Source organism: Paracoccus wurundjeri (assembly GCF_030678915.1).
GTDB lineage: Bacteria > Pseudomonadota > Alphaproteobacteria > Rhodobacterales > Rhodobacteraceae > Paracoccus > Paracoccus onubensis_A.
On the sequence record NZ_JAUUTZ010000004.1, the window covers coordinates 115344 to 173014 of the forward strand.

At 59.0% G+C, this 57671-nt stretch carries 53 protein-coding genes (2 of these 53 cut by a window edge); 33 read left to right on the forward strand and 20 right to left on the reverse strand.

Annotated features, from left to right (window positions below; all coding sequences use genetic code 11):
* On the forward strand, window positions 1–406 hold the 3' portion of the coding sequence (locus Q0601_RS05850; RefSeq protein WP_305288102.1) for a HutD/Ves family protein. The gene continues 128 nt to the left of window position 1, outside the view; only the last 406 of its 534 coding nucleotides appear in the window; its start codon lies beyond the left edge, outside the window; the stop codon is at window positions 404–406.
* Between the two features lie 3 nt (window positions 407–409).
* Here the strand turns inward: Q0601_RS05850 and Q0601_RS05855 are convergent, their stop codons facing one another.
* On the reverse strand, window positions 410–1156 hold the full coding sequence (locus Q0601_RS05855) for a UTRA domain-containing protein (protein WP_305288104.1): 747 nt from the start codon (window positions 1154–1156) through the stop codon (window positions 410–412).
* 464 nt (window positions 1157–1620) lie between these two features.
* Here Q0601_RS05855 and Q0601_RS05860 point away from each other — a divergent pair, with 464 nt between their 5' ends.
* Entirely contained in the window at window positions 1621–2811 is a 1191-nt protein-coding gene (locus Q0601_RS05860) for a glycosyltransferase family 25 protein (RefSeq protein WP_305288105.1), read from the forward strand.
* A 10-nt stretch (window positions 2812–2821) separates the two neighbouring features.
* Here Q0601_RS05860 and Q0601_RS05865 read toward each other — a convergent pair whose 3' ends face one another.
* The 7 genes from Q0601_RS05865 to Q0601_RS05895 all read right to left on the reverse strand — a co-directional run bounded on the left by Q0601_RS05865 (window position 2822) and on the right by Q0601_RS05895 (window position 11921).
* Window positions 2822–4447, reverse strand: coding sequence for an FAD-dependent oxidoreductase (locus Q0601_RS05865; RefSeq protein ID WP_305288107.1), 1626 nt, complete (start codon window positions 4445–4447; stop codon window positions 2822–2824).
* An 81-nt stretch (window positions 4448–4528) separates the two neighbouring features.
* Window positions 4529–5305, reverse strand: coding sequence for an O-methyltransferase (locus Q0601_RS05870; RefSeq protein WP_305288109.1), 777 nt, complete (start codon window positions 5303–5305; stop codon window positions 4529–4531).
* A 39-nt stretch (window positions 5306–5344) separates the two neighbouring features.
* On the reverse strand, window positions 5345–7324 hold the full coding sequence (locus Q0601_RS05875) for a polysaccharide pyruvyl transferase family protein (protein WP_305288111.1): 1980 nt from the start codon (window positions 7322–7324) through the stop codon (window positions 5345–5347).
* Between the two features lie 128 nt (window positions 7325–7452).
* Window positions 7453–8253, reverse strand: coding sequence for an ABC transporter permease (locus tag Q0601_RS05880; RefSeq protein WP_305288112.1), 801 nt, complete (start codon window positions 8251–8253; stop codon window positions 7453–7455).
* Between the two features lie 3 nt (window positions 8254–8256).
* Window positions 8257–8934 carry an ABC transporter ATP-binding protein gene (locus tag Q0601_RS05885; protein ID WP_305288114.1) on the reverse strand — a complete coding sequence of 226 codons (678 nt, stop codon included), beginning with the start codon at window positions 8932–8934 and terminating at the stop codon, window positions 8257–8259.
* Window positions 8934–10100 (reverse strand): hypothetical protein, encoded by a 1167-nt coding sequence (locus Q0601_RS05890; protein ID WP_305288116.1) that lies wholly within the window; start codon window positions 10098–10100, stop codon window positions 8934–8936. The genes Q0601_RS05885 and Q0601_RS05890 overlap by 1 nt, the downstream gene beginning before the upstream one ends.
* 3 nt (window positions 10101–10103) lie before the next feature.
* Window positions 10104–11921, reverse strand: a complete 1818-nt coding sequence (locus Q0601_RS05895) for a polysaccharide pyruvyl transferase family protein (RefSeq protein ID WP_305288118.1) — start codon at window positions 11919–11921, stop codon at window positions 10104–10106.
* 512 nt (window positions 11922–12433) lie between these two features.
* Between Q0601_RS05895 and Q0601_RS05900 the strand changes: the two genes are divergently transcribed.
* From Q0601_RS05900 to Q0601_RS05915, 4 genes are read left to right on the forward strand one after another with little or no spacing between them, the layout of a single operon-like run.
* Window positions 12434–13675, forward strand: coding sequence for an FAD-dependent oxidoreductase (locus Q0601_RS05900; protein ID WP_305288121.1), 1242 nt, complete (start codon window positions 12434–12436; stop codon window positions 13673–13675).
* A 9-nt stretch (window positions 13676–13684) separates the two neighbouring features.
* Window positions 13685–13954 (forward strand): sarcosine oxidase subunit delta, encoded by a 270-nt coding sequence (locus Q0601_RS05905; protein WP_305288123.1) that lies wholly within the window; start codon window positions 13685–13687, stop codon window positions 13952–13954.
* A gap of 7 nt (window positions 13955–13961) precedes the next feature.
* Window positions 13962–16835, forward strand: coding sequence for an FAD-dependent oxidoreductase (locus Q0601_RS05910; protein ID WP_305288125.1), 2874 nt, complete (start codon window positions 13962–13964; stop codon window positions 16833–16835).
* On the forward strand, window positions 16836–17447 hold the full coding sequence (locus Q0601_RS05915; protein WP_305288127.1) for a hypothetical protein: 612 nt from the start codon (window positions 16836–16838) through the stop codon (window positions 17445–17447).
* Between the two features lie 253 nt (window positions 17448–17700).
* Here the strand turns inward: Q0601_RS05915 and Q0601_RS05920 are convergent, their stop codons facing one another.
* From Q0601_RS05920 to Q0601_RS05935, 4 genes are read right to left on the reverse strand one after another with little or no spacing between them, the layout of a single operon-like run.
* Window positions 17701–18450: an amino acid ABC transporter ATP-binding protein gene (locus Q0601_RS05920; RefSeq protein ID WP_305288129.1), complete on the reverse strand. Its 750-nt coding sequence runs from the start codon at window positions 18448–18450 to the stop codon at window positions 17701–17703.
* 11 nt (window positions 18451–18461) lie between these two features.
* Window positions 18462–19355, reverse strand: coding sequence for an amino acid ABC transporter permease (locus Q0601_RS05925; RefSeq protein ID WP_305288131.1), 894 nt, complete (start codon window positions 19353–19355; stop codon window positions 18462–18464).
* Window positions 19345–20106, reverse strand: coding sequence for an amino acid ABC transporter permease (locus tag Q0601_RS05930; RefSeq protein WP_305288132.1), 762 nt, complete (start codon window positions 20104–20106; stop codon window positions 19345–19347). The genes Q0601_RS05925 and Q0601_RS05930 overlap by 11 nt, the downstream gene beginning before the upstream one ends.
* A gap of 5 nt (window positions 20107–20111) precedes the next feature.
* Window positions 20112–20945, reverse strand: coding sequence for a transporter substrate-binding domain-containing protein (locus tag Q0601_RS05935; protein ID WP_305288134.1), 834 nt, complete (start codon window positions 20943–20945; stop codon window positions 20112–20114).
* Between the two features lie 147 nt (window positions 20946–21092).
* Between Q0601_RS05935 and Q0601_RS05940 the strand changes: the two genes are divergently transcribed.
* Window positions 21093–21872, forward strand: coding sequence for a substrate-binding periplasmic protein (locus Q0601_RS05940; RefSeq protein ID WP_305288136.1), 780 nt, complete (start codon window positions 21093–21095; stop codon window positions 21870–21872).
* A gap of 13 nt (window positions 21873–21885) precedes the next feature.
* A complete protein-coding gene (locus tag Q0601_RS05945) occupies window positions 21886–24288 on the forward strand; it encodes an ATP-binding protein (RefSeq protein WP_305288353.1) in 2403 nt (800 codons plus the stop codon).
* Here the strand turns inward: Q0601_RS05945 and Q0601_RS05950 are convergent.
* Window positions 24276–25073 carry a response regulator gene (locus Q0601_RS05950; protein ID WP_305288138.1) on the reverse strand — a complete coding sequence of 266 codons (798 nt, stop codon included), beginning with the start codon at window positions 25071–25073 and terminating at the stop codon, window positions 24276–24278. The two genes, Q0601_RS05945 and Q0601_RS05950, sit on opposite strands and share 13 nt — an antisense overlap.
* Window positions 25074–25295: 222 nt before the next feature.
* Between Q0601_RS05950 and Q0601_RS05955 the strand changes: the two genes are divergently transcribed.
* From Q0601_RS05955 to Q0601_RS06030, 16 genes are all read left to right on the forward strand, one after another.
* The gene (locus Q0601_RS05955) at window positions 25296–26168 is read left to right on the forward strand and encodes a LysR family transcriptional regulator (protein ID WP_305288140.1); all 873 of its coding nucleotides are present in this window, start codon (window positions 25296–25298) and stop codon (window positions 26166–26168) included.
* A gap of 235 nt (window positions 26169–26403) precedes the next feature.
* Window positions 26404–28461, forward strand: a complete 2058-nt coding sequence (locus Q0601_RS05960; RefSeq protein ID WP_305288142.1) for a hydantoinase/oxoprolinase family protein — start codon at window positions 26404–26406, stop codon at window positions 28459–28461.
* On the forward strand, window positions 28454–30142 hold the full coding sequence (locus Q0601_RS05965; protein ID WP_305288144.1) for a hydantoinase B/oxoprolinase family protein: 1689 nt from the start codon (window positions 28454–28456) through the stop codon (window positions 30140–30142). Before Q0601_RS05960 ends, Q0601_RS05965 begins: the two co-directional genes overlap by 8 nt.
* Before the next feature lie 46 nt (window positions 30143–30188).
* The gene (locus Q0601_RS05970) at window positions 30189–31178 is read left to right on the forward strand and encodes a TRAP transporter substrate-binding protein (protein WP_305288146.1); all 990 of its coding nucleotides are present in this window, start codon (window positions 30189–30191) and stop codon (window positions 31176–31178) included.
* A gap of 57 nt (window positions 31179–31235) precedes the next feature.
* Complete coding sequence (locus Q0601_RS05975) at window positions 31236–31751, forward strand: TRAP transporter small permease subunit (RefSeq protein ID WP_305288148.1); 516 nt, start codon at window positions 31236–31238, stop codon at window positions 31749–31751.
* 3 nt (window positions 31752–31754) lie between these two features.
* Window positions 31755–33083, forward strand: a complete 1329-nt coding sequence (locus tag Q0601_RS05980) for a TRAP transporter large permease (protein ID WP_305288150.1) — start codon at window positions 31755–31757, stop codon at window positions 33081–33083.
* A complete protein-coding gene (locus Q0601_RS05985) occupies window positions 33080–33820 on the forward strand; it encodes an SDR family oxidoreductase (RefSeq protein ID WP_305288153.1) in 741 nt (246 codons plus the stop codon). The genes Q0601_RS05980 and Q0601_RS05985 overlap by 4 nt, the downstream gene beginning before the upstream one ends.
* On the forward strand, window positions 33817–34845 hold the full coding sequence (locus Q0601_RS05990; protein ID WP_305288156.1) for a Gfo/Idh/MocA family protein: 1029 nt from the start codon (window positions 33817–33819) through the stop codon (window positions 34843–34845). The genes Q0601_RS05985 and Q0601_RS05990 overlap by 4 nt, the downstream gene beginning before the upstream one ends.
* A 49-nt stretch (window positions 34846–34894) precedes the next feature.
* Entirely contained in the window at window positions 34895–35632 is a 738-nt protein-coding gene (locus Q0601_RS05995) for a GntR family transcriptional regulator (protein ID WP_305288158.1), read from the forward strand.
* 202 nt (window positions 35633–35834) lie between these two features.
* Window positions 35835–36641, forward strand: coding sequence for a FadR/GntR family transcriptional regulator (locus tag Q0601_RS06000; protein ID WP_305288160.1), 807 nt, complete (start codon window positions 35835–35837; stop codon window positions 36639–36641).
* On the forward strand, window positions 36622–37068 hold the full coding sequence (gene rpiB / locus Q0601_RS06005) for a ribose 5-phosphate isomerase B (RefSeq protein ID WP_305288163.1): 447 nt from the start codon (window positions 36622–36624) through the stop codon (window positions 37066–37068). Before Q0601_RS06000 ends, rpiB begins: the two co-directional genes overlap by 20 nt.
* On the forward strand, window positions 37013–38059 hold the full coding sequence (locus tag Q0601_RS06010; protein ID WP_305288165.1) for an NAD(P)-dependent oxidoreductase: 1047 nt from the start codon (window positions 37013–37015) through the stop codon (window positions 38057–38059). The genes rpiB and Q0601_RS06010 overlap by 56 nt, the downstream gene beginning before the upstream one ends.
* On the forward strand, window positions 38056–38733 hold the full coding sequence (locus Q0601_RS06015; RefSeq protein WP_305288167.1) for an amino acid ABC transporter permease: 678 nt from the start codon (window positions 38056–38058) through the stop codon (window positions 38731–38733). Before Q0601_RS06010 ends, Q0601_RS06015 begins: the two co-directional genes overlap by 4 nt.
* 9 nt (window positions 38734–38742) lie before the next feature.
* On the forward strand, window positions 38743–39417 hold the full coding sequence (locus Q0601_RS06020) for an amino acid ABC transporter permease (protein ID WP_119749886.1): 675 nt from the start codon (window positions 38743–38745) through the stop codon (window positions 39415–39417).
* 21 nt (window positions 39418–39438) lie between these two features.
* Window positions 39439–40164 carry an amino acid ABC transporter ATP-binding protein gene (locus Q0601_RS06025; RefSeq protein WP_119749885.1) on the forward strand — a complete coding sequence of 242 codons (726 nt, stop codon included), beginning with the start codon at window positions 39439–39441 and terminating at the stop codon, window positions 40162–40164.
* 45 nt (window positions 40165–40209) lie between these two features.
* Window positions 40210–41007, forward strand: a complete 798-nt coding sequence (locus tag Q0601_RS06030) for a transporter substrate-binding domain-containing protein (RefSeq protein ID WP_305288175.1) — start codon at window positions 40210–40212, stop codon at window positions 41005–41007.
* A 135-nt stretch (window positions 41008–41142) separates the two neighbouring features.
* Here the strand turns inward: Q0601_RS06030 and Q0601_RS06035 are convergent, their stop codons facing one another.
* On the reverse strand, window positions 41143–41847 hold the full coding sequence (locus tag Q0601_RS06035) for a GntR family transcriptional regulator (RefSeq protein ID WP_305288177.1): 705 nt from the start codon (window positions 41845–41847) through the stop codon (window positions 41143–41145).
* Between the two features lie 189 nt (window positions 41848–42036).
* Here Q0601_RS06035 and Q0601_RS06040 point away from each other — a divergent pair, with 189 nt between their 5' ends.
* From Q0601_RS06040 to Q0601_RS06070, 7 genes are all read left to right on the forward strand, one after another.
* Window positions 42037–43314, forward strand: coding sequence for a M20 family metallopeptidase (locus Q0601_RS06040; RefSeq protein ID WP_305288179.1), 1278 nt, complete (start codon window positions 42037–42039; stop codon window positions 43312–43314).
* A gap of 21 nt (window positions 43315–43335) precedes the next feature.
* On the forward strand, window positions 43336–44895 hold the full coding sequence (locus tag Q0601_RS06045) for an ABC transporter substrate-binding protein (protein WP_305288180.1): 1560 nt from the start codon (window positions 43336–43338) through the stop codon (window positions 44893–44895).
* 78 nt (window positions 44896–44973) lie between these two features.
* Window positions 44974–45921, forward strand: coding sequence for an ABC transporter permease (locus Q0601_RS06050; protein ID WP_305288183.1), 948 nt, complete (start codon window positions 44974–44976; stop codon window positions 45919–45921).
* The gene (locus tag Q0601_RS06055) at window positions 45914–46738 is read left to right on the forward strand and encodes an ABC transporter permease (protein ID WP_305288185.1); all 825 of its coding nucleotides are present in this window, start codon (window positions 45914–45916) and stop codon (window positions 46736–46738) included. The genes Q0601_RS06050 and Q0601_RS06055 overlap by 8 nt, the downstream gene beginning before the upstream one ends.
* A 10-nt stretch (window positions 46739–46748) precedes the next feature.
* The gene (locus Q0601_RS06060; protein WP_305288187.1) at window positions 46749–48386 is read left to right on the forward strand and encodes a dipeptide ABC transporter ATP-binding protein; all 1638 of its coding nucleotides are present in this window, start codon (window positions 46749–46751) and stop codon (window positions 48384–48386) included.
* Window positions 48387–48447: 61 nt separating this feature from the next.
* Entirely contained in the window at window positions 48448–49686 is a 1239-nt protein-coding gene (locus Q0601_RS06065; RefSeq protein ID WP_305288190.1) for a M20 family metallopeptidase, read from the forward strand.
* Entirely contained in the window at window positions 49679–50803 is a 1125-nt protein-coding gene (locus tag Q0601_RS06070) for a M24 family metallopeptidase (RefSeq protein ID WP_305288192.1), read from the forward strand. The genes Q0601_RS06065 and Q0601_RS06070 overlap by 8 nt, the downstream gene beginning before the upstream one ends.
* 90 nt (window positions 50804–50893) lie before the next feature.
* On the opposite strand, the gene Q0601_RS06075 is transcribed toward Q0601_RS06070, so the two are convergent.
* The 5 genes from Q0601_RS06075 to zigA form a co-directional block, all read right to left on the reverse strand.
* Window positions 50894–51304 (reverse strand): cytochrome C-552, encoded by a 411-nt coding sequence (locus Q0601_RS06075; RefSeq protein ID WP_305288194.1) that lies wholly within the window; start codon window positions 51302–51304, stop codon window positions 50894–50896.
* A 16-nt stretch (window positions 51305–51320) separates the two neighbouring features.
* Window positions 51321–52604 carry a sulfite oxidase gene (locus Q0601_RS06080; protein ID WP_305288197.1) on the reverse strand — a complete coding sequence of 428 codons (1284 nt, stop codon included), beginning with the start codon at window positions 52602–52604 and terminating at the stop codon, window positions 51321–51323.
* A 243-nt stretch (window positions 52605–52847) separates the two neighbouring features.
* Complete coding sequence (locus Q0601_RS06085; protein ID WP_305288199.1) at window positions 52848–53531, reverse strand: CobW family GTP-binding protein; 684 nt, start codon at window positions 53529–53531, stop codon at window positions 52848–52850.
* Window positions 53528–53974, reverse strand: a complete 447-nt coding sequence (locus Q0601_RS06090) for a DUF6525 family protein (RefSeq protein ID WP_370656093.1) — start codon at window positions 53972–53974, stop codon at window positions 53528–53530. Before Q0601_RS06090 ends, Q0601_RS06085 begins: the two co-directional genes overlap by 4 nt.
* Window positions 53917–55137, reverse strand: coding sequence for a zinc metallochaperone GTPase ZigA (gene zigA / locus Q0601_RS06095; protein ID WP_305288203.1), 1221 nt, complete (start codon window positions 55135–55137; stop codon window positions 53917–53919). Before zigA ends, Q0601_RS06090 begins: the two co-directional genes overlap by 58 nt.
* A 335-nt stretch (window positions 55138–55472) precedes the next feature.
* Here zigA and Q0601_RS06100 point away from each other — a divergent pair, with 335 nt between their 5' ends.
* Window positions 55473–56012 carry a hypothetical protein gene (locus Q0601_RS06100; protein ID WP_305288206.1) on the forward strand — a complete coding sequence of 180 codons (540 nt, stop codon included), beginning with the start codon at window positions 55473–55475 and terminating at the stop codon, window positions 56010–56012.
* 161 nt (window positions 56013–56173) lie between these two features.
* On the opposite strand, the gene Q0601_RS06105 is transcribed toward Q0601_RS06100, so the two are convergent.
* Window positions 56174–57079, reverse strand: coding sequence for a LysR family transcriptional regulator (locus Q0601_RS06105; RefSeq protein WP_305288208.1), 906 nt, complete (start codon window positions 57077–57079; stop codon window positions 56174–56176).
* A 143-nt stretch (window positions 57080–57222) separates the two neighbouring features.
* On the opposite strand from Q0601_RS06105, the gene Q0601_RS06110 reads away from it, so the two are divergent.
* Window positions 57223–57671, forward strand: the 5' end (the start) of a protein-coding gene (locus Q0601_RS06110; RefSeq protein ID WP_305288210.1) for an ABC transporter substrate-binding protein. 595 nt of this gene lie beyond the right edge of the window; 449 of the gene's 1044 nt are visible here — the first part of the coding sequence; its start codon is at window positions 57223–57225; its stop codon lies beyond the right edge, outside the window.

Below are 57671 nucleotides of genomic sequence, written 5' to 3' on the forward strand. Positions count from 1 at the left end.
CGCCATTGTTGCCTCTGACGGCCCGTTCTCCACCTTTCCCGGCGTGGATCGGATGCTGACGGTGATCGAGGGCGGGCCGATGTGGCTGACAGTGGCGGGGCAGGAATATCACATTGACTCCGCCAGCCCTCCATTGAGTTTTCCGGGTGATACCGCATGCGAAGCGCGGCTGGAGGGCAAGGCGGTACTGAATTTCAACGTGATGCTGCGCAGGCCCTTTCGTGCCAAGGTGATCAGAGGTCCGCTTGAGCCGGTGCAGGACGCGGCGCGGGCACGGCTTGCACTGCTGCTTGAGAATCGCGCCGGGTTGTCGCGCCTGGATCTGGTTGATCTGGATCGTGCCGATCCCGATCTGGTCGTCGCCCTGTCGGAAGGCATGGCGATCTCGGTTGTCATATTTGACTGAAGGTCAGCCGGGCTCCACACCGCTGCCGGGGCCGAATTGCGCGACAAGCTGGTGACGGTCGCCCGGATAGGTCTGGGTTGCCAGCGTCACCCATTGCCCGGAAGTTTCTGTGCGGCGCGTCACCTCAAGGCAGGCGCTGCCATTGGCAAGGCCCAGCTCCCGTGCCACCGGCCCCGAGGCAGGCACTGCGCGGATGCGATGTTCCGCCGAACTCCATGGGATTTCACGGACGAGCCATGCTCCGGGGGCGAGCTGATGAAAATCCACCCCGGTCGCAGCAGGTGCGATATCGGCATTGATGATCCGCCTTTCATGACAGAAGGGCAGATCGCCCGCGTAATGCACCCCGCGCAGCGCCAGCACATTCAGGCTGTGATCCTTGATCCGCGCGGCCTGCACCTCTTGCGGCAACGGTGGGCGCAGGCTGCGCTCTTGCAGATCGAACCGCCAGGCCAGCCCCATCGCGGCCACCTCGGCTTCGATATCCGCGATTTCCATCACTGCGGCCTGTGTCATGGGGCGCGCGACGAAGGTGCCCAGCTTGCGCCGCCGGACAAGGAATCCTTCGCGCGTCAACTGGGCCAGAACCTTGTTCATCGTCATGCGCGACACGCCATGACTTTCCGCAAGCTGGGTTTCGAAGGGTAACTGGAACCCGGGCTGCCATTCGCCGCCAGTGATGCGATTGCGCAATTCGGTCAGGATGCGGTCGTGATGAGTGACGCGTGATCTGTTTTCGTCCCTGCTCATGGCATCCTCTTGTCTCAACCGGCTGAAGGTTACGGGATCGGTTTCCGGTGGTCTACCGGGGCGATGCATTGGTGATGCCAAAATGACACCGGTCTTGCCTGACGGGTTGTCACGCCCGGCAGGGATGAAGATGAACATGACCTTGCCCGTCTTCGTGATTCTGGCGTCAGGCAGAAACCCGGCTGGCCCGCTGATATCTGGTGTCCGGCTAAAGCGTAAGTTTAGTTTCTCGGGATCGCGGTTTGGAGAACGTCTCTTCACATATCGCGACCCTTTTAGAATGGCCTGAACAATCATGTATGTTTAATCTACAATTAAGTCGTCGTCTTTTCGTAGATGATTGTTCTGACCATCGATCCGGTTCGGCCAAATATGAAAAGACGTTCTAATTGCGCGAAATTTCGATGGCCATGTCGTGCCTGAGTTTGGCCACCTGTCTGAAACAATATCAACGGAGACATGACATGCTTGATGCGGTAATGAAGGTCTCCAGAGTTCTGAAGCAAGAGGGTATGACCGGTGCGGTCAATCGCGTGAAATACAGGCGCGATAACTCGCTTATGGCCGAGCGGATGGGCATGCCTCTGCAAAGCTTCTCAGTCTCGGGCAAAGGCAGGTTGAAAGCGCGTTTTCTGGCCGAGCTGGCGCGGCATGGTCTGCTGCGCGCAGCGACTGCAACGACGACCGACAAGGAGCTTGTCTTCAACCCCGACCGCGAGGATTTTAACCTGCGAGACGGGGTTACCGTGGTGTTGGAGGATGATTACCTTGATGCGATACCAAATCTTGGTGACGGCGCTCTTGCCAGATTATTTCCCGGCTGCCAACTGATAGTTACCTCGGGTGCCGGGCTGAAAAAAGCGATCGCGGCAGGTGCTGAACTGCGCAATGTCACGCTTGTACCCATTGACGAGAGCGTAAATGAGATGGGATTGGCGATTGGTCGCTGGCTTGTCTATGCGGGCGCATTGCCGCCGGACATTTATTTTGCGGATCTGCTGGCATTCGGTGCCCCGATCCGCAACCGTAACTGTGTCTGTATCAGCCTGCCCGAATACCACAACAGGCGCGAGACATTTCAAGGTGATGTCGATCCAAAATTTAGATTCTTCAATGGGCTGAGGATGCTTCCGGCGTGGAAGGGCTGCGCCTGGAGCTATAAGATCGTTGCTGCCAAGGCATTGCAATCCGGTGCCCGTCGTCTGACGATATGCGAGGATGACGCTTCTTTCGGCCGGGATTTCCCGCGTTACTATGCCGCGATCAACCGCTATCTGGATCGGACGCGCTGGGATGTGTTCAACGGCGTGATGACACGTGTATTGGGCAGAGCCGATATCATGCTGCAAAAACCGATGGGTGATGCCCGTATCATTCACACATCGCATATGATGGGGATGGTCTTCAACGTCTATAACAGGACGGCACTGGAATGGATGGCGGACTGGAATCCTGATGAAGGCGGCGCCGAGACCAACACGATCGATGAATGGCTGAATGCGATGCCGGGACTAAGAGTGGTTTCCGCGGTGCCATTTGTCGCGGGTCATCGAGAGGATGTCCATTCGACGATCTTTGGTTTCAAGAATATACGCTACAGCGGCATGATCAGTGCAACAGAGCAGAAGATTCTATCGCAGCTGAAACCGGTCTGAGCAGTGTTAGTCAGGCTGAATCGCCTCTGCCTGAGATCTTCCTGTAGTAAGTGACGGCCTTGTCGCGCAGCTTGTTCCTGAGAAATCTGGGGCCGGGCCACTGAAAGAACCGTTCGTCCCGCAATTTGGTGACCGCCTTTCCCGGGATGTCATCGACGGGGCAGCGATTCCGGTTTGCCAGATAGGCCATGATCGCAGCGGCACTGCCCAATTCCATCCATGTCGGTTCCATCCGGATCGAGCCGAACGCAACATGGGTCGCCGCGACACCGCAGACGGAAAAGAAGTTCCGGCAATCCGCAGGTTCCGGCAGGATGATCCATTTGGGAAGTGAATACCGATAGGCGTCTTGCGTGAAGAACATTCCTTCGCGCACGATGTTGGTACCGCTGTGGTTCGTTCGCCAATGCACCGGTTTGCAGTCCAGATGATATTTCGCCTCGCAAATAGCATCTGCGCGACACGCCCCTCCGCTTTCGATGTCCTGCTGCCGGAAGATGCGCCGGTTCACCAACCGGCGACCTTCGCGCACATAGACATCAGGGGGGATATGATCGGTACTGCCATATTCATCCGCGGGCAGGCCAAATTCGCCGAAGAAATCGCGCACACCCTGCGGCACGGAACTGTCGTTCTGGATGAAATACAAAAGCGCCCGTGTATAGCGGGAAAACGCCTGCGCCATCTCCTGACGCTTGTCATATGTGGCGGTAACCCAACCTTGCGTCAGCATGGGATTGTTGAGTGGCGCCGCCGGGCCTGAATTCATGTCGAATTTGCCGTTCGGCAGCTCGGCCAGATTGAAATAGGCCGATTTGAAAGTCGTGCCCATCATCGGGATGTTTTTCGATGCAACCCGGCCAATGCGGATACCTTTGCTGATACGGCGGAAAAGTTCGAATTCGCCGAAGTCGAAATCCATGGGCGGGGTGATTGGAATCCGGTTATCCGGCCTGTTCGTCAGCGTGGGGCGGATGCAATAGCTTTGCACCTCGTTGTCGGCGAAACCCACCGGATCCCGCGACGAAGGAGCGACATAGGGTAAAAGTCTTCCCGTGTCCGTATGGGGAGAAACATTGTAGCCCGAGGCCCAGGGCAGCATCGAGCGAAAGGGCTGCCGCCCTGCGAAGGATTCGCCGAATTCGTCTGCGGCTTCACGGCCAAGCCGGTAGCGCAGGCGGGCCAGATTTATCAGATCTCCTTCATAGGAGGAATCGACCCACCAGCGCGACGCAAGGATGCGGTTGTCGTTCAGAGTGCAATTGATGATCCGTGTCCTGTCGCGGCTGACGAAGCGGATATCGCGATTCTGGAACAGCTCGACCTTGCTTTCCGCCAGCATGCCGCGAAAGACCCTGAGCGCGACTTTGCTTTCGATCCGTGCAGGGAGATAGGGCAGATCGTATTCGTCGCGAACTGTTCTGAAGAATTCGCGGACGACGCCATTGACCAGTGTGGTGTTCAAGATATCCACCGCGTTCAGGCCCGAAGTCATCATGCCGCCGATACGATCAGACGGCTCGATCAGGGCCGTTCGCAGGTTGAGCCGTGCCGCTGTAATCGCTGCCATGATCCCGGCGGGCGTGGCGCGATAAACCAGGAAATCAAAGCGAGATTGAGAGTTGGAAAATGTCACTGGCCGTCGGTCTCGCTTGCTGTTTTCGTCTGAGCGCGGGTGCCGCGGCTTCAAATCTGATGGATATGTGGATGCGGGTCTTTATCCCCGGATAAGAACGCCAAAGCGCTGGTTCACGATGCAGACGAAATTATGTTGTTCCATGCGCATCATGGCCTTGAAACCGTCGCGTGCCGATTCCGAATAGGACAGGTCGTCCACGACGATGATGGATTGGGGACCCATCCATCCGCTGAGAGATTTGAAGCTGCGCAGCATGCTGTCTTTTTCATGCATCGCGTCGATAAAAGCGAAATCGACCTGCGCGGCTCCCGCAAGGTGGCTTGGGAAGCACGCAAAATCGTCTTGCACCACGCGGGATCCCGGATCAACGAGATTCACCGAAGCCTGCGCAAGCTGCGAATAGTTCGAGATCTCGAAGGACAACAAGATGCCACCCTGTTCTTCGCGGGCCGCGGCTGCGAGATACATGGATGAAATACCAAAGCCCGCCCCGTCTTCGAGGATCAGCTTCGCATTGACGCTGCGCGCCAGGTTATACAGCACGGCACCATAGGCGGGTGAGATCGACACGATATCCGAGGTGACCGCTATGGGCGGGTGCCCGGAATGGGCATTGTCATCATATGCCTCGTGCAACCGCCACGGCGCAAAATTGCGCAAGGCGATCCGGCGATGGCTAATTTCGCCCAGCATGTCCGGATCGATCTCGGTCTCCAGCACCTCGCGAAAACGCACGCGATCCCATGTTGACGATTTCTCGCGCAAATAGGTCACCGGCAGGCGTCTGGCATCCAAAACCGATTTCGGTGAATTGCATTCTTCGGTTTGTTCACTCTCGCCTGTGGGTTGGTCCATATGTCATGGCCTTTGCTTGGATAAGTTGTAAGTTTTCCATTATATAGCCCTGTCCGGCCAGTTTTGTATCCATTCTTGCGCGGCGGCCGACACACCCGGCGTCACCGCAAAAGGAGCCGCGTCGAGCAATGCGGTCAAATCTATGGGTTTGCGCGCCAACAGGAAGCCGTCCGGATGTATGACATCGTCGTCAATGATCAGGAATTGCGAAAGATCCACTTCCTTAGGAGCATGCTGGTATCCGATTGACTGATAATAGTCATCGAACTTGATGCCATCGCCATGAATCTGGGTGCTGGACGACGTGACCGTGGCGAGACATGCCGGGATACCATAGGCCTGTGCGATGATGACTCCGTGAAGCGATGAAGAGATGATACGTTCGCAATCATGCATCTCATCCAGAAATGCCTCGATTTCGGAATAGCCCAGCCGGCGGATATCGATGCGCTTCACGTCCGGCGAGACGGGGGTGGTCATGGCTTCATGGGTGAAGTGAAGGATCAGCCCGGTCTTGTGGGTCGGTCGGAGTTTGCGTGGATAAAGGATCGGCAGGAGCCAGGCGGGGTCGCCATAGATCTCGAGGCATTGGCCACCGTTTTCGATGATCAAATCCCGCGTCAATGGCCCGCGAACAGCGTGGTAATGCGCACCGGCGGCCAGAGTGTCGCGCGAGTTCGGGGTACCGCTGCCCCAGACGCGACTGCCATCGCGGGCATATTTGATGACCGAGCCGATTGCGCATAATCCGATGCCACGTCCGGCCCATTGGGGTGGAATACCTGTGACTTTCTCGACGATATAGGGGTTCACGATATCGCCGAGATTGCCCGGATAAGGTTGCTCCCACCAGAAAAGCCTGACCCGCTCGGCCTGCGTGAGCCCCCTTTCTTCGGCGCGCCTGTCAAGCGAGGCGCGGAACAGGCGGCTGCGCGAAAAACTTATGACCGCCTCGTTTCCTGTGCTTTCGATCTGCGAGAACAGGTCATCCGCCAGCGGCCAGTCCTGCTTTTCCAGTGCCTGCAACAGGCGGAACCGCAATGCATAGGGAAACAGATGCTCGTTGTTGCGATATAGTTCTAAATTCGTCGCCAGTACCGACGGATCCGAAAACTTGGACGAAATTTCCAACAGGCGATGATAGCTTCCGAAATCCTCGGGATCGCGCGCCAGGATTGCGTGCAGATATTCGCAGACCAATGCGCGTTTGCCTAAACGGGCGGCGTCCGATATCAACTCCTGAATGACCACCTTCTGGCTTTCAGGGCGAAGAATGTCGGGTGTGTGCTGAAGAACCTTTCCTTTGAATTCCTTGACGTTTCCGCTATCGCCGTGCAGGAAGTATGCACCGGGATTTTCCGGGTCCTGCGGGCGCGAGACGTCGTTGGGAGACATGATCATAAGACGCGGGCGCGCCGTGGTGCGGCGAAATGCTTCTTCAAGGATATAGTCGTCAGTGTAATCGCCCTTTGTCTGCTGTTCGATCCGCTTGCATTCATAAAGAAGTTCCAGCGTCTCCCGGGTGTAGTTCAGGATAAGATAACCCGGATGAAAACGCCGCGTGTAAAGAGAAAAATTTTCCTGTGGCAGAAAGCGGAAACCACGCATGAAAACTGCAATGTCATAGGATTTGCTTGCGAGATTATCGACATTGCGAAGCAGTTTCGTATCGACATCAACCCACATCACAGTGCTGCGATGCTTCAACAACATTTTGCGGTAAAAGCGGACCTTCGCGCGGCAGATTTCGCTCCATGACGTGCCCTCTGCAAAGGTGATGGGCTGTATGTCGTGCTGCATTCCCAATGCATCGCAACGGCCGCGCAGTTCATTCGCTTTTTGTTCGTAATAGCCGCCTTCGGTGTAAAAGCTCACGATGGTGATACGTTGCCGGGGTGGCTCGGCTTTCTGCCTGACCAGCCGCAGTATCGTTTCGGGCAAAATCCGCTTGGCGATGCGCTTCGGGAAGGAGGCCGGTGCCGGTCGAAAGGACGTCGTGAGGGTGCTTGCTTCGGTCATGATTTCAGCTGTTCCTGATCGGTTCCACCAGTGGGGCGCTGGATGGTGAATGGGAGGAGGTTGACATCTTACCATTGACTGTTTCGGCTGCTGCCGCCTGACCATATGGGCGGGTCTGCCCTGCCTGATCATCGTTGCGCCAGATCACGATGCCACTTGGTCAGCAATGCCAGGCCAAGGCCAAATAGAACGGCGGCAATCACGGCGACATATACCGGCTGGACATATTCGGCGCGGTAGGTTGAGTAGAATCCGGATCGGTTGGTACCGACGATATGAATAAGGGGGTTGAACCACAGTATATTGCGGAATCCCTCGGGCATGCTGTCGAACGGAATGAAAATACAGGAGATCAGGAACAATGGGCGCGTAATGATCGCCCAGACATTCGCCCAGAGGGGAAAGCGCCGCATAAGAAAGCAGTTCGCGCAGCCGACGCCAAGCGCCAGCCCGGCCGACATCAGAAAAGCCGAGACGATCCGGGGCAGGTCCAATATCAGCTCGACATTGTCATAATAGACGATGCCTGTCAGGACGATGATGCAAACCAGCGCATGTATCATGCAGGCCAGCACGAAACGCGCAACGATCGCATCGACGAAGGTCACGCCCGGATAGAACAGCAACTGCTTCGAGAATGCCAGGGACTGTGCGATCCTTCGGCTGATATCAAGAAACATCAGGAACGGCAGCAGCCCCGAAGCATAGAACAGCGCAAAGCTGGATCCCATTGGCGGCACGCGAACCGCCAGCGAAAATATCACCGTCAGAAGCGCGATGCCGCCAACCGGTTCAAGCACGGTCCAGATGAAGCCCCCTGGCGATTTGCCGTATGAGGTGGACATTTCCCGAAAGATCAGAGCGCCGATAGTACGGATCGCGGGGAAACGGGTAAGCGGATGACGATAAGGCAGCAGACGTTCCAGCATCACCTAGTCCTCATTATTATTGCTACCGGCGCCGATATTCGACAAATGGACCTCGATGGCCTGTTCCACGTCTTCGAAATACGTAAGACGCCCCTCGTGAAGCACTGCGGCGGCATTGCAGACGGAACGTATCATGCTCATCGAATGCGAGACCATGATCGCGCCGCTGTTCAGCAGACGGTTGCGGAAATAGGCTTGGCTCTTGTCGCGGAAATTGCCATCTCCGACCGAGGTCACCTCGTCCACCAGATAGGTATCGAAATAGATGCCCATCGAGACGCCGAAAGCCAGGCGCGAACGCATCCCTGACGAATAATGCCCGAAAGGCAGATACAGATGATGTCCAAGATCGGAAAAGCGGGCGACAAAGGTCAGAAGCTTGTCGGCATTGACATTATAGACGCGGGCGATGAAGCGCGTGTTCTGCGCTCCGGTCAGTTCGGGATGGAAACTGCCCGCAAAACCGACCGGCCAAGAGACGCTTCCCGTAGTCGCCACCTTGCCGTGATCCGGGCGCACGACCCCTGCGATCATGCGCAGCAGCGTGGATTTCCCCGCGCCATTCTGTCCCAGAAGACCGATGCTGGCGCCGGTCGGGAAGGTCACGCTGACATCGCGGGCAACCACCGTGGTGCGGCCGTTGACGGTGAAGCTTTTCGATAAGTTTTCCAGCCTGATCATCAGTGACGGTCACGGTTGCTATAGCCGATCAGCACAAGACTGAGCCAGCCGATGAAGATGAAGGTGACGGCCAGGACGGTGATCATCAGCCGCCGCGGGCGGGTCGCCGTCTCGGCGAGTGTGGGCTCGACAAAAGTTGCCAGATAGCGGCTGTCCTGTTCCGATTTCGACCGTGCCGCTTCCACGCCGCCAAGCGCGATGGAATAGCTTTTCTCCGCGAGCTCCAGATCGAGTTGCAGCTTGGTATATTTATCAACCACGGTGCTGAACTTGACGTCGCCCGTCGTGTCGCCGCCATAGCGCTGCTGTTCCTGTTCGATCCTGCGTTGCAGGACGTCGACACGCATTTTCGCCTGATTGATGCGCACATCAGCCGTACCCTGCTCGCGCAGGGTTTCAAGCTGAACCATCGCTTCGGTCATTTCCTGCGACAGGCTGGTAATGATGGTCGCGTTGGTAGTGATGAGCGCTTGCGGATCGATAAGTTTGTACTGATCGCGGAACTGTGCCAGAGCTATCCGCGCATCGGCCAGTTGCTCCTCCGTCTGCTCCAGATCACGCCGGGCATAACGCAAGGTATTGTCTCGCGCTTCGTCCGAGATGGTGTTGACGAGCCGTCCCGCCGCCCTGTGAATGCTTTGCGCAATCAGATTGGCGTCTTTTGACGTAAAGGCACGCACTTCAATCTCGATCATTCCCGTGGCGGAATCCACGCTGATCGTGACCATTCGCTGCCAATATGCGACCAGTTCCTCGAGGCTGGAGTTCTCGCCAAGCGTGAAGAACCGGTCGCCCTCGGGCTTGGTATAAAGGGCTCGCAACCCGATTTCCCGATCCAGTTTGTTGACGAAATTCGGGCTGCGCAGATATTTGTAAAGAATCTGCGCATCGGTAGTCGTATTGCCCACGGACGGAAGTCCGAATCCGGCAAGAATACCTAGGTTCTGCGCCTCTTCGTCACGCACCACAAATGAAACTTCCGAGACATATTGATCCTTGGCGATCAGGAACATGTAAGTGGTGACAAGCAGGGCGGGCAAAGCAAATAGCAGCAAGAAGCTGCCAAGCACCAGAGTATGCCGCTTGGCCCAGCCTGCTTGTCCGACAGGCGCCGGGATACGTGGATTTGCGGATTTTACGCGCAATGGAGGGTCAAGATCTTTCAATGTTTACCGTCCATTCTTGCGGTGGGAATTGGGTGTCCTGTCATAGACGGCCACAGCATCGGTCAGCGCCGCTTCGACTTCGTCCATAGCGGCAGCGGGGATCCGATCTTCGTGAACAAGATCTTCAAGCATGCGGTGACGCAGGTCGTGGCCGATGCTTTGCGGCATGCGCTCCGGCAGGCCGACACCGGCGGCATAATCGCGATATTTGAGGCTGTCTCCGCTAACCGCGTCCTCGAATCCTTCAAAGGTAATGAGCGCGACGGGAATGCCGTAAGCCTGGCAGGTGATATAGATGTGCATCGCGCTGGTCAGCACCGCATCATATTGCAGAAGCACTCCGATCAATGCCTCGATATCGCTGCGGCGCGATACCAGAACGGAATGTTCCTCGACATTTTCGGGCAACCGCAAAGAGATGTTGCGATGTGCAAAATGACGTATCAGCGCCAATTGCCCGTTCGTCCTGTGGCGCTTCAGCGGTATAAGCCGGGGCAGCATCGCCGCCGGATCGCCAAAGCGGTCTATTTTCGGGCCTCCTGCCTCTGCGACAAGCTTGGCGGAATATGGCCCTCGCAGCGAGATATAGGTGGCATTCGGCGCGATTTTGGTATCCGCACGGCTGAAACCGGTTCCCGCAAGAATGGAACTGCGCTGCGCGAACCGCCCGATGGAACCCACGGCCATGAGATGAGGCGCTGCATTGATCTGGTCAGGGCGCTGGAAGCGTATTGGCCTATCGAGCAGCCCTTGCAGGATCAGGGGCGAAAGCCAGTCTCCGTAATTCCCGGGATAGGGCTTGTCCCACCATAACAGCGGCAAGGCATCGCCTTTCAGGGATGTGTCGTAATCCAGCAACGCGAATGCCGCCCCGATCACGACGCGATCGGCATTTCCAAGCAGGCGCCGCGAGGTGATATCTGCGATCCGGGCGTGAACCGCCTCATGGCGACCTTCACGGGCGTCATGTATGATGTTGTAAATGCTGCGCGGCGACAATTGACGCGAGGCGGGCAGGCTTGGTGACAGATATTCCGTCAGCCCGATTTCGTCCGAAAGCCTGCGCAGCGGCACGGCAACGCGCTGGGGCAGGGCAGTCTGCACCTGCCGTGCGGCTTTCAAGGCCATTGCCTTCATTTCGGGCCTTAGCCTGCTGCCGTTATGCGTGGCGCCAGAGCGATTATGCTGGGCCGCCAGCCCCTTGAAGGCTGCTACATTGCCACTGGAGCCGAAATAGAAGAAGGGGCGGCGTGCGCTGTCAGAAATATTCGCGCGTCCCAGCAGGGCTGATGACGGAATCATCTGGAAGGTGAGTCGTTCGGCATTCTTGCGCCAGGCTTCCTCGAAAAAGAAATCATCTGTCGCACGCAGGTTTATGTTGTTGCAGGCCGCATAGGCGTCGCGAATATAATCGCGCGCCGCCGGAGTCGTGTTGATGCCCCAGAAGCACGGCTCCCAGAAGCGGGAGGTACTGGAATATCCTATTCGCATCGGATGGCCGAAGCCGCGTTGGAAGCCGATGATATCGGCTGAAAAATCTGCAACGAAATCCGGCAGATAATCGATGTCGCAATCGATATCGATCCAGAAAATCTTGCGATGGGGGTTCCGCTCGCAAACCGAATGCAGGAAAGGGATCTTCTTACGGCATATTTCCAGCCATTCTTCGCCTGGTGCCTTGGGCACTTCCGCGATTTCATGGGCGATGCCCAGGCGATCAAGGGAACTGCGCAGTGTTGCCGCCGCCTGTGCATAATAGTCGTCCGGCGTATGGAATGAGCAGAAAAGGATTTCCGGTGAAATCGGTGCGCCGAAATGCATAATCTGGGTCCCGCTTTCGGCTCGTACAGGTATCTGCAAAACTACCACCACTCTTGCAATTTTCGCCTCTATTTTAGGTCGAAACTGCGTTTGTCAGCAATAGATTGGCAAAAAAGAGACTAAATCTTGCAAATTTTACCAAATTACAGCGAAAATTATTCACCGTTATGCCTGCCGAAAAAAAATTTTATGTTCTTTGAGTGGCTCCAACAGTTTTTTCGTATTCCTCGGCAACGCCTTCTGGACGGCCTCGGTCGCAAATTTGGAAAATATAGGCCGATTTACGCTTATCCGTCTTCTGACTGTCACCCGCGATCGCAACGGTGCGTATTCGTAAATGCCGAAGATGGTTTCCCCTCGCATCAGAAAGGCCGATATGAAGCACGGTAATTAATCGCTGAGCCGGTTTTCTTTTCCTCCCATAACGAAAATGGGGTCGTAGGGCAAAGTTCCTTTTCTTGCGCGAACAGCCCCCTGCAAGCCAGATGGAGGACGGGAAACGGGGTAGATCAATGCCGATGGAATTGCTGAAATACGGGTTGAGACGGGGGCACCGGCCCTATCGCGACATTCCCGCGACCCCCGATCTGCGTAAGCGATATGATGTGGTGATCATTGGCGGCGGCGGGCATGGGCTGGCGGCAGCCTATTACCTGTCGCATTATCACGGCATTTCCGACATTGCAGTGCTGGAAAAGGGCTATCTCGCCGGTGGCAATACGGCGCGGAACACGACGACGATCCGGTCGAACTATCTGACTCTGCCCTCGATCGAATTCTATCGCGAGGGGCTTTCGCTGTTTGAAACCATGTCGCAGGAGCTTGGCTTCAACGTGATGTTCTCGCAGCGGGGTCAGTTGACGCTGGCCCATTCCGATGCGGCGATGCGCAGCTTTCGGCTGCGGGCGGAAATGGGCAAGCATGCTGGTATCCGTGCCGAGGTCGTCGATGCCAGGACGGTACAGACACTGTGCCCGCATGTGAACATGGATTTCGGCGGTCAGCACGAGGTCCTGGGCGGGCTATGGCATGCCGATGGCGGTACCGCGCGCCACGATGCCGTGGCCTGGGGCTATGCCAAGCGGGCTGCCGAAAAGGGCGTCGAGATCCATCAGCGCACCGAGGTTACGGGCTTCGGCATTACCGGCAGCCGCATGACCAAGCTGCATACCAATCGCGGCACCATCGCGGCGGGGCAGATCCTGCAAGCCGCGGGCGGGATGAACGGGCGTATTGGGGAAATGGCCGGAATCCGGTTGCCGATCCGTAATTTTCCCTTGCAGGCCATGGTAACGCAGCCGCTGAAGCCTTTCATGGATATCCTGCTGTCATCCTCGAATCTGCATACCTATCTGGTGCAGTCCTCGCGCGGGGAGATCGTGATTGGTGGCGGAACCGATCCCTATCAGTTGATCTCCACGCGCTCCAGCCTGCCGCAGAAAGAGGCGCTGGCGACCGGCGCGCTGCAACTGATGCCCTTCCTGCATAATGTCAAGATTTTGCGGCAATGGGCCGGGATCACCGATATCACGCCCGATTTCAGCCCTATCATGGGGGCGTCGCCCCTGCAGAATTACTGGCTTGACGCCGGTTGGGGAACATGGGGGTTCAAGGCGACTGCGGTGGCCGGAAAACGCATGGCCGAGACCATCGCGACGGGGCGGGTGCCGGATCTTCTGATGCCTTTCGCTCTGGAACGTTTCGAACGGTTCGAGCTGTTGAACGAAATGGGCGCCACGGCGGCCGGGCACTAGGAGCAAACGATGAAAATCATGACCTGCCCGATGAACGGGCCTCGCAACATCTCGGAATTCCAGTGGCTCGGTCCCGCCCATGATGCGGCTGAGGCGACGGATGAAAACCTGATCACTCGTCTTTTCCATACGCCGAATCCAATGGGTGTACTGCGTGAATGGTGGCGTCATACGCCGTCCAGCACCGTGTTCATCGCCGAACGCGATCTGATCACCGATGAAATCCTGCGTACCTATCTGAAGGGATCGGACGCAGACAAACCGCAGACGAATTCATGAGCGCAGCATGATGAACAGACTTGGCAATGGCTGGGGTAGCCGCATCGACCGCAGCGCTCATATCGGCTTTACCTTCGAGGGGCGTCGCATAGCGGCCCATGCCGGCGATACCATCGCCAGTGCGCTCGCTGCGAATGGCGAATGGATCCTGTCGCGATCCTTCAAATATCACCGTCCACGCGGCATCCTGACAATGGCGGGACAGGATGCCAATACGCTGGTCCAGATCGGGGATGAGGCCAATGCGCGCGCCGATCTGCGCCCGGTCGCCGAGGGCATCTCGGTCACCCCGCAGAATGTCAGTGGCAGCTTACGCCGGGACCGGGGTCGTATTGTCGATCATCTGGGCCGTTTCCTGCCAGTAGGTTTTTATTATCGCAGTTTTTTCGCCCCCGGCCGGAACAGCTGGTTGAAATGGTGGGAGCCGATCATCCGCAAATCCGCGGGGCTTGGCGTGGTCTGCATTGATCCGGCGCCGCGCCGCTATTTCAAGGAAACCCGGTATTGCGATGTGCTGGTGGTGGGCGCGGGGCCCGCGGGTCTGGCCGCGGCGATCCGCGCGGCCGAAGCGGGGGCGGATGTGCTTCTGGTGGAAAAAGAACCTGATCTGGGGGGCGCGCTGACCTATGCCCGCTTTGACGTCGAAACCACCGACGCGACTGAAAAACTGGCCGCTCTTGGAGACAGGGCAGCGGCGTTGCCGAATCTCACCATCCTGCCGGGCGCGACCTGTAACGGGTATTTCAGCGATCACTGGATGCCGGTTCTGCATGGCGACCGCATGATCCGTGTTCGCGCCTCGGAACTGGTATTGGCAACGGGGGCGCATGAGCAGCCGCTGACATTTCGCAATAACGACCTGCCAGGGGTGATGCTTTCCTCGGCCGCCCAGCGGTTGATGCGGCATTACGCTGTACGCCCCGGTCAGCGGGCGGTGGTTTATGCGGGCGATCGCGACGGCTATCTGGTGGCGCTGGATCTTGACGATGCGGGGCTTCAGATTGCCGCCGTCGTTGATCCCGAGACAGGGGACCGTGACAGGCTGTCCGTCGAACTGACCCGGCGTGGCGTGCGGGTCATGCGTGGCTGCCATATTCTTCAGGCGCGGGGCAACCTGCATCTGAAGGCGGTCGAGATTCAGGACGGCAAAGGTGCCGGAACCAGGCTGGATTGCGATCTGCTGGTCATGGCCGGGGGTTATACACCGGGCTATCAGCTTGCGTTGCATGCCGGGGCGCGGCTGTCCTCGGATGACGGCGGCACGCATTTCTCGATCACCGATGTGCCGGCCCATATCCATCTTGCCGGAGCGGTGGCGGGCCTGTCCGATCTGGCTGCGGTGATCGCCAGCGGCGCGGTCGCCGGGGCAAGGGCTGCGGCGGGGCTGGGGTTGGCTGCCGCGCCGGATTTGCCCCCGGTGCAAGCCGGGTGGCGAAGGGCGGCTTCGTTGCGGGCTCATCCGAAAGGTCGCGATTTCGTCGATTTCGACGAGGATCTGCAGGTCAAGGATATCGAAAATGCCGTCGCCGACGGTTATCGCGAGCTGGAACTGGTCAAACGCTATTCTACCGTTGGCATGGGTCCATCGCAGGGGCGCCATGCCGCGCTGGCGACGGCACGAATCGTCGCCCGGAAGACCGCACGCAGTCTGGCCGAGATCGGTATCACCACTTCGCGCCCACCCTTCGGTCCCGAAAAGCTGGGCCTGCTGGCCGATACCACGCCCGAGCGGTATCGCCACACTGCGCTGCATGCCACGCATCTGGCTGCGGGCGCAAGGATGATGCCGGTCGGCGCATGGTGGCGTCCTTTCGTTTATCCGGGGCAGGATTCCGTGGCCGATGCGATCCGTCGCGAAATCTGCGTGGTCCGCGAGGTAGCGGGGATGCTGGACGTATCGACCCTTGGCAAGCTGGAACTGCGCGGCCCCGATGCCGGGGCGTTCCTTGATCGCATCTATACGATGGCGCATGCCTCGCAGCCCCTTGGCCGGGTTCGTTACTGCCTTGCCTTGAACGAGATGGGCTCGGTTATGGATGACGGCGTGGCATATCGCTTGGCGGAGGACCATTTCTATGTCACGGCCACGACCGGCGCGGTCGAACGGCTTTATGCCGAAATGATGCTGCAAAAGACCATCCACGGCATGAATGTCGATATCCAGAACGTTACCGCAGCCTTTGCGGCGATCAACCTGACCGGTCCCCGCGCACGCATGGTGCTGCAACGCCTGTCCGGCACGCTGGATTTCAGCCGCGAGGGCTTTGCCTTTCTGGATGGTCGCAGGGGCGAACTGGCGGGCTGCCCGGTCCGGGTCATGCGGATCGGCTTTACCGGTGAACTCAGCTATGAAATCCATCTGCCGCAATCCCATGCGGCGGGCCTTTGGGCGGCACTGCTCAAGGCGGGCGCGGATCTGAGCCTGCGACCTTATGGGCTTGAAGCGTCGCGTATCCTGCGGCTGGAAAAGGGTCATATCATTATCGGTCAGGATACCGATGCGCTGACCACGCCGGATGAGTTGGGTATGGGTTGGGCATTATCGCGCAAAAAGCCTTTCTACATGGGCAAGGCCGCAGTCGAACGGCGAAGGAGCCTTGGCGAGAAGCGCCGCCTTTGCGGTTTCGTTCTGCCGGGCGAGAATATGGCGGAGATCGGGGAATCTTCATTGGTGCTGAGGGAGGGACATCCCGTCGGTCATGTTACCTCATTCGGGTATTCGCCCAGCTTGGCGAAATGGATCGGGCTTGCCTATGTCGCGCCCGAGCAGGCCGGGCCGGGAACGCAAATCAGGTTGCGCGGCTTTACAGGGACCGAGATCGACGCGGCAGTCTCGGCTCTGCCCTTCTATGACGCAGAAAACGCAAGGCAGGAGATGTAAATGGCCGTGCATAACGTATCGGCCCGGAACTGGCCGCTTGAAAATCGGCTGCCCTTGGTGGCCACATGGGGGGCGGATGGGCGGGACCTGTTGCTCGATCTGTCCGCATTGCCGCGTTTCGGATTGCGTGGCCCGGGTGCGATCGCATGGCTTACTGCCTGCGATTGCCCTGTGCCGGAAAGCTTGGATCACGTGATCGAGACCGATGGCATGACCATCGCCCGGCTGGGCGCGGAAGAGTTTGTCATTCTGGCCGATCCCGTTGCCGGATCGTCCCGGCTGACGCAATTGCGGAGGAAATGGCGGGATGCGCCCGGTCCTAAGGGATTTGACGCATATCGAGAGGAAAGCTGGTGCTGGCTGAACCTGTCCGGGCCGGGTGTGTCCGAGGCATTGCCGCTTCTGACCGCGATTGACAGTCGGACCCATGCTTTCGGGCCGGGGACGGTCATGCAGACGCGGGCCATGCATATGGATGCGGTGCTGATCCGCAATGAGCGGGGTGGGCAGCCGGGGCTGGATATGCTGTTCGATATTGCCTCATCCGAATATGCGGCAGATTTCATTGCGGATGTTCTGCCGGGTTTCGAGATGAGCCGATTGGCGGGCTGATCGTCCGCCCTGCACCAGAAACCGAAGCAAAACCTGCCCGATCTGATGGGCTGGATGGGTTTGAGAGTGTCTCCCGCTGCATCGGAAACGCCGGTTATTCGCGTCCCGCGATGGCCGGGGGCGCTGCCCCCCGGACCCCCGAGGTATTTGGACAAAGAAGAAGGGAGGAAGACCCGAATCCGGGCGGGCGCGACATGCCCCATTGTGGATTTTGGGATGCTGAGGGCGAGATGGTGTCCAGTTGATGACCTGTTTACAGCACCTGATCCAGAAAGGCGCGGGTGCGCGGGTCCCTGGCCTGCGTGAAGAACTCGGCCGGAGGTCCGTGTTCGACAATGACGCCGCGATCGGTGAAATAGATATGGTCCGCGACCTCGCGCGCGAAGCCCATTTCATGGGTGACCAGAATGCATGTCATGCCCTCGGCGGCCAGATCCTTTATGGTGACAAGCACTTCCTTGACCGTTTCGGGATCCAGCGCCGCCGTCACCTCGTCGAACAGCATCACATCGGGCTGCATGGCCAGAGAGCGCGCGATGGCCACACGCTGCTGCTGCCCGCCGGACAATTCGCCGGGATATTGGTTTTCCTTGCCTTCTAGGCGTACCTTTTTCAGCAGGGCGCGGGCGCGGGTCTCGACCTCGGCAGGTTTTTCCTTCAGCACCTTGATGGGGGCCATCATCACATTCTGCAACGCGGTCTTGTGTGGAAACAGGTTGTATTGCTGAAACACCATACCGACCTTGCGCCGCAGGGCCAGCTTGTCCAGCTTGGGACCATGAACTTCCTGGCCCTCGACCTGGATCGAGCCGGCCTGAATATCGTTCAGCGCGTTGATGCAGCGGATCAGGGTGGATTTACCCGACCCCGAAGGGCCGATGATGCAGATCACCTCGCCCTTCATGACATCCATGCTGATGCCGCGAATGACCTCGACCTCGCCAAAAGATTTGTGAACTTCGCGCAGCCGGACGATAGGTTGATCGGCGGTCCAGTTGGTCATGGGGCACCCTTTCAGTTTTTGACCGCGAACCGACGCTCGAGCCGCATGGTAAGGCGGGCGATCGGATAGCAGTATGCGAGGAACAATAGCAGGGCGAAGCCGTAGAAGGGGATCAGCAATTCCGGCTGATTACCCTCGGCCTCCATTGCCTGCCGGGTCAGGCTGATGATTTCTCCGACGCCCAGCAGTGAACAAAGCGGCGTGGACATGGTCAGGATCGCGTACCAGTTCATCCAAGGCGGCAGCATTCGCTTGAAACATTGCGGCAGGATGATCTGCCAGATGGTCTGCCGACGCGTAAAGCCAAGCGATTCGGCGGCCTCCCATTGGGCGGTGGGAACGGACTGGACGGCGCCGCGCACCACCTCGGCGATATTGGCGGAAACCGGAAGCGCAAGGCCGATCACGGTCTTGAACCAGCCGGGAAATGGAACCACCGTGCCAAAAATCCGAAATTGGAAGGGAAAGGACAAAAGCACGACGAACAACAGCACAAGCCAGGGCACATTGCGGAAGAACGTGACGTAGACCCGTACGACGCCGCGCAGAATGCGCGATCGCGAAATCAGCGCCAGTCCGGCGAAGGCGCCGATAGCGGTTCCGATCGCCATCGCCAAAACCGAGATCAGGACGTTGAACAGAAAACCCTGTGTGAACAGGAACGGCATCCACTGGAACAGTTTCTCCAGCGGTGTCCGGATCGCGGTGGTCCCGGCCTGCGCCATGACCATGGCGGGAAACAGCGCGGCCACTGCCAGAAACCAGAATGCCGGGATAGAGGCCAGCCAGCGCGTGGCGAAAAAATCGTCATAGGCCGGGCCGCGGGGCGTAAAGGGCAGCAAAACCGGCAGCGCACCCTTATCCGCTGGATTCCGGGACATTGGAACGGGCATTTTATGTGCCATAGCCGGGGATCCTCAGCTTGCGTTCCCATTGCCCCATACCGGCTGACAGCAAACCAACCAGCCCCAGATAACAGATCATCATCAACAACATGGTGGGCTTCTGGGCCGAGGGAAAATCATTCCAGATGGAAACGGATTGATACAGCAATTCAGGCACCGCGATGGCGAATGCCTGGTTGGTCGTTTTCACCAGATTGACCAGATTTGCCGACAGCGCCGGCAGCGAGATCCGCAGCGTCAGCGGCAGAACCACGTTCGTATAGGTCTGAAGACGTGTCATTCCCAACGATTCGGCTGCCTCGCGGGTAGAGGTCGGCACCGCCTCGACGCCAGCACGGAAGATTTCGATATTGAACGCGCCCGCAAAGAAAGACAGCGCGATGATCGCCCAGCCGACATTCGAGATGATCGGCACTTCAAGCCAGCCGTCGGGGCTGTAGCTGGGGGTGAACTGGCCCAGGGCGAAATAGAAGAACAGAAGCTGGATCAGCGGCGGTGTGTTGCGGAAGAATTGCACATAGGCCTGTACGATCCCGCGCAGAAACCGGCTTCTCGACTCCTGCGCCCATGCGCCGACGATGCCGATGATGACCGAAAACACCAGACAGAACAGGCTGAGCTTGACCGTCATCCACAAGCCGGTCAGAACCCGGTTCATCTGGACCGGATCATAGATCCAGATGAAGTTCCAGTGTGGCGACTTCGCGGCCAGTTCCCGGAAAAAGTCCTGTATTTCCGCCAACATCGGCATGGACCTTACTGCGCCAGCGGATCGGCCATCCGCTCATGCATCTCGGCCACGAAGGGGCTGGGGGCGACTTTCCATTTTTCCTCGAGCTCGATCAGCGTACCGTCACGGTGCCAGGCATATTGCAGCCCCGACACGATCTGGCCCAGAGCACAGTTTTCTTCCGGCTTGGCGACCGCGATACCCCAGGGCGCGAAATCCTCTGTTGGCAGGGAAATCTCGAAATCATCCCAGCCTCCGGCGGCGTAATCTGCGCTGATGGTTGTATCGTCATAGACGAAAGCCACGCATTTCTTGTCGCGCAGAGCCTGCTTGGCCTCGGCGGCGTTGTTGAAGGCGGCGATGGTGGCGCCGTATTCCTGTTCGATCTTCTGCAGATAGAACGACCCTTGAACACCACAGACGGGCTTGCCTTTCAACTCGGTCCATTCGGTCATGCCGACGGCCTTGGGCGTCAGAGCGGCGGTGCCCGAGGCGTAATAGTTCGGCCCCTTGATGCCCACCATTTCGCGCCGGTCGGCGGTATCGGTCATGGTGGCGACCATCACATCGATCTGACCCTGCTGCAGGAATTGCATCCGGTTCGAGGCGATCACCGGCACCAGTTCCAGCCCGACGCCAAGCGTATCGGCGATCTTCTGCGCCAGATCGATCTCCAGACCGACAATATTGCCGTCAGTGTCGCGATAGCCCCAGGGCTTGTAATCGGCCTTGACGCCCGCGATCAGAGTGCCGCGATCCTGAATCCGCTTCAGTCCGGCATTCGCACAGCTTTCTGCCGCCGCCGCTATGGGGGCAAGTGCAATAGCGGATGCGAGAAGTGCGGTAACGACATTTTTCATGTATTTGTCTCTCCCTATGATTATGACAGGGTTATCAAAGCAAACCGGTCAGGTGTGAGAGGCGAAAACATTGCCCTCCTGCGGCAACTTTATTTCACCCGACAGAGACAGGGTCTTCACGCCATCATGCTGGGCGGAATGAGCAACATGGCCGACATGACCGATGGCGGGATGTCCCGACGGTACCTGCTATCCGCGCTGGTGGGGGGCGCGGCTTGTCTGGCGGCACCTGCCATTCTGCGCGCGCAGCCCGAGATCTGGACCATGGTCGGCATGGACGAATTCGCGCCCTATAATCATATCGAGAAGGGCCGGTTCGTCGGCGCCGATATCGACATTCTGACCGAAGCTGCCGCGCGGATGGGAATCGGAATGCATTTCGTGCCGCTGCCGTGGCGGCGGGCATTGCTTGCCCCGGATATGGGCGAGGCTGACGGGCTGTTCCAGTTGGCGCCCACCCCCCAGCGTTTCCGCAGCTGGCTGATGACCGGACCTTTGCGGACGACGCGCATAGTCTTTGTGGTGATGGCGGATGCGCCTCTGGCCGATTTCACCAATCTCGACGATTTGGTGGGCCTTTCCGTCGGCGTGGTGGATGGTTTCAGCTATACGCCCGCTTTCGACAGTGCCACGCATTTCCATCACGAGGGCTCGGTCGATGATGAAACCAGCCTGCGCAAGCTGCTTTTGCGCCGGGCTGACGTGATCGTCGGGGGCGAGGCCAATCTGCATCACGCCATGCGCAAACTGGAGATCAAGGACAGGGTGCGGACCCTGCCCACCGCGCTGGATATCCAGGGCCGCTTCGTCGGGTTCAGCCGGACCGCTGCCGGACATGAAAAACATGACCGGTTGGCCCTCGTGCTGACCCAGATGCATGTCGAGGGCCGAATCCCGGCTATCCTGCGCGAGAGGCTGGGCGAATGAGGCGCCCGTCGTGATGCGTCGTGCGGGAACAAGTAGCATCGCACGGCGGCTGGTGCTGGCCGGGGCCTTGGTCAGTATCGTTTCCGGTGTCGGGCTGGGCGGCGCAAGCGCGCTTGCCGATCTGCGGCGCGGCATCAAGATTGCGACCGGCAATGCCGAGCGGATTCTCTATTCCGCCACGCCGCAGCTGGAACGTGCCTATTGGGATGTGGATCTGACGACGGTTCAGGCCATTCTGGACCGGCTGGTGGACGATCCGCTGATCCGTGCACTGCGAATAGAGGATCTTCTGCTGTCGTCCGAACAATTGCGGATCGCGCAGATACCCTGGTTTCAGGTGGAACGGCCCGCAACCGAAATTCCCGCCTTGGTGACAAGCGGATTGGTGCCCCCCGAACGGCTGACCCAAACACGCGAGATCGTGCTGCGGGCCCCTGACGGGGTGCGGGAAATCGCAAGGCTGGATGTGACCTTTTCATTCGCCGGATTCTATAACGATTTCGCCCAGCAGGCGCTGCGCATTGTGCTGACCGCCGTATTGCAGGCGCTCCTTCTGGCCGCGCTGCTGTTTCTGCTGACACAGCGCTATATCATTTCGCCGCTGGGCGTGCTTAGCCGCGCGGCGCGGGGGCTGCGAGAAGGACAGGGCTTTCATCTGACCGGCCCGGCGGCGGGGCGGCTTGATTCGCGCGATGACGAGATTTCGCGATTGGCGCAGGATTTCGCGCGCACGGTCGCGCAGATGGAACGTTACCGCGACCATCTACGCGAAGAGGTGGAGCAGCGTACCGCCGAATTGGTCATTGCGCGCAATGACGCCCTTGCGGCATCGCGGGCAAAATCGGCTTTTCTGGCCAATATGAGTCATGAGTTGCGGACTCCGCTGAACGCAATTACCGGCCTGTCGGAATTGCTGCTGGCCGAGCGGCTGCCTGCGGCCTCGCGCCGTCAGGTGGCGGATATGCAAAGCGCCGCCCGTCAGTTGCTGCGCAGCATTGACAGCGTTCTGGATCTGTCCAAGCTGGAAGGCGGCCATATGGTCTTCGAGCGGCGCGCCTTTGCCGTTGATGCGGTTTTCGATGAGGTGATCGCCCAGACGCGGGTCCTGATCGGCGCGCCTTCGCCACAGCTTGAGGGCGATATCGCGCCCGCTGTCCCGCTGATGATCACGGGCGATCGTCAGAAACTGACGCAGATTTTGCTGAATCTGACCAGCAATGCAGTGAAATTCACAACCCGGGGCCGGATCGCATTGCGGGTTTTTCGGGGGGGCGACCGGTTGCGGTTTTCCGTTTTCGACAGCGGCACCGGGATTGCCGAAAGGGATCAGGCGGCGATTTTCGATCCCTTCACTCAGGCGGATGCAACCATCTCGCGCGAAGTGTCGGGCACGGGTCTTGGCCTTGCCATTGCCCAAGAGATGGCCCAGGGTATGGGCGGCAGGCTTGCCTTGCGCAGCCGGCCGGATAAAGGCAGCCTGTTCATTCTGGACCTGCCGCTTGATCCGGTGGAACATGCCAGTGCGGCACCTGTCCTGCCGCGACCGCTGCTGGATATCCCCGATTCCCGGATACGGGCCCGGCTGGGGCGGATGCTGGATCGTGCGCGGATGACCGGCGAAACCGATGGCCGCCAGTTGCGATTGGCTGATGGGACCCTGTCGCTTGACGGGATGGAATTGCCCTTGCCGCTGACCCATCGCGAATTGCGCCTGACGGCGGAACAGGCAGATGCGGACCTTCCGTCATCCCCGGCATTGCGGGAAAAGCGTGTCCTTGTGGTCGAGGATCGTAAGATCAACCGCGAGGTGATGGAGGAATTGCTGCGCCGAAATGGTGTCAAAGCTACCTCGGTGCCGGGTGCATGTGCCGCGCTGGCGGCTCTGGATCATCAGCATCCGGACGCGATCATTACCGATCTGCACATGCCCGAAATGGACGGGATCGCCCTGATGGGCAGATTGCGCGGGCAGGGAGTGACGATCCCCGTCATCGCTTCCAGCGCGGATGTTTCGACCGAAACGCGGCTGGCCTGCCAGAATGCGGGTTTCACCGCCTTTCTGCCCAAGCCGCTGACCGGCGCGGCCCTGCTGGAAACTCTGACGACCGTGTTCGGGGAAGCCATGCCGGTATTGGACGATACCGCGCTGGCGCGGAATACCGGGGGCGATCAGCGGATGGCTGCGCGCTGGAAGGCGCGAATCCCCGCCGAGATAGAGGAATGGCGCGAATTGCTGGCCGGTAAATTGCCTTTAGCCGAAGCGCTGCATGCGATCAGGGGCGCAGCCCTGCAGCTAGGCGCGACAGAGCTTTGCCATGTCGTGCAGGAAAAGCCTGTGGACAAGCCGCGAATCGAGGCGGCGCTGGATCGTCTGCGCCACGCTGTTATGGGTTCGGACGGCGATCAATCCCCGTAATCGGCCAGCCTGTCCCGGATATCAGCCAACAAGGTCTCGGCCCGTTCCAGCCGATCCGCCCGGCGCTGCAACAGGTTCTCCAGCGCCAGATTGGATCTGCGCAGGTCCAGTTGCACCCTGATCCGGGCAAGCAGCACGGCCGGGGCGAAAGGCCGGGCGATATAGTCGCAGGCGCCAACCGAAAAACCTTCGGTCTCGTCCTCGGGCGCATCGAGGCTGGTCAGGAACATGACCGGCACCTTGGCATAATGCGGCATCGCCTTGAGCCTGCGGCAAAGCGCATAACCGTCCATCCCCGACATACGCACGTCCAGCATGATCAGATCGGCCGCGCCTCCGGCAAGCAGCCAGTCAAGCGCATCCTCGGCACGGGTATGAGCGGTGATCTGATACCGATCCTGAAGCACGTCCTGCAACCTGCGGATATTGGCAGCCATGTCATCGACGATCAGGATGTGTTCCTGATCGGACTCGATCGGCAGTTCAGGCGGAACGCTTTCATCCTCGTCGCCCCTGATCGCGACCGAGGCCAGCGCGATATTTTCCAGATTGCCGGACACTGTCTCGAAATAGCGCGCGCCCCAGTCCCGCAGCACGGTGCTGTTGGCGCTGCGCTCGAACAGCGACAGGCCAAGATGCGCCTCGAGCGCGCGGATTTGCCGGCTGACGGCCTCACGCGTGACGTTCAGTTCGCGCGCGGCATCGGAAAAACTGCCCAGACGGGCCGCGGCCTCGAAGGCGACAAGGCTTGTCAGTGGCGGCAGGTTTCGCTTGAGATTCTCCATGACGGATAAGATTGCGTGGGGCGGGGCGGTTATGCAAGGGGCGCCGGATACTTTAGCCATACGATGCGGAAGCTGGCGGGAAGACAGGTTTCCTGTTGTTTGATTTTGCAAAAGCCCGTTATTCTTAATCCGCTGAATGCGCGAGATTGCCCCGAATATCGGCCTTCCCACCGTGGGAAAAGAGATCCTGTATCCTGTCTCGAAAAGCTGTAAGCAAAGCCAATGCGCGAACTTCCTCATCTTGTTTATCTTCAGGCTTTCGAGGCCGCGGCACGGCATCTCAGCTTTACCCGCGCTGCGACCGAACTGAACTGCACGCAGGCGGCCATCAGTCAGCGGGTGCGGGCGCTTGAGCAGTATTTCGGCCGTCCGCTGTTTCGCCGACAGCCAAGCGGGTTGGAACTCAGCTCGGTCGGAAAGGCCTATCTGCCGGGCATCACGCAGGCGCTGGACATGGCCGAGGCCGCAACCTGTGGCCTGACCGGTCGCCGCGAACGGCAAGGTATAACGATATCAGGGCCGATCTCTTTTCTGAACCTGTGGCTGGCGCCGCGACTTCCCGAATTTCTTGCCGGTAATCCCGGTATTGCCGTGCAATTGAACAGCTCCATCTGGACGGATCCCAATATCGATCTGGCTGATGTAAGTTTTGCCTTTGAAAAGCGCGACCTGATACCGTCCGAGGCAATCGTGTTGTCCCATGAACAACTGGTTCTGGTGGGGGCCGGGCAGCATGCCGAGCGTCTGGCGGCAAAAGCATCGCTTGAAGACATTCCACAGATCGAAATTCAAGGAAAATATTCGCTTTGGGACATCTGGTCGGATGGCATGGGGTTATCCAAGAGATCGGGGCCGCCGGTGCTGCGCGTCGATACCGCGATCTCGGCGCTTGATCTTGCGGCGGTGGGGGCCGGTCTGACGGTTCTTTATGCGACCTATGCTGAAGGATACCTGTCATCCGGCAGAATCACCGCGCCTTTGGGGCCGGGGATCGCAGTGCCGCATGTGCTGTCCATGAGCCGGCACGCCAAGCGCAAAGAGACCGAAGCGGTGCGGATCTTCACGAACTGGGTATCGGACCTGTTCTCAGCCTGAATGATCGTTTTGCGGGACGTGCCTTCGCCGGGGATTCCTCGCTTGCGGAGGCTTCGGGAGGTCTCGTTTCATCCCTGTTTTCAGAATCCAAACTGAACACTCAATGCGATTTTTTTGATGATTTTCGTCTGGAATCGTTTGACGTACGGCATCCAATTTGCATACTGATATTTGATAATCGAGTTGCGGGGTGTTGGATGTCCCGCAATTATAATTAAAAATCAGGAGGATATAGATGGGAGATTGGGTGATCGGTGTTGATGTGGGTGGAACCTTCACCGATTTTTCGGCACGGCAATTATCAACGGGACTTTCGGTCCTGCATAAGCGCCCGTCGACGCCGCATGACCCATCCGAGGCGATTCTGAACGGTTTGCGGGAATTGCAGGAAAAGGCCGAAATCGCCGGCGATGATATCGCCCGATTTGCTCATGGCACGACCGTCGCGACCAACGCTTTGCTGCAACGGAAAGGGCCGAAAACCGGTTTGGTGACCACCCGCGGTTTCCGCGATCTGCTGGAAATCGGCCGTCAGGTCCGCCCGGCCATCTACGATTTGCAGACCGACGCTCCGCCGCCACTGGTCGATCGGGAACACCGTCTGGAAATCTCCGAGCGGATCGGCCCGAAGGGAGAGGCGATCATCGAACTGACCGATGCCGAGATTGACGCCATCGTCGCGAAACTTGGCCCGATGACCGATGTCGAATCGCTTGCGGTCTGCCTGATTTTTTCTTTCCTCAATCCTGCCCATGAAGAACGTATCGCGGCTGCTTTGCGCAATGCCTATCCGGATCTCTGCGTCTCGATCTCAAGCGAGGTGCATCCTGAATTCCGCGAATATGAACGGTTCTCGACCACGGTCATCAATGCCTTCCTGCAACCCGAGGTCGGACGTTATATGGACCGGCTGAGTTCGGCGATCCAGAAGGTCGCGCCAAAGGCCGCGCTTGGCATCTTTCAGTCGGCGGGAGGGTTGATGTCCATTGAGCAGGCATCCCGCTTTCCGGTTCGAACGGCGCTTTCGGGGCCTGCCGCGGGCGCGGTCGGGGCGGCGGCGGCGGCCGGGATGTCCGGGATCAGGAATATCATCACTCTCGATATCGGCGGAACAAGCACGGATGTTGCATTGATACAGGACGGTAAGGTCGAAACCTCGAACCTGCGCGACATTGCGGGTTTCCGCATCCGCCTGCCGACGGTCGATATTCATACTGTCGGTGCAGGTGGAGGATCCATCGCACATCTTGGTGCCGACGGGCTGCTGAAGGTCGGCCCGATGAGCGCGGGCGCCGTGCCCGGCCCGGCCTGCTATGCGCGGGGCGGTGACAAGCCGACGGTTTCGGACGCGAATGTGGTGCTGGGTCGCCTGCCGGCGCGGCTTGCCAACGGCTTTCCGATCGACAGCGATCTTGCCCGGACTGCCATCGAACAGATCAGCAAGCCGCTTGACCTGTCGCTGGAAATGGCCGCACATGGTATCGTCAGCATCGCCGCTTCGAATATGGCGCGGGCCATTCGTGCGGTCACCATCGAGAAGGGGCAGGATCCGCGCGGCTTCACCCTGATGTGCTTCGGTGGTGCAGGCGGTCTGCATGCGGCGGATGTGGCCGATATTCTGGCCATGCGCCGCATCCTTGTTCCGCGCGCGCCGGGCATTCTGTGCGCCGAAGGGCTGATCGTCGCGGATTTGCAGGAAAACTATGTCACCACCTGCCGCTGTCCGCTTGACGATGATCTGACGATCATTGCCGAGGCGGTCAGCCGGCTGAGCGATCAGGCCGAGGAATGGCTGACGGCGCAGGGCGACGATTCCGCTTTCATTACCAGCCGCAACCAGACCGTCATTCTGGATTTGCGCTATATCGGTCAAAACTATGAATTGCCGGTCGAGATCGGCACTGGCCGCCACGCCGCAAAGCTTCCTTTGGTCGAGTCCCTGAAACGGGCCTTCTTCCGGCAGCATGAAGCTGCCTATGGTCATCACGATCCTGATGCCGGCGTCGAGATCGTCAATGTCCGCATCCGCGCGACGATGGAATTTGCCAGGCAGGCAGTCGATGCGGCACGGCCCCTGGGTAAGGCGCGACCTGCCGCAACCGAGCGGATCTGGTTCGAACGGACCGGCTTTGTTCCGACCCCGGTCTATGATCGCGACGGGCTGGCGGAAGGCACTCGCATCAGCGGCCCGGCCCTGATCACGCAATTCGATACCACCACACTGGTGCCGCCCGACTGGACGCTTTCGGTCGATGCCGCGATGAATATGATTATGGAGCGTAACGATGACTGATGCCGTATCGCTTGATCCGATCACGACCGAGATAAGCTGGAACAGCCTGCGCTCGATCGCCGATGAATGTTTCCTGACATTGATGCGCAGCGCATTCTCGACCAATATCAAGGAAAGACACGATCATTCGACCGCGATTGCGGATCGGAACGGTAGGCTGATCGTTCAGGCCGAGAACGCCTTGCCGATCCACCTTGCCTCGATGTCTGGCCTGATCGGGCTGATCCACAAGCAATATTCCGACAGCCTCGCGCCGGGCGATATCTTTATCGCCAATGACCCACATGTGGCGGGGGGGTCGCATCTGCCGGATATCAACATGGCGATGCCGGTTTTCGACGGCGACCGGTTGCTGGGTTTCGTGGCCAATATCGTGCACCACGCCGATGTGGGCGGGGCCTCGGTCGGCTCGATGTCGGGCGGGTTGAACGAGATCTACAAGGAGGGGCTGCGAATCCCGATCCTGCGCCTGTTCCGCAAGGGTGAGCTGTGCGATGACATCATGCGGCTTTTGCTGTTGAACATGCGCTTGCCGAATGAACGGCTGGGCGATCTGAATGCGCAGATTGCGGCGGTCAAGATCGGGGTGAAACGTCTGAAAGAGGTGATCGCGCGTCACGGGGCGGATCATCTGGCGGTCTTGTGCGACGAGATCGTCAACCGCACCAATCTGCGGATGCGCAATGCCATCGCCAGCGTTCCCGACGGCGAATACAACTTTGCCGATGTGATGGATGATGACGGATTGGGCACCGAGGATGTGCGGATCGCCCTGACCGTCAGAAAGACAGGCGATAAGATCGTCTTCGATTTTACCGGCACCTCGCCGCAGGTTCCGGGCAATTTCAACATGACGCTGAATACCACGAAATCGGCGGTCTGCTATGCGCTCAAATCGCTGCTGGATCCCGAAGTTCCCAACAATCAGGGGATTTTCGATGCGATCGAGATTAAGGCGGAGCCGGGAAGTTTCGTCAACTGCATCCATCCGGCGGCTGTGGCGATGCGGGCAAATTCATGTCAGCGGGTGGTGGATGTCGTGCTGGGCGCCTTTGCCGATGCGCTGCCCGACCGGGTTGTCGGGGCGGCGAACGGAGCCAATACCAGTGCCGTCTTCGCGGGAACGGATCCGCAGACGGGAAATTCCTATGTCTATCTGGAGACCCTTGGCGGCGGTATGGGGGCAAGGGCCGGCAAGGATGGCAAGGACGGTGTTCAGGTCCATATCACCAATACCGCCAACCTTCCGGTCGAGGCGATCGAGCTGGAATATCCGCTGCGCGTCGAGGAATATTCGCTGATCACCGATTCAGGCGGAGCAGGAAAATATCGCGGCGGCATGGGCATCCGGCGGGCGATCCGTCCGATTGGTCATCTGTGCGAATTCAACGGCGTCGGCGACCGTTTCCGTCATCAGCCCTGGGGGCTCTTTGGCGGCAAGCCGGGGGCGACGGGTGAATTCCATCTGCGCAACGACGACGGCACATCCAGAAATCTGCCATCCAAGGTCACGGGCGTCTTTGTGACTGATGAAACCATGGTGGTGATCGAAACCCCCGGAGCCGGAGGTTACGGCGACCCCGGCGAGCGGACGGCCGAGGCGATCCACGAGGATCTGGTCTCGGGCAAATTCACCGAGACTTTCGTCGCCGAAAACTATGTCTCGGAAAAGGTCGCGTAACGATAAGAATCGCCGTTGTCCACAGATCAACAGAGAGGAAAATAACATGCAGAACAGAATCCTGAGTGCGGCATTTTCCCTGATGGCAATGTCAGGGGCCGCCATGGCGCAAAGCTATTCCTGGGATCTTGCCAATGAATACGGTGAAAGCACCATCATGGGGCAAGCGGATCAGGTGTTTATCGAGGCGGTGCAGGAAGCCTCTGGGGGCGAAATGACGATCACCGGCCATTACGGCGGCTCGATCGGATATAAATCGGTCGATCAGTTCGATGCGGTGGGCGATGGCGCGCTGGATATGGCTGATACCATCACCACTTCGCTGTCGGGTATAGAGCCGCTGTTCCTGTTATCGTCGCTACCGTTTATCGCCAATACGAATGCCGATGCGAAACTTCTTTGGGAGGTCGCGCGTCCGCATTACGAAGAGCTATTCGAAAAGCATAATCAGGTATTGCTTTGGGCGACGCCATGGCCGCCTTCAGGTATCTGGGCGCAAGAGCCAATCACCTCCGCCGAGGAAATGAAGGATCTCAAGATCCGCGGCTGGGACGCCAGCGGCGTACGGACGCTTTCGAATGCCGGATCCACCGCTGTCCAGATCAGCTGGGCGGATACCGTTCCACAGCTTGCAGCAGGCAGCATCAATTCGGTCCTGACTTCCGCCGATGGCGGGGCAAGTTCCAAGTTCTGGGAGTTCCTCGATGACTTCACCGCGGTGAATTATTCGATGGCCTTGAACATGACCCATATGAACAAGGACATCTACGATAGCCTGACCCCGGAACAACAGGATATCATCCGCGCCGCCGCCGAAAAGGCCAGCGACGCAGCCTGGGAAGATCTTGAAAAGCGTGTGGAGCAGAACTTCGAGGAGATGCGCGCCAATGGCGTCACCATCACCACTGACGTTCCCGCTGATTTTCTTGAGTTTCTGCGCCAGTCCGGCCAAGAGGTTTACGATGAATGGTTAAGTAACGTCGGGCCTGTCGGACAGCAAATCCTGGACGAATACGCCGAAAAGCGTGGATCGTAATCTGACTGGGCGTGCCTGTGGTTGCGCGTCCGCAACTCAATTCCCGAGGTTGGAAACATGCTTTCGCGTATAGTCATTCGCGTGTCCGGGATCTGCTCGGGCGCTGGAATTGCGGTTGCGGCCGCCCTTCTGGTCTATATGGTCATTCACATCATCCTTGAAATTATCCTGCGGAACTTTTTCGCAAGTTCGACCAACTCGATGGGCGAATATGTCGGTTATGCGACCGGCGCGATGGCCTTTATGGCGATGGGCCACACCTTCATGAGCCGCAAGCATGTGCGTGTCAGCCTGCTGCGGCGCTTTCTGAAGGGGAAGATCGCCATTGCCGTCGAACTGTTCTGCATCGTGGCGACCTTCGCCATGTTCGCCTTCATGACGCGCTATATCTGGCTGATCCTGATGCGCGATTATACGCGCGGCTCAGTCAGTCCCAGCCTGATGGCGACGCCGACCTGGTATATTGATGCCGCGCTTTTCGCGGGTCTGGTGATTTTCCTGATTCAGCTTGTGGCTTCGGCGATCGACACCGTGATCAATGGCGTCCCGGAAGAACAGATCGAGGGAGAATAAGCCATGGAATCCCTGATTGTTGCTTTTGGAATTCTTGCGCTGGTCATCTTCTTTCTGGGGATCGGCGTCTGGGTCTTTGCCGGCCTGCTGCTGGTCAGCACTGTCGGTCTGGTCTTGTTCATCGACATGCCCTTCCACCGTATCGGAACCATTCTCGCGCCGCTGGTGATCCGCAGTTCGACCGCATGGGAACTTTCCGCCATCCCGATGTTCATCTGGATGGGAGAGATCATCCTGCGAACAGATGTATCGACCCGGCTTTTCAAGGGGCTGTCGCCCCTGACCTACTATCTTCCCGGCCGGATGCTGCATACGAATATTTTCGGCTCTGCCGTCTTCGCCGCGATCTGCGGGTCAAGCGCGGCGACCACGGCGACCGTCGGCAAGATCACGATCCCCGAACTGAAGAAACGCGGCTATTCGAATGCGCTGTCCTATGGCTCGCTTGCCGGTGCCGGCAGTCTTGGGCTGTTGATTCCGCCTTCGATCATGATGATCGTCTATGGGGTTCTGGCCGAGGTTTCCATTTCGCGTCTTTTTGCCGCTGGTATGATCCCCGGCTTGATGATCGCCGGCATCTATTCGGTCTATGTGATCATTTACAGCCTGTTCCGGCCCAGCGTGGCGCCGGCGGATTCGCATGCGCCCGGGTTCAGGGACATGATCACAGGTGTCTGCAATCTGGCGCCCATCGGTATCCTGATCGGGGTCGTCCTTGGTGCAATCTATTCCGGCCTTGCCACGCCATCGGAAACGGCCGCAATCGGAGTTGCCGTAACGCTGATCTATGCCGCCTGCACCTGGCAATTGTCATGGGAAACCTTTATTTCCAGCCTTACGGCAGCAGTTCATACAAGCTGCATGATTTCGGCAATCATGATCGCGGCGGCATTCATGTCCACCGCCATGGGCTTCATGCATGTACCCCACGATATCGCCAGTGTCATCGACGGTCTGGAACTGTCGCCTTATCAACTGATCTTCATTCTCGTGCTGTTCTATCTGTTGCTGGGCATGTTCCTCGAGGGTATCTCGATGATGGTGATGAGCCTGCCGATCACGCTGCCGCTGATCCTGGCCGCGGGCTTCGATCCGATCTGGTTCGGTATCTTCCTGATCCTCATGGCAGAGCTGGCACAGATCACCCCGCCTGTGGGATTCAACCTGTTCATCATTCAGGATCTGACCAAGGTATCCATCACGCGGATCATCGCTGCCTGTGTGCCCTTTTTCTTCCTGATGTGTTTCGGCGTCGCGTTGATCACGGTATTCCCCGAGATCGTCCTGTGGCTGCCCGATTATCTGTTCCAAAGCGGCGGAGGGTTGCCATGAACCGGCTGACCGGAAAGGTCTGCGTGGTGACCGGCGGCGCATCCGGCATCGGCCGGGAAACTGCGCTTGCCTATCTGCGCGAAGGCGCAACGGTTCATGTACTCGATCGAGATGGGCAGGGACTGGCGCTTCTGGCCCGGCAATACCGGGAATTGCATGCGGTCGAGATCGACATCACGGATAATGAGACGGTGAGCCGGTTTCATTCTGGGCTGGAGCGTCTGGATGTGCAGTTCAACTGCGCCGGTATGGTGGCGGTGGGTGATCTGAAGGCATGCACCCCCGAAGACTGGCAACGGTCGCTTGATCTGAATGTGACCTCTGTCTACCTGATGATGCGTGCGGCGGTGGAACTGATGCTGCGGCAGAGAAACGGCAGCATCATCAATGTCGCATCGGTCATTTCCTCGATCGGGGCCGCGCCGGATCGGTTTGCCTATGGGGCAACGAAAGCGGCGGTGATAGGTATGACCAAATCGGTTGCGCTTGATTATGCCCCGGCCAATATCCGTTGCAATGCGATCTGCCCCTCGGCGGTGGAGACACCATCGATGACCGCGCGGATCGAGGCCATGCCTGACAGTGTGGCCGCGCGGCGGAGTTTCGATGCGCGGCAACCGCTTGGCCGCATGGGCACCCCCGCCGAGATTGCCGAACTTGCGGTTTATCTTGCCTCGGACCTGTCCGGCTTCATGACCGGCAGCGAACTGGTTATCGACGGAGGCGCGAAATTATGACCTCTGGTGCATCCGTCCGGGCGGCGATTATCGGCTTGGGCCGCTGGGGGAGAAACCTTGTGGCGGCCAATGCCGCCAATCCTGCATCTGCGCTACGCTTTACCCATGCTGCCACAGGAACGCCCAACAAGGCGCGGCCTTTCTGCCGCGAATACGGGCTGCAGTTGCTGCCGGACCTTGATGAGGTGCTGGGCAGTGATCGGGTCGATGCCGTTGTCCTTGCCACCCCGCATAGTCAGCATGGTGCGCAGATCTGTCGGGCGGCGCGCGCGGGCAAGCATGTCTTGGTGGAGAAGCCCCTGACGCTTAACCTTGCCGAAGCTGAAGCGGCTGTTGCCGCCGCACAGGCGGCGGATGTCAAGCTTTGCGTCGGGTTCAATCGCCGTTTCATGCCTGCCTTTCAGCAGCTTGAGGCAAGCGTTGATGTCGGTGCGCTGGGTCGGATTTTGCATTTCGAGGGCGCGTTTTCGGGAAGTTTCGGTTATGGATATACCGATCAGATGTGGCGCGGTGACATGCATGAAAATCCGGCGGGCGGCATGGCCGCGATGGGGATTCACGTCCTTGACGCGATGATTGCCCTGCTTGGTCCTGTGCGCAGGGTATCGACCGTCAGCCGCCGCATCGTGGCGCCTGCGCAATTGAGGGATGTGACCAGTGTCATGCTGGATTTTCATTGCGGGGCGACTGGCAGCCTGTCGACGCTGATGACCACGGGCAGCTTCTGGCGGCTCCATGTCTTCGGCTCGGAGGGCTGGGTGCAAATGCCGGATCAGTCCAGCCTGATCACCTGTGATCTGGCGGGGACGCAGGAACGCAGGAATTTCGATCCCTGCGACGGCCTTGCGCGGGAGCTTGACGCATTCGGTGGCAATATTCTGGCGAAGCAATCTTATCCGGTGACGCACCATCAGGCGTTAAGCGGTGTCGCTGCGATGCAGGCCATCGCGATTTCCGCCGAACATAATGCAGAGTGGACGGAGGTCGAATCCCCCGCTACATCCTTGGTGTGCCCTATGGCCTGAATGAATGCATCTGGCCGTGAATATTGATTCAAAGCGTTTCGGGATAAAAATGAATAAATCGGTGGACGAACGGGATGGTCAGAAGGTTGCCAGAAAGATCCGCGAGGCCATTCTGAGACTGGAATTGCGGCCGGGGTTGACGCTGGACGAAGCGGACCTTGCCGAACAGATGAATGTTTCACGCACACCGGTGCGCGAGGCCATCATTCAGCTTATATCCGATGGATTGGTGCACCGCCACGGTCGCAAGGCCATTGTCGCCACAATGGATTTCGACGAGGTTCCCAAGCTTTACGACGCATTGCTGGTTTCAAGCCGCCTGATTCACCGGCTGGCCGCCGAGCATCGGACAGATGAGGATCTGGCCGTGATCCACAAAACCATGCTGGCATTCGAACGCAGCAAGGATGTGTCCAACGGCGTCGAAAGATCCGAGGCGAATCTGCAATTCCATTTGGCGATTTCGCGTGCGGCGCATAATCGTTATTTTTCGACATTTTACGACAATGCGCTGCTTGGGACGATTCGTCTGGCAAGGGCCTGTTTCGCTCAGGTCAGCACCGTTGAATATCTGAACCCCACGACGAAAGAAGAGCTTGCGACGCATCTGGCGGAAACCGAACGCCAGCATCGTGTCCTATATGCCGCAATCGAAGAATATGACGTCGAACTTGCCGATAAATTGGCGGTAGATCACTATGTCCTGACCCGCAATCGGGTCGAGAAGGTTCTGTTCCGGGTCGATCCGGCCGTGGAAAATATGGATCTGTCAAAAGAATTGCCCTGAACTCTTCGCGGATATCTGGCGGGTTCTCACCCGGTTGCAAATATGTGACCGGATGATGCCGGCCGGCTGACAGGGCCGTCGGCTGCGCCACGCTCGAACTGCGCAGCGCGAAATTTTTATCGTTGAACACCATCGATCATGCGCATCGCGGATTGACAGGGCATGCCATTATGATACCAGTGGTCATACCACGGTTAGATGAATGGACGGATTTGTGTCGATTGTTCGTGAAAAGGCGGAAGGCAAGGGGGGCTATGAAGGCGTCGTGGCCTATCTGCGCGAACAATTGCTTTCGGGCGAACTGAAAACCGGCGATTGCCTTTTGCCCGAAAGGGAGCTTTCGGCCCGTCTGGGCGTCAGTCGGCAGGTTCTGCGGGAAGCCCTGCGCGCATTGGCGATGATTGGCGCGGTCGAGATCCGCCATGGAGTCGGTACCATCGTCAGCCGGCCCGATGTCTCGACCCTGGGCGAATTCTTCACCTTCGCGCTGGCACAGCAGTCGGAGGTGATCGATGACATCATGGAAGCGCGGATCGCCATCGAACATCACGCCATCCGTCTTGCCTGTCGTCGTGCCGGGCAGGCCGATTTTGACCGCCTGGCCGAGCGTCTGTACGATATCGTGGAGACCATCCGCGATCCCGAGGCGGGCGGGCATGCCGATTTCCGCTTTCATGAAGCATTGGTGCAGGCGGGCGGCTCACCGACGCTGATCAGCCTTTATTCCTCGATCGCCTCTCTGATGATGCGCTCACATCTGGATCGCCGCGAGCAGATCATCCAGGTCGAGGGGATCAGGGAGTTCCTGATCGATCATCATCGCAAGATTTTCGAGGCTATTGTTGCGCGTGATGCGGGCGTCGCCGACGAATTGCTGACGCGTCATTTCGAGATCGGCGCTGATTTCAGGCGGCGGGCCGGCTTTCGCAGTGCGGCCGCCAATCTGCGCAATAGCGCGGCAGAGACCAATATCATCCAAGGAGAACAGAATGCAGATCGTGATCGGTAGCGACCACGCCGGGTATCACCTGAAAGAGAGTGTCGTGGATTTCCTGCGTGAGCTTGGTCACGACCTTGTCGATATCGGCAGTTTCAATCCCGATCCGGTGGATTTTCCCGATATCGCGCGCAGTCTTTGCCAGAAAATCCGTAACGGAGAGGGCGAGCGTGGCCTGCTGATCTGTGGTACCGGCGTCGGGGCCGTCATTGCGGCCAACAAGATCAAGGGGATCCGGGCGGCTGTCTGTCATGACGTGCATTCGGCCCATCAGGCAGTCGAACATGACGATGTGAACGTGATGTGCATCGGGGCGCAGATCGTCGGAGCCTGGCTGGCGCGGGATCTGGTCCGCTCGTTTCTGGATGCTCGTTTCGTGCAGGATGACGATTTCATTCGCCGCGTCGAGAAGCTTGCGCAACTGGAAGAAGAAAATTGACCGCCGCGGATGCCAAGCTGTCGCTTTGCATCGCGCTGGGAAGGTGAAATCTGAGAGGAGACAGACGATGTCTGTGCAGACGAAGGGAAGTGTAGGCTTCCTTGGGCTGGGGGTCATGGGGCGTGAAATGGCCCGCAATCTGGCTGTGGCCGGTTTTGAGGTAAAGGCCTATGATGTTGTTCCGGCCGCGATCGATGCGATGGCGGAAACCGGTGTCACCCCTGCTGCGAGTATCGCGGATGCAGCCGCCGACGCCGATATCGTTATCTCGATGCTGCCCGATACGCCCCAGGTCGAAGAGGTCGTGCGTGGAGACGGGGGATTGCTGTCCGGCCCGCCGCGGGGCAGGCTTTATGTGGACATGAGCACCATCGCCCCCGAGGCGACCCGCAAACTGGCGGCCGATCTGCTGAAGGCAGGGGTTCAGATGCTGGATGCACCGGTGTCGGGCGGCCCCGTGGGCGCAAGGGATGCCACGCTGACGATCATGGCCGGTGGTGAGGCCACGGCTTTCGAGCGGGCGCGCCCGTTCTTGCAGGGTATGGGAACGACGATCAACCATGTCGGCGCCTCGGGGGCCGGGCAGACGGTGAAGCTTTGCAACCAGCTGATCTGCGGCATCAATCTTCAGGCCATTTGTGAAGCCTTTGCATTAGGGAGGGCATGCGACATCGACCTTGTCCAGATGCGAGAGGTCCTGATGGGCGGGTCCGCCAATTCGTGGATGCTTGAAAATCTGGGTGCTGCGATGATCGAGGGCGATATTTCGGCCGGATTCCGCATCGATCTGATGATGAAGGATTTGCGTCTGGTGCTGGGCGCTGCGCAACAGAACCTCGTTCCACTTCCGGCGACCAGTCTCGTCACCTCGCAGTATATCGACGCGCAAGCCCATGGCGAGGGCGCGAACGGCAATCAGGCGCTGTTCCGGGTCTATGACCGCATGACGGGACGGCCGACCCGGCCCGACACCCCTGCGAGCCTCACATGATACTGGACTTCACGCTTATCATCGCCCGCTGGCAGATGCTGATGGACGGTGCCTGGCTGACCGTTCAACTGGCCGCGGTGACGACGCTGACGGGTTTTCTGGTCGGAACTCTTTGCGCCGTGGCGCGGCGGTCCCGCTTCCGCCTTGCCGCATCCACGGCGGGGCTCTATGTCGAAGCGATCCGAAATACGCCCTTTCTGGTGCAGATCTTCCTTGTCTATTTCGGCCTGTCGAGCCTTGGTCTGTCCTTGTCGGCGGTGACGGTCGCCATGATCGCCCTGACGATCAATGTGGGGGCCTATACCGCCGAGATCATGCGGGCCGGATTCGACTCGATCCATCGCGGCCAGTGGGAGGCCGCCGAGACATTGGGGCTGACGAAGGTCCAGCAATACTGGCATGTCGCGCTCAGGCCCGCGATGGAGCGGGTCTATCCGTCCCTGTCCAGCCAGTTCATATTGTTGATGCTGGCGTCTTCGGTGACTTCGCAGATTTCGACCGAGGAACTGACGGCGGCTGCAAATTTCATCCAGTCCGAGACCTATCGCCCCCTCGAAACCTATCTGCTGATCGCGCTGATCTATGTCGCGCTTTCGCTGGCCATGCGCGTGGTCTTCTGGGGCATCGGCATGATCATCTTTCCCCGACGCCGACGCCTTGGAACCAGCTTGTAGGATCTGAAAATGGATACGGCTCTCAACCTTAACCATATCGGGTTCCTGCTTGATGGCGCGCTATGGACCCTTGTGCTCTCGCTGATGGCTTTCCTGGGCGGGGGTCTGGCGGGCTTTGCCGTCGCCATGGGGCGGATTGCCCCGCAGAGAATCATCCGCATCCTGACAACGGGTTATGTCCAGCTGGTTCAGGGCACGCCACTGCTGGTCATCATGTTCGTAATCTATTTCGGATTGCCGACACTGGGCTTTTCCATATCGCCCCTGCTTGCGGCCGGCCTGTCGATGACCATCTATGTCAGCGCCTATCTGGGGGAAATCTGGCGCGGGGCCATTCAGTCCGTGCCGCGGGCCCAGTGGGAGGCTGCCGAATGTCTGGCGCTGAGCCGCGGGCAAAGGATGTTCAAGGTCATCCTGCCGCAGGCGATCCGGATCGCCACCCCGCCCACCGTGGGTTTTTCGGTTCAGATCATCAAGAATACTTCGCTTGCCTCTGTTGTGGGTTTTGTCGAACTGACCCGCGCGGGCCAGCTTATCAATAATTCGATCTTCGAGCCGTTCATGATCTATCTGATCATCGCCGGTCTTTATTTCTGCCTGTGCTTTCCCGTCTCTCTGCTCAGTCGACGGCTTGAGCGGACGGGTGTTGCTCGCGCGCAGAGGATCGAACTCGTCTCAGCCTGACATTTCAAATCGGAGCGCCTCATGTCCATCGTCGTCCTCGACAATGTGAAAAAAAGTTTCGGTGCAGTAACGGTTCTGCATGGCGTGTCCTTCTCGGTCGAGAAAGGGCAGGTGATGGCCCTGATCGGCGCCAGCGGATCCGGCAAGAGTACCGCCCTGCGCTGCATCGACCGGCTGGAGCAGATCGACAGCGGCCGGATCGAGGTTTGCGGCCATCAGGTCGCCAGTGCCGATCTGGATCTGCGCAAGCTGCGCCTGGATGTCGGCATCGTCTTCCAAAGCTATAACCTGTTTCCGCATCTGACGGTCGAACAGAATATCACGCTGGGTCCGGTTTCGGTGAAGCGGATGCCGAAATCCGAGGCAAGGAAGATCACCGCGGATGTATTGGCGAAGGTCGGGCTGGCCGACAAGGCCTCTGCCTATCCCGAACAGCTTTCGGGTGGCCAGCAACAGCGGGCGGCGATCGCACGATCACTGGCGATGCAGCCAAAGGTGATGCTGTTCGACGAGGTGACCTCGGCACTTGATCCCAAACTGACCGGCGAGGTTCTTCGTGTGATCGAGCAGCTTGCCGATAGTGGCATGACGATGATCATGGTGACCCATGAGATGAATTTCGCGCGGCGTATCGCCGACCGGATCGTCTTCATGCATGACGGCAGAGTGCATGAACAAGGCGGCGCGGAGATTCTGTCTGCGCCCGCCACGCCTGAACTGCGCGATTTCGTTTCGAACGAACTTTGACGATCGGGCAGCCTGAATGCCCGATATATTGTGGAGGAGAAGATGATGAAGAATCTTGGAAAGATGCTGGCCGCCGGCATGACGGTCGCTGTATTGGCGCAGCTGCCCGTTACGGCTATGGCGGATCAATATGCCGATATCATGGCCGCTGGAAAGATCCGGGTCGCCACCGATCTTGCGATTCCGCCATCGGGTATGCTCGATGACGATCTGCAACCTATCGGGTCTGATGTCGAAACCGCGCGTCTGCTTGCCGAAGACTGGGGGCTGGAACTGGAATTCGTCGGGACCACGGGCGCCACAAGGATCCCGAACCTGCAGACCAACAAGGCGGATATTGTTATTTCCACGCTGTCGGTCACGCCGGAACGGGCTGAAGTGATCGATTTTTCCGAAGCCTATGCCGCGCTTCGGTCAGTTGTCGGCGCTCCGGCAGATTCGGATATCTCGGGCTGGGAGGATGCCCAGGGACTTGCGATTTCCGTAACACGCGGCACCACTCAGGACACCCATCTGACGCCTCAGGCCGCAGAGCGTGGTTTCACCGTTACCAGATATGAGGATGACGCCACGTTGGTCACCGCCGCTGTCAGTGGGCAGGCCAAGGCCGTGGCCACCTCCGAAACGCTGGTGCAGCAGATCGGCGAGCGCAATCCCCAGCTTGCATTCGAACCGAAATTCACGATCGAAACCTTTGATCTGGCTATCGGCTTGCGCAAGGATGAACCGGAACTGAAGGCGAAGCTTGACGAATGGGTTGAGACCAATCTGAAAAATGGCAAACTGAACGACATTTACGAGAAATATCACGGCGCGTCATTGCCCGAGGAAATGCTGCAATAGTCTGATATCATCACCAGCATCGGGCGGGCCTATGCGAGTGTTGATGTCGCTCGCATGGGTCTTTCTGCGCGGCATTTTTATCGTCTTTCAAGGCAGATGGCGCCCCGTCGTGGGTCAGGCGTGTCTGAAAGGCAATTACTGAATCTCGTTGATATAGACATCGTCGCTTGTTGTCGCGCGATGTGAGTTCAGCAGGATGGGCTGCGCCTGTTCGTCATAAGCCACCTCCAGCAGCACCAGCACGGCGGCGGGATGCGACAGGTTCAGCAATGCGCGATCTTCAGCATCCGCGATACTTGCTTCGATCTGTTCGCGAATGGCTGAAATTTTGAGCCCGTATTCGTTCCACAGCATCGGATACAGCCGCGCCGGAACCCAGGCGGGGTCTGTCGGGAAACCAGGGACCAGCCGACAAGGTATCACGATCGTCTCATGCATGACCGGACGGTCATTCACCAGACGCAGACGATGCAATGCATGAACCTGGGTGCCCTCTGGAATCGCTAGCCGTCGCGCTTCGTCGGTGGTTGCTGCGCGGGATTGCAGATCCAATACCCGCGCGGTGGAGTTCTGCAAATCACCGGCGCGGGAATGCAGCCGGAAATATGTGTAGTAAAAGCGCAGTGAATGACGCGGCGTACGCCCGGTAACGACCGTCCCGGTCTTGCGCCGCCTTGCAAGTGTCCCTTCCGACACCAATTCGCCCAACGCGCGTCTGATGGTGCCAACCGAGACACGAAATTCCAGTGCAAGCGCGGTTTCAGACGGCAGGACGGTTCCTGTCGGCCATTCGCCGGAAGTGATTCTTTCGGCAATCTGGTTTGCAACCGCCCGATACATCGGGGCGTAGGCAGTATCTTTGTTTAAAATTTCATCACTCCCATCGTTCCGGCTGACCGCCTTTGGCATTTCATTGAACTGATCGCGGCAGCGGTCTTGACGTCAAGCCCACAGTTCTGTTTATTTCTATATAGTTTATAGTTTTCATCATGCGCCGCAAGCGCCCATTTGGAAGCAAGCGACATCAGAATGACCCAGAACATGGCATTTGCCCGGGCCGACAGGCTGATCGAGACCGACCTGAATCTGGCGGTGGCGGATCTTGCACGGATGGTTACGACGGATACGACATTTCCACCCGGTGCGGGCTATGATGCGTTTGCCACGTTGATGGAAAGCATTCTGGCGCCATTGCGGATGACCACACGGCGGGTCACCGTGCCCAAGGATTTATGGCATGTCGAAGACGGGCCGGCCTTTGGCGCGCGGACCAATCTGATTGCGGATATGCAGGGCGATCTTCCGGTTTGCAGTCTTTACTTCCATGTTGACACTGTTTGCGCCGCGCGTGGCTGGATGCGTGATCCTTTTCGGTTGACCGAAGAAGAGGGCGTTCTTTATGGCCTTGGCGCCGCCGATATGAAAGGCGCCATTGCCGCGACCGTTCACGCCCTGCGCGTAGCCAAGAAAACTGGCCTGCAATTGGCCTATCGTCCGCAACTGCTGCTATGCACCGATGAGGAAGGCGGACTTTATCCCGGCATTCGCTATCTGGCGGAACAAGGCTTGATCGACGGGCATCTGTTGAACTTCAACGGCTCGGCCGGACCGCGGATCTGGGGAGGCTGCTTTGGCAGCTTCAATCTTCAGGTCACTGTGGACGGTTTCGCCGCCCATGCCGCCGATCGTGCGCAGCGGGGTGTGAATGCGATCGAGGCGGCATTGCCGATGATGCAGGCGGCGCAAGATCTGCGGCCGTCTATTGCTGCACGAGTCTCGGACCTGCCGGCACAGCCCGGAGCAGAGCCGCTGCGGCCGCAGATTGCGGTTACGGTGGCGAATGGGGGAACCTGCGGCGGTCAGGTGCCAGACCGTTTCACCTTTGTTGTTTCGCGTCGTTACGCCCCCGAAGAGGATTTCGCAGCCGCCCGGGCCGAGATCGAAACCGCGCTTTCCGCCGCGTGCCCGACAGGCGCACGCCCTCGCTTCGACCTGATCGGCCATTTGACCCCCACGGCAGATCCCGAAGGGCCGCATTACCCGCGCTGGATCAAAGCGGTTCAGCACGGTTTCGGCTATGATGCGGAAGAGTTCGTGAAATACGGCGCCGTCAGCGCATCGGATTCAGGTTATGTCCAGCAGGCCGGGGTGGCGCAAGAGATCATTCTGGGCGGGTTGATCCGTCCGGCGGCGAATGCCCATGGCGCCGAGGAACACACCACCCGCGCCGATCTTGCCGCATTGTCGCGCGCGATATTGGCCTATCTGGCCGATGATTTCGCGGCCGAGCTTAATCCAGACAAATAAGTCCAACCGAGGAGTTCCAGAATGTCCTTCAATCGTCGAGCATTCCTGAAGACAAGCACCGCCATCGCCGCTCTTGCCGTCGCGGCCCCGCATCTGGCACTTGCGCAGGCAGAGCCGGAACAGGGCGGGACGCTGCGTGTGGCTGTTGATCAGGCCATCAGCGTCATCCATCCCCTGCTGACACGGGTCAATCCAGAATATCTGGCGGGCGAGTTGCTGTATTCCGGCCTGACCCGATTGAGTACGACGATGCAGCCGGAGCCCGATCTTGCAACCTCGTGGGAAGCCGATGAGGATCTGACCGTCTGGACCTTTGTCCTGCGCGAAGGTCTGAAGTTCCATGACGGGTCCGACTGCACCAGCGCCGATGTGGTTGCGAGTTTCGAGGCGATCCTTAACCCCGAGCTGGCCTCGCCGGCGAGCAACAATGTCGGTCCGATCAAGACGGTCGAGGCCATCGACCCGACGACGGTGAAATTCACCCTGTCGTCACCCTATGCCGATTTCCCGGCCGCGCTGGCCTATAATAATGCGCGGGTCATTCCTGCCTCGGTGATCTCCGACGATTTCGGCAGCCTGCGATCCACCGCGATCGGAACCGGGCCGTTCAAGCTGGTCTCCTACGAGCCTGACCGGCTTCTGGTGGTCGAGCGCAACCCGGACTATTACGATCCGGCGCGCCCCTATCTGGATCGGGTGGAACTGCATGTCTTCCCGGATCTGGGGGCGCAGGTATCCTCGCTGATGGCGGGCGATATCGACATGGTGACGACCATTGCGCCGAATGATTTCATGCGGCTTGAAGGTCAGGACGGCATCGACCTGCAACGTGTTGCATCGGGCCAGTTCTGCAATGTCAATTTCGGCTGCGATATGGCGCCGTTCGACGATGTGCGGCTGCGTCAGGCGCTGGCCCTGACCATCGACCGGCAGGCCATGGTTGACTTCATGACCGAAGGGTTCGGCACCATGGGCAACGACACGCCGCTGAACGAATCCTATCCGTTCTTCCAGCCGGTCCCACAGCGCGAAAAGGATATCGAGCGGGCAAAGGCGCTGCTGGCAGAGGCAGGCTATCCCGACGGGTTCGAGGCCGAACTGATCGCGTCTGATCGCCCGGCGCTTCGCACGCAGCTTGCCGTCGCCTTGAAGGAAATGGCGAGCGAGGCGGGCATCACCATCAATGTGACGACGATGCCTCATGCGACCTATCTCGATCAGGTCTGGACCAAGGGCGCGTTCTATATCGGCTTCTACAACATGCAGCCGACACCGGATGGGATTGTCAGCCTGCTGTTCACATCGGATGCGGCCTGGAACGAGACCCGCTGGAACAATAAGGAATTCGACGAGCTGATCGGCAAGGCCCGCGCCGTCAGTGCCGCCGAAGAGCGCACGGCGCTTTACACCGAAGCGCAGGCGCTGATGAATGAAGAGGTTCCGTCGATCATCCCGGCCTTCTTCGATGTGCTGGGCGCCAAACGAAGCTGGACGCAGGGTTACGAGATCCACCCGCGCGGATCGATCTTCCGCCTTGACTTTGCCTGGCTCGACGCTACGGCGCCGACGCGGCAGGGCTAAGCACCAGAGCGGCCGACCCGGACAATTCCGGCGGCACGATTTCAATGGGAAGAACGGCTTACGATATGGGAAACTGACGTGTCAGCGAACTACATTCTGAAGCGTATCGCTTTGATCTTCTATACGCTGTTCATCGTCTCGGTGCTGGTGTTCGGGATCACCCAGATCCTGCCCGCAGATGCCGCAGTGATGATGCTGGGCGAAAACGCCACGCAAGAGGCGTTGGAGGCTTTGCGCCAGCGCATGGGCCTGAACGACCCGGTCTGGATGCAATATCTGCATTGGGCCGGAGGCGTGCTGCAAGGTGATTTCGGAACCTCGCTACGGACCGGTCAACCGGTCGGACCCGCGCTGTTCTCGGCCCTTGGGACCTCGCTGACGCTGGCGGGCTTCGCGTTGGTCTTCATGCTGATTCTCGCAATGCCGATGGGCGTGATTGCCGCCATACGCCGGGGCAAACCCGCCGATCTGATCGTGAGTTTCATCTCTTATATCGGCGTCTCGCTGCCTGAATTCGTGACCGCCACGCTGGCTGTCATGCTGGTCGCGGATATGTGGGGATTACTACCGCCTGCCGGTTATATCCCGTTGTCGCAGGATTTCTGGGGCGGGCTGGAGCGCCTGATCCTGCCGGTTGTCGTCGTTTCGGTGATGATGATCGCCCATGTCTCGCGCATGGTGCGATCAGAGCTGGTCGATGTCATGCATACCGATTATATCCGGGCTGCCCGGCTAAAGGGCCTGCATCCGCGCCGGGTACTGTTCCGCCACGGGCTGCGCAATGCGCTGTTGCCGACCATCACCATCGTCGCGCTGGATGTGGGTTATCTGCTGGGCGGCGTGATCGTGGTCGAAGAGATCTTTTCGATCCCCGGTATCGGCCGGTCATTGATGTCGGCGATCCAGAACCGCGATCTGCCCGTGATTCAGGCCGGTGTCATGATTATGGCGGCCACCTATTCCATCGTCAATTTCGCCGCCGACCTGATGTATGCGTGGCTGGACAAGAGGATCCAGTATGACTGACTTCCTCCGTCGTCTTTTGCGGACGCCTCAGGGTTTTCTGGGTAGTCTGATCGTCGGGCTGATCCTGATCGCGGTTGTTCTGGGACAATGGCTGACGCCTTATGGCCCTGCCGACATGCAGGCTCTGGCCCGCTATGGCGCGCCGTCGGTCGAGCATTGGCTGGGCACCGATCAATATGGGCGCGACATCCTCAGCCGATTGCTGAACGGGGCGCGCTCGACCGTGGTCATGGCGCTTCTGGCGACCTTTATCGGTACGCTGGGCGGTGCCGTTCTTGGCACCGGATCCGCCTATCTGGGCGGACGCGCGGATGAATTCATCATGCGCACGGTGGATGCCGTGATGGCGATCCCGTCGCTTCTGCTGGCGCTGCTGGTCGTGTCACTGCTGGGGTCAAGCTCGGCCAATGCGCTTCTGGCCATCGCCATCGCCTTCATGCCCAGCATGGCGCGGATCAGCCGGTCGGTCGCGCTGGCCGTGCGCAAGCAGGATTACGTCAGTGCGGCGATCGCCCGCGGCGAGGGCAGCACATATATCATCTTGCGCGAGATGCTGCCCAATGTCATCGCCCCGATCGTTGTCGAGATGACGATCCGCGTGTCCTTCGCCGTGATGCTGTTTGCCACCCTGTCCTTTCTTGGGCTTGGGGCACAGCCGCCTGCGACCGATTGGGGGCTGATGGTGTCCGAGGCGCGGCAATATCTGCACCGGTCCTATTGGATCCTGCTGTGGCCAAGTGCTGCCATCGCCCTGACTGCCATTGGGTTCAACCTTCTTGGCGATGGTCTGCGCGACGCCCTGAACCCCCGGACCTGAGGAATTGACGATGACCAACTCTAGCCAACCGGTCCTGCAAATACGCGACTATTCGCTGGCCTATCATGTTCCTGCCGGACCTGTGCCGGTCCTGAAGGGTATCAACCTCCAGATCGAAAGGGGCGAGATCCTTGGCCTTGTAGGGGAAAGCGGTTCGGGTAAATCCACTCTGGCGGGAGCGGTCATGCGCTATCTGTCCGGCAATGCCCATGAAAATGACGGCGGGATCTTCCTTGGCGATACCGATCTGCGCGCGCAAAGCCAGCGGGCGATGTCAGATATCCGGGGCAGGCGGATGAGCATGGTGTTTCAGGATCCCGCGACCTCGTTGAATCCCACCCTTTGCCTGGGCGAACAGCTGGCAGAGGTTCTGATCCGTCATCGCGGGCTGAGCCGGGCTCAGGCGTGGCGCGAAGGCGAGGAGCGGCTGGCTCATGTCGGGTTGAAGACACCGGCCGAGATGATGCACCGTATGCCGCATGAGGTCTCGGGCGGGGAAAAGCAGCGAGTGGTGATCGCCACCGCTTTTGCGTGCAATCCCGAACTGATCATCTTCGATGAACCGACGACGGCGCTTGATGTGATCACATCGCGCCAGATCCTTGATCTTTTCGCGGAATTGCAGTCCGAGACCGGTGTGGCATCGCTGTATATCTCGCATGATCTTGCGCTGGTGTCGCAGACGGCGGGTCGGGTCGCGGTTCTGGAAAAGGGCAGTATCGTCGAAGAAGGCGAGACGGGTGAATTGTTCCGCAATCCGGTGCATTCCTATACCCGTGCCCTGATCGATGCCGTGCCCCGTCCGGAACGGCGGTTGGTGCAGCCATTGGCAGCGGCGAGTGCGACGCCGCTGGTGACTATTCGCGATGTCAGCGTCAGCTATGGCCGCAAATCACTTCTGGACAGCATCCTGCGCCGGGATTTTCAGGCGGTGGTGGGCAATCGCGCCATCACGCTGGATATCCGCCCGGGTGAGGTGCTTGGCATCGTCGGTGAAAGCGGCTCGGGAAAATCCACGCTGGCCAAGGCCATGACCGGGCTGAACCGCTTCGACGGGCTGATCGAATTCGACGGCCGTCCGGTGCGCGGCCTGGCCGATATGAACCGCGATTACCGCCGCGATGTTCAGATCATCTTTCAGCATCCCGATGCCTCGCTGAACCCGCGTCAGAAGATATCAGAGATCCTGGCGCGGCCGATCCGTCTTTACGGTGACCGTACGGATGGTCCGGCGCGTGACCGCATCGCAGCCATGCTGGAGCGGGTGCGGTTGCCCGCAAGCTATATCGACCGCTATCCGCATCAGCTTTCGGGCGGGGAAAAGCAGCGCATCGCCATCGCGCGGGCATTCCTGTCCAATCCGCGTCTGGTCATCTGCGACGAGATCACCTCGGCTCTGGATGTTTCGGTTCAGGCTTCGGTGATAGAACTGTTGATGGAACTGCATCGCGACACCGGCGCGGCCTATGTCTTTATCACCCATGACATCAACCTGATCCGCCAGATCGCCCATCGTATCGCGGTGATGTATCGCGGCGATCTGATCGAGATCGTCGAGGCGGACAGGATCGGCGATTCCGACCGCGCGCCCTATACACAGCAGCTTCTGGCGGCGGTGACATCGCCCGCTGCGGCGCTTGGGGGGTGATGGAGGCAGTACGACATCTACTACCGGGGGCCTTTGGCCCGATTGTTCTCAGGAGAAGATAATGGACCGTAAAACACTGCTTGACAGTGTCGATGAGAAAGCTTGCCTCGACTTCGTGTCGATGATGGTCAGGCATAAGACCTATTCAGAGACCGAGGGCGAGACCATTCTGGTCAAGCGCATGGTCGAAGAGATGCAGGCTGTCGGGCTGGACGCGCATATTCATCATTTTGGCAGCAAAGGGCGCTGCAATGCGGTCGGGACATATAAGGGCAGTGGCGGCGGCAAAAGCCTGATTTTCAACGGCCATCTGGATACGAATCCGGCAACCGAAGGCTGGACGGTCGATCCCTGGGGCGGGCTGGTCGACGACAACTTCATTTACGGCATCGGCGTGTCGAATATGAAATCATCCGACGCGGCCTATTTTTGTGCCGTGAGGGCGTTGAAGCAGGCCGGCGTGAAACTGAAGGGTGACGTGATCCTGACATTCGTGGTCGGGGAGTTGCAGGGCGGGGTCGGTACCGAGGCATTGATCCGCGACGGATTGAAGGCCGATTATTTCGTCAATTGCGAACCCAGCGATCTGGTGGCGGTGACGATGCATTCCGCGGCACTGAAGTTCCAGATCAACCTGATCGGCGATACGCGCCATCTGTCGAAGCGGGAAGATGCCGTCGATGCGGTGATGGCGGGATGCGATCTGGTGCCACGCCTGAACGCGATGACTTTTTCAGGCGCGCTGTCACCCGAACACGCCTCGGTCAACCGCTGTCATGTGGGTGTCTTCAAAGGCGCGCTTGGCCGCGAGCTGGAAGAATGGCGTCCGCCGCAAGTGGCAGATTATTGCGTCCTGAAAGGGTCTGCCCGCTATGCGCCCGGACAAACACGCGAAGGCGTGCTGGCCGATATGGAAAAGGAGCTGACGGCGCTGCGTTCCCGCTTCCCCGGGCTCAAGACGGAACTGATTTCGATGGACGCGATGGAGGAGCAGGGGCTTTCCCTGATGCCTCCCTACGAGGTCCGGCACGACAGTGGGATCGTGACTGCGATCAACGCCGCCTACAAGGAGGTCCGGGGCGAGAAACAGCCCACCGGAGCGATCACGCCGACGCGCTTCTACGGATCGGATGCGGGCCATCTTTACGAATTGGGCGGGATGGAAGGCATCGTTTGCGGCTGCGGCGGGCGCTACAATACGATGCCGGATGAGCGTGTCGATATTGTCGATTATATCGACATGATCAAAGTCTACATGCTTACCATCCTCAATGTCTGCGGTATCGATGAGGATGCCTGATATCCCGCAGGAATATCGCTGGCGTCTGGACAGGGCACGGGCCGAAATGGACCGGGCCGGTTGCGATCTGCTGATCCTCGACAGCGGCGAGATCATGGCATGGCTTTCGGGCTTCACCGTGTCCGAAACCATGTATCGGGCGATCTTTCTTCCGCGCGAAGGCGATCCCTGGTTCGTATTGCGCGAGCTTGACATGGCGCCTTGCCGCGAGGGCGGCTGGATCAGGGATATCATCGGCTATGCGGACGATGCATGCCCGGTGACCGAAATGATCGCGCGGATCCGGGGCCGCGGCTACGGAAATGCCCGGATCGGAGTCGATTTCAATTCGATCAGCTGGAATCCGGCGAGGATGGAGGCATTCTCTGCCGGGCTTCCGGGCGCGGCTTTCATCGACATGCGGGGCCTGTCGGAATCGCTTCGCTGGATAAAATCCGCGCATGAGATCGATTTATTGACCCGGGCATCGACCATTGCGGACAAGGCGATGGCGGAAATCGCTGCCGCGGCCCAACCCGGGCTGACCACGCGCGATGCCGCAGCGATTGCGGCCAGCTGTTTCCTGCGCTCGGGCGCGGATATCGGCGAGACCGGTCCGATCGTTTTGGGCAAAGGCAGCCACGAATTCCTTCACGGCCTGTTCCAAACGAATAGCCTGATGGCCGGCGATGTGCTGCATGTGGAGTTGACCCCCTATGTCTCTCGCTACGGGGCAAGACTTATGCGGCCTGTCGTGATCGGAGAACCCTCGGTCGAGCAATACGAGGCCGCGCAGACCCTCGTGGCACTTCAGGATGAACAGATCGCGGCGATGAAACCGGGCGCGGTCGTGGCCGATGTCGATCGCATCATGCGGCAAGGTGCGTTGCAGGCGGGCCTGCGCGACGAATATAAAAATGTCACCGCCTACACGCTGGGCCTTTATATCCGAACGCCCCGCAGCAGCGACTTTTCCCGTGTTTTCCTGCCCGATCAGACATGGATGCTAGAGGAAAACATGGTTTTCCATGTCTACACGACCGCCCGGGGGCTAGGGTTTTCCGAGACGGTCGTGGTGACGCCTGAAGGTGGCCAGCGGCTGACACGCTCGGCCAGAAAGATTCTGGGCAAGAGTTGAAAGCTATAGATATTCCGCTTCGGCAAGGGCAGCCGATGGCGGAAATGCTGAACTCAACGAGTGCCCGGCGGGGGAAATTATCCGGCGCCCCTATCTCTCGGACGAAAAATTCTGCTTGAGATAGGTCAGGATGATCTCCTTGGTTTCCTCATCCGGTTCAACCATGCCTTGCGCCTCGACCATCCAGGTCCACAACTCGTTCCAGCGGTGATCAGTGACGCGCTGCTGCTTTATGATTTCGGCCGAATGGCAGGCGACGCATTGGTAAAAGGTCTCTTCCGCTCCCACGCCATCGGGCAGGCCACCGAATTCTTCGTTGCCTGCCCCCTTGTCACCGGCATCGGCTTTGGCGCGAATGGCCGTCATGGGATCAAGCGGGTCCGAGCCTGCCGGCCTGCCGGCCAGCGCGCTCATCGGATCGGGTCTTGCGTCAGCCGCAGCCAGTCCCGCCCCAAGCAACAGCACGGCCAGACCGGTCGCGCATTTCGTAATAATGGTCATCGCTCGCCTCATCCGCTCAGGCAACCGCGACAAGCGCGATGCGGTGCTGGATATTGTTGGCATAACCGCGAGGGTTCCAGACCGGGGACAGGGGCGGCTGGCTGATGCCATCCTGATCGGTCGCCCGGGCCCAGACCTCGTAATACCCATGCTGGGGCGGAGTCACATTCGCGCGCCAGCGTTGCCAAGCAAAACGGTTTGGCGCGGGATCCAGTTCGGCTTCCTGCCAGGTCTGGCCGAAATCCAGAGAAACATGCATCGCGGTGACGTCGCCCTTGCCGCACCAGGCATGGCCCCGCACTTCCGCCGTTTCGCCGGCCTTCACCTCGAAGCCGGTTTCGGGGAATGTGATGATGGATTTCACCGGCATTTCCATAAGGATGACCATGTCCTCCTCGGGGACCTCGGTGCCGGGAGCGACGGGATAGGCCGGGATGCGATAGGAATCGCCGGTCATTTTCGCGCCGTCATGTTCCTTGTCGCGAATCCAGATGCGATTGAGGTATTTCTGCGATGCCGATGCCGGATATCCCGGAACGATCAGCCGCAGGGGAAAGCCGTGCAACGCGGGCAGCGGTTCTCCATTCATCTCCCAGGCGATGATCGCATCTTCCTGCAATGCCTTGTCGATGGGTACACCCCGTGAAATGACCTCTTTGCCCTCTTCGCCGTTCAGATGCGCGTCATTGCCATAATGCCCGGTATAGACCGCGCTTTCCTTGACACCTGCCTCTTTCAGCACATCGGCCAGCCGGACGCCGGTCCATTCCGGGCAGCCGACCGCGCCGACAGTCCACTGATTGCCCGATGTTCCCGGTTGAAAGAATGCGCGCCCGTTTCCGCCGCATTCGATCACCAGCCGTCGCGTGACGTTTTCGAAACGTGACTTCAGATCCTCGATAGTCAGTTCCAATGGCGTATCGACTTCCCCGTCAATGGTCAGCGTCCAACCCGCGGCCTCCTGATCCAGCGCAGTTTGCGGGACAAGGCCATTCATGCGGATGAACAGCTTTTCATAGGGCGTAACATCGTCATCCAGCAGATGCGCCGGGGTTTCCGCGTTCAGCGGCCGGTCACCCAACACCACCAGCCCCTTTTTTGCCTCCATCAGATCCAGTCCGGTATCCTGGGCCAGAGCCACGGGAAACAAGCCCGCCGGAAGATTGCGCTCGAAGGGTATGGTCATGCCAAGCATGGCCCCCATTGCCGTCAGGCCGCTTGTCCTGAGAAAGCCGCGACGCGACCTGTCGGGCGTGTCCGCATCTTGCATTGCTCTGGCGTTTCCAGACTGTTCTGACATGATTCCTCCTTCGTGGCTTGGCACGCCCCGGGAATCGGGCGCTGCCGGCTTCTTCCGGTTGCAGGGCTGACCCTCCCGTCGGGCCCTTACCGCAACTTCACCTGCCAAGGATGGCAAATCATTCGTCTATCGGCAATGCGATAGTTCTGCGGAATATGCGGATCTTCTTATGGCAAGAGAACGAATGTTGCGTATCGTCACGCTAACGCAGGCGCAGGTCATCAGAGCAGGGCCGAACTCACCTCAACATTTCCGTGACTGTCCTGCACGGTTAGGGTAATGCGCCGTCCAATGCGCGGTATCGGGCGGTTTGTCCGCAGGATCGAATGCCGCAATCGAGAAGATATCGGCGGGATTTGTGTCCTCAGCGCGCAGTAGCAGCGCATTCGGCGCCCAATGTCGAAGCCATGCGCCCAGTGTCACGTGATCGCCAGTGGTCGCAAGGTCGAGTTTGGTCAGCACGATAAGATCCGCCACGGCAAGCTGCCGCCGTGCCGCTTCGAACTGAGCCAGCGTCGCTTCCGCGTTGACCGAGTCGACGCAGGTCACCACGCCGTTCAGTGAGAAGAGGCGACGGATTTCGGCATCCGTCGCGAAGGCTAAAAGAAGTGGCGCCGGATCCGCGATTCCCGGTGTTTCGATCACGACCCGGGAAAATGAGGAACCCTTTTCACGATCGGCAGCCCGCGCAAGGGCAAGAAGCCCCTCGCGGATGTCATCCATGACCGAGGGGGGGCTGGCGGAGGCCGAATTCATGGAATGCTCATTGCACTTATGCAGATGTTGTCCGCCGAATGCCACCTTGTCGAACGCATTCACGATCACCGCGGTATCGCCGAAGCTTTCGTCGGCAATCCAGCTTTTCAGCAGGGTGGATTTGCCTGCGCTGCGAAAGCCGGTAAGGATCGTGACAGGGCGCTGGATCATAAGGATGTCATCGAGGCTGCGGGGTGATCTTTTCCCCAGACGCGGCACACATCCTTGCAAAGCTGTTTGCGCTCGATCCGGGTGAGATGAAGATGCATCCTGGTCACATCTCCATCGCAGATCCGAAGCGCGCGGCGCCAGAGGCGGAGCGCCGATTGCGCCGACCAGGGAAGTGCGGCCTGAGCAAGCCACAGGCGTAGTTCGGCAGGCAGCCGGTCATAGGCTGCCATCGGGTCACTGACCCGCCGACGGCGTCGAAGGGTGCTTCTGGTGTTGGGGTTTTCCCGCGGTGCCGTCAATTGCCCTGCTTCGCAACCTTGCCGGCAGCCAGGAGGCGGCTTTCGCGGGATCGCGGAGCCGCGTTTTGTCATGTCCGCCTGTGGCATCAGGCGGCCTGCGAAGCGTTTCGCCAGCCGGGGAATGGATCCGGCAGATCCGCCCATTGATGCGGTACGAATTCGCTCTCGTCTCCAATCAGGGAGGAATCCAGTGCGGCGGTAATGGCCGTCTGGTCCATTCCAGAGCCGATGAAGACCAGTTCCTGGCGGCGGTCGCCGAAAGGTTCAAGCCAGTTCCGCTTCAGATATTCGATCGCCTGGGGATGATTGGGCCAACGATCTATCGGCACCGTCGCCCACCACATTCCCATCGGCCTGACGCTGCTGAGCGCGCCGGCAAGCGAAAATTCCGCCAGCCAGTCGGGCCGCGTCGCAATCCAGAAATGCCCTTTGGCGCGAATAACGCCGGGCAAGGGGCCGTTCAGCACATCGTGGATTTTCTGTGGATGGAATGGACGGCGCGCCCGGTAGACGAAGGATGAAACGCCATATTCCTCGGTCTCGGGGATATGGTCCGAAAAACCATAAAGCTCCTTTGCCCACATTGGATGCAGATGGGCCTTGTCGAAATCGAAAAGCCCGGTGTCGAAGATGCGATCCTGCGGGACATGCCCGTAATCGGTCTCGATGATCCGGGCGTCGGGATTGAGCGAGGTGACGATCTTGCGCGCCGCATCAAGTTTTCCGGGACCGGCATCGCTGATCTTGTTGAGCACCACCACATCGGCGAATTCGATCTGGTCAACCAGCAGATGCACCAATGTCCGGTCGTCTTCCTCTCCCAGGCTTTCGCCTCTGTCGCGGATGAAGTCGTGACTGGAATAGTCCCGAAGCAGATTAACCGTATCCACCACGGTGACCATCGTATCGAGCCGGGCAACATCCGACAGGCTTTCGCCGTTTTCGTCGCGGAACTCGAATGTCGCGGCAACGGGCAAGGGTTCTGCGATGCCCGTTCCTTCTATCAGCAGATAGTCGAAGCGTTTCTCGCCGGCGAGTCGCCGGACCTCTTGCAGCAGGTCGTCGCGCAGCGTGCAGCAGATGCAGCCATTCGACATCTCGACCAATTTTTCTTCGGTATGGCTAAGATCGGCACCGCCCCCGCGCACGAGATCGGCATCGATATTCACCTCGGACATGTCATTGACGATGACCGCGACACGCCGGCCTTCGCGATTGTTCAGCACATCGTTCAGGAGGGTGGTCTTTCCGGCGCCAAGAAAGCCCGACAAGACTGTGACCGGCAGGCGCGTATCCTTGTTTGGCATATTTCTCTCCTTGAAATGTTATATCATAACATATTAGGGGTGATCCATGGATGCCGCAAGGCGGTTTCTTCATCATAGGTAAACGATTTTGCGAGGGGCCCGATTTCATGGACAACCATTGCCGCGATTCATGGCCCCGGCTGCATCTTCATGGCATGCCGAAGCGACTGCCATTCAGTCAAGGAAGCCCACGCAAACGCTATCCGGAACGCCTCGCTGAAAACGGGAACAGGCATGCGTGATTTACGAGTTTTGATCGCTGCCCTTGCAAGCGTGGTCATCCATACCTACGTCCTTGCCGTAACCCGCCGGCAGCGACAACAGAACAAACGGGCATGCTGACGATGCGATTCCTGCTGATATTTCATTCCGAGCTGGCTGATCAATGGCGCTGCTTCGATACTGCACATCTTCCCGCGTTTCGTTCGGGGCGCGTAGAGGATCTGCCCGCGGCCCTGCGGGCTGCCCCGGCGCAGGTCATGCGCTGGATGCTTGGGCGCTACGAAATCTCGGATGATCTTATACCTGTGCCGGAACGCTCGAACCATGGGGTGGGGCGGGATGGTGTGATCTCGGTTTACGCTCTGGATCCCAATCAAGCCGTCATCGATCTTGAAAACGAATATCTTGGCGCCTGGCTTGAGATGTTCCTGCATGAGAACCGGCCGCTTGGTTATATCGCCGCCCGAAAGGCGCGGGTCTTGCCGACTGCGGACGTGATGACCCCGCTGGAAGAGCGCGCGGCACGGCCTTTGCATAGCGATGACGCGGCCTGCCGCCAGACGGTGGATAGGATCACCGAACACCAGCATTCGCTGGACGAGTTGCGCAATCTTGACATCGAAGGCCCAAACCATCTGAGGGAGAGGGCCTGACAACGGTCGTGGTGCCAACGCAATGCAAAAGCCAATTGCATGAGTTCCGGATCGGTGGCCTGATCCGGAATAACCTTGCCGATTCATTGCCGCACCATCCTGTCTATTCCAACGACAGTCCTGTCCGTCGATCAGACATAGCTACGCGATAGAGTTTTTTCTTAAGAATCAAGGCGCATGCGGCTCATTTCCTTGGCGAGCATATCGCACATCAGCCGCTTGGCGGTATCAACGGCGCTTGTGGCCGAGACAAAAATCCCGACCCGGATATTGGCGAGCATCTCCTGCATCAGCGGAACGAATTCCAGATCGCCGCGCTCCACTTCGTCATAGAAACCGATTTTTGTGTAAAGCCCGATACCGCGGTTGGCGAGGATCATCTCTTTCGCGAGAAACAGGGTATTCGTGAAAATATGCGTGGATAACGGCGTGACCAAGGTCGCGATCGCCTGATCGATGATCGATTTGCCGCCCCGGGCGTCGATGGTTCGGACCAGCCGGTAATGAGAGATATCATCGACCGTGACACTGGCGCGCCCGGCAAGGGGATGGTCAGGTCGTACCAGCACGCCGAAAGGCGCCGATTTTTCCGACAACAGCCTGATATCGGGATGTTGAGAGAAGGTGAAGGCAATGCCGATCTCGGCTGTTCCTTCGGCCACTTGCTGAACCACGTCTTCCGGTTGGGCCGTTGTGACAGAAATAGAAATATCCGGGTAGATTTTGCCGAATTCGATCATCGCGCGGGGCAGGCAGCCGACCGCGATGGAATCGATGGTGTGGATGTTGATATGGCCGGTACGCAGGTCCCGCATATCATCGATCAGGATCTTCATACGTTCGTAATCGTGCAGCACCTTGCGGCAATGCTCGAGCAGAATCGTCCCTACCGAAGTTAATTCTACGCCCTCGGGCGTGCGATCGAACAGCGATACGCCCAGCCTGTCCTCGACACTGAGGATCTTGCGATTGACCGAGGTCGAAGACACGTTCAGCAGAAGCGCCGCCTTGCGGATCGATTTTTGTCTGGCGACTTCGTCAAAATATTTCAGGAAGATGGAATGCATCGCAACCTCCGGATGGGTGGTGCAAAAACCGCACCACTGTTGGCCGATCTTTCTTCTACCTGCATCACCGTCCCGGCGATAGAGTGGAATAACATAAGGTCGAACCAAGGGCCGCTTTCCTATCCCCAGCAGGAGAAATGCAAATGACGAGATATATGTTGGACGGGTTGTCCCGCCGCAATCTGTTGCGAAACATGGGGGTTGCCGCAGGCGCAGCCTTTACCGGTTCTGTTGTCGGAATCGGCCGCGTATGGGGCGCCGACACCTTCGCTGTAACGCTGCAACTGGGCTGGCTGGCAGGTAACGGAATTCTGGGCGAAATCGCGGCTGACGAACAGGGATTCTTTGCCGAAGAAGGTCTGACGCTGGAGGTCGTGCCGGGCGGGCCGAATATCGACGGCGTTGCCTCGGTCGCGTCGGGGCGGGCGAATCTGGGCTCGATCAGTTCCAGCCCGTCCCTGATGCTGGCGCGCTCGCAGGGATTGCCGGTCAAATGCATCGCTGCGGGCTATCAGCAGCACCCATTCACCTATTTCTCGCTGGAAAAGAACCCGGTCCGCGAACCGAAGGATCTGATCGGCAAGACCGTGGC

What these genes read in the sequence shown, in the direction of transcription:
- Q0601_RS06105 (WP_305288208.1), bottom strand. Translation starts at nt 57,079, where the DNA reads ATGCATTCCATCTTCCTGAAATATTTTGACGAAGTCGCCAGACAAAAA.
- Q0601_RS05985 (WP_305288153.1), top strand. Translation starts at nt 33,080, where the DNA reads ATGAACCGGCTGACCGGAAAGGTCTGCGTGGTGACCGGCGGCGCATCC.
- Q0601_RS05900 (WP_305288121.1), top strand. Translation starts at nt 12,434, where the DNA reads ATGCCGATGGAATTGCTGAAATACGGGTTGAGACGGGGGCACCGGCCC.
- Q0601_RS06010 (WP_305288165.1), top strand. Translation starts at nt 37,013, where the DNA reads ATGACGATTTCATTCGCCGCGTCGAGAAGCTTGCGCAACTGGAAGAAG.
- Q0601_RS05870 (WP_305288109.1), bottom strand. Translation starts at nt 5,305, where the DNA reads ATGGACCAACCCACAGGCGAGAGTGAACAAACCGAAGAATGCAATTCA.
- Q0601_RS06085 (WP_305288199.1), bottom strand. Translation starts at nt 53,531, where the DNA reads ATGATCCAGCGCCCTGTCACGATCCTTACCGGCTTTCGCAGCGCAGGC.
- Q0601_RS06055 (WP_305288185.1), top strand. Translation starts at nt 45,914, where the DNA reads ATGACTGACTTCCTCCGTCGTCTTTTGCGGACGCCTCAGGGTTTTCTG.
- Q0601_RS06015 (WP_305288167.1), top strand. Translation starts at nt 38,056, where the DNA reads ATGATACTGGACTTCACGCTTATCATCGCCCGCTGGCAGATGCTGATG.
- Q0601_RS06060 (WP_305288187.1), top strand. Translation starts at nt 46,749, where the DNA reads ATGACCAACTCTAGCCAACCGGTCCTGCAAATACGCGACTATTCGCTG.
- Q0601_RS05855 (WP_305288104.1), bottom strand. Translation starts at nt 1,156, where the DNA reads ATGAGCAGGGACGAAAACAGATCACGCGTCACTCATCACGACCGCATC.
- Q0601_RS06020 (WP_119749886.1), top strand. Translation starts at nt 38,743, where the DNA reads ATGGATACGGCTCTCAACCTTAACCATATCGGGTTCCTGCTTGATGGC.
- Q0601_RS05980 (WP_305288150.1), top strand. Translation starts at nt 31,755, where the DNA reads ATGGAATCCCTGATTGTTGCTTTTGGAATTCTTGCGCTGGTCATCTTC.
- Q0601_RS06025 (WP_119749885.1), top strand. Translation starts at nt 39,439, where the DNA reads ATGTCCATCGTCGTCCTCGACAATGTGAAAAAAAGTTTCGGTGCAGTA.
- Q0601_RS06070 (WP_305288192.1), top strand. Translation starts at nt 49,679, where the DNA reads ATGCCTGATATCCCGCAGGAATATCGCTGGCGTCTGGACAGGGCACGG.
- Q0601_RS05885 (WP_305288114.1), bottom strand. Translation starts at nt 8,934, where the DNA reads ATGATCAGGCTGGAAAACTTATCGAAAAGCTTCACCGTCAACGGCCGC.
- Q0601_RS05945 (WP_305288353.1), top strand. Translation starts at nt 21,886, where the DNA reads ATGCGTCGTGCGGGAACAAGTAGCATCGCACGGCGGCTGGTGCTGGCC.
- Q0601_RS05975 (WP_305288148.1), top strand. Translation starts at nt 31,236, where the DNA reads ATGCTTTCGCGTATAGTCATTCGCGTGTCCGGGATCTGCTCGGGCGCT.
- Q0601_RS06035 (WP_305288177.1), bottom strand. Translation starts at nt 41,847, where the DNA reads ATGTATCGGGCGGTTGCAAACCAGATTGCCGAAAGAATCACTTCCGGC.
- Q0601_RS05990 (WP_305288156.1), top strand. Translation starts at nt 33,817, where the DNA reads ATGACCTCTGGTGCATCCGTCCGGGCGGCGATTATCGGCTTGGGCCGC.
- Q0601_RS05995 (WP_305288158.1), top strand. Translation starts at nt 34,895, where the DNA reads ATGAATAAATCGGTGGACGAACGGGATGGTCAGAAGGTTGCCAGAAAG.
- Q0601_RS05905 (WP_305288123.1), top strand. Translation starts at nt 13,685, where the DNA reads ATGAAAATCATGACCTGCCCGATGAACGGGCCTCGCAACATCTCGGAA.
- Q0601_RS05930 (WP_305288132.1), bottom strand. Translation starts at nt 20,106, where the DNA reads ATGCCGATGTTGGCGGAAATACAGGACTTTTTCCGGGAACTGGCCGCG.
- Q0601_RS06045 (WP_305288180.1), top strand. Translation starts at nt 43,336, where the DNA reads ATGTCCTTCAATCGTCGAGCATTCCTGAAGACAAGCACCGCCATCGCC.
- Q0601_RS05935 (WP_305288134.1), bottom strand. Translation starts at nt 20,945, where the DNA reads ATGAAAAATGTCGTTACCGCACTTCTCGCATCCGCTATTGCACTTGCC.
- Q0601_RS05895 (WP_305288118.1), bottom strand. Translation starts at nt 11,921, where the DNA reads ATGCATTTCGGCGCACCGATTTCACCGGAAATCCTTTTCTGCTCATTC.
- Q0601_RS05920 (WP_305288129.1), bottom strand. Translation starts at nt 18,450, where the DNA reads ATGACCAACTGGACCGCCGATCAACCTATCGTCCGGCTGCGCGAAGTT.
- zigA (WP_305288203.1), bottom strand. Translation starts at nt 55,137, where the DNA reads ATGCCAAACAAGGATACGCGCCTGCCGGTCACAGTCTTGTCGGGCTTT.
- Q0601_RS06080 (WP_305288197.1), bottom strand. Translation starts at nt 52,604, where the DNA reads ATGTCAGAACAGTCTGGAAACGCCAGAGCAATGCAAGATGCGGACACG.
- Q0601_RS05970 (WP_305288146.1), top strand. Translation starts at nt 30,189, where the DNA reads ATGCAGAACAGAATCCTGAGTGCGGCATTTTCCCTGATGGCAATGTCA.
- Q0601_RS06030 (WP_305288175.1), top strand. Translation starts at nt 40,210, where the DNA reads ATGAAGAATCTTGGAAAGATGCTGGCCGCCGGCATGACGGTCGCTGTA.
- Q0601_RS05940 (WP_305288136.1), top strand. Translation starts at nt 21,093, where the DNA reads ATGGCCGACATGACCGATGGCGGGATGTCCCGACGGTACCTGCTATCC.
- Q0601_RS05950 (WP_305288138.1), bottom strand. Translation starts at nt 25,073, where the DNA reads ATGGAGAATCTCAAGCGAAACCTGCCGCCACTGACAAGCCTTGTCGCC.
- Q0601_RS06090 (WP_370656093.1), bottom strand. Translation starts at nt 53,974, where the DNA reads ATGGGCGGATCTGCCGGATCCATTCCCCGGCTGGCGAAACGCTTCGCA.
- Q0601_RS06065 (WP_305288190.1), top strand. Translation starts at nt 48,448, where the DNA reads ATGGACCGTAAAACACTGCTTGACAGTGTCGATGAGAAAGCTTGCCTC.
- Q0601_RS05875 (WP_305288111.1), bottom strand. Translation starts at nt 7,324, where the DNA reads ATGACCGAAGCAAGCACCCTCACGACGTCCTTTCGACCGGCACCGGCC.
- Q0601_RS06075 (WP_305288194.1), bottom strand. Translation starts at nt 51,304, where the DNA reads ATGACCATTATTACGAAATGCGCGACCGGTCTGGCCGTGCTGTTGCTT.
- Q0601_RS06100 (WP_305288206.1), top strand. Translation starts at nt 55,473, where the DNA reads ATGCTGACGATGCGATTCCTGCTGATATTTCATTCCGAGCTGGCTGAT.
- Q0601_RS05910 (WP_305288125.1), top strand. Translation starts at nt 13,962, where the DNA reads ATGATGAACAGACTTGGCAATGGCTGGGGTAGCCGCATCGACCGCAGC.
- Q0601_RS05960 (WP_305288142.1), top strand. Translation starts at nt 26,404, where the DNA reads ATGGGAGATTGGGTGATCGGTGTTGATGTGGGTGGAACCTTCACCGAT.
- Q0601_RS05955 (WP_305288140.1), top strand. Translation starts at nt 25,296, where the DNA reads ATGCGCGAACTTCCTCATCTTGTTTATCTTCAGGCTTTCGAGGCCGCG.
- Q0601_RS05925 (WP_305288131.1), bottom strand. Translation starts at nt 19,355, where the DNA reads ATGGCACATAAAATGCCCGTTCCAATGTCCCGGAATCCAGCGGATAAG.
- Q0601_RS06040 (WP_305288179.1), top strand. Translation starts at nt 42,037, where the DNA reads ATGACCCAGAACATGGCATTTGCCCGGGCCGACAGGCTGATCGAGACC.
- Q0601_RS05880 (WP_305288112.1), bottom strand. Translation starts at nt 8,253, where the DNA reads ATGCTGGAACGTCTGCTGCCTTATCGTCATCCGCTTACCCGTTTCCCC.
- Q0601_RS06000 (WP_305288160.1), top strand. Translation starts at nt 35,835, where the DNA reads ATGGACGGATTTGTGTCGATTGTTCGTGAAAAGGCGGAAGGCAAGGGG.
- rpiB (WP_305288163.1), top strand. Translation starts at nt 36,622, where the DNA reads ATGCAGATCGTGATCGGTAGCGACCACGCCGGGTATCACCTGAAAGAG.
- Q0601_RS05860 (WP_305288105.1), top strand. Translation starts at nt 1,621, where the DNA reads ATGCTTGATGCGGTAATGAAGGTCTCCAGAGTTCTGAAGCAAGAGGGT.
- Q0601_RS05915 (WP_305288127.1), top strand. Translation starts at nt 16,836, where the DNA reads ATGGCCGTGCATAACGTATCGGCCCGGAACTGGCCGCTTGAAAATCGG.
- Q0601_RS05965 (WP_305288144.1), top strand. Translation starts at nt 28,454, where the DNA reads ATGACTGATGCCGTATCGCTTGATCCGATCACGACCGAGATAAGCTGG.